This window comes from Corynebacterium sp. HMSC05D08 (assembly GCF_001807215.1).
In the GTDB taxonomy this organism is placed as follows: Bacteria; Actinomycetota; Actinomycetes; order Mycobacteriales; family Mycobacteriaceae; genus Corynebacterium; species Corynebacterium striatum.
The window spans coordinates 1-56,488 of record NZ_KV788330.1; the positions used below are offsets into that span (position 1 = coordinate 1).

50 protein-coding genes and 2 pseudogenes (1 of these 52 cut by a window edge) are annotated in these 56,488 nt (G+C 58.6%); 28 read left to right on the top strand and 24 right to left on the bottom strand.

The window, feature by feature from the left end; translation table 11 throughout:
- Positions 1-118: 118 nt before the first annotated feature.
- Entirely contained in the window at positions 119-1,159 is a 1,041-nt protein-coding gene (locus HMPREF3148_RS06340; RefSeq protein ID WP_172954287.1) for a pseudouridine synthase, read from the bottom strand.
- On the opposite strand from HMPREF3148_RS06340, the gene HMPREF3148_RS13685 reads away from it, so the two are divergent.
- From HMPREF3148_RS13685 to HMPREF3148_RS06355, 4 genes are all read left to right on the top strand, one after another.
- Positions 1,107-1,250 (top strand): hypothetical protein, encoded by a 144-nt coding sequence (locus HMPREF3148_RS13685; RefSeq protein ID WP_005529397.1) that lies wholly within the window; start codon positions 1,107-1,109, stop codon positions 1,248-1,250. The two genes, HMPREF3148_RS06340 and HMPREF3148_RS13685, sit on opposite strands and share 53 nt — an antisense overlap.
- Positions 1,251-1,293: 43 nt before the next feature.
- Positions 1,294-2,190 carry a universal stress protein gene (locus tag HMPREF3148_RS06345; RefSeq protein ID WP_005529399.1) on the top strand — a complete coding sequence of 299 codons (897 nt, stop codon included), beginning with the start codon at positions 1,294-1,296 and terminating at the stop codon, positions 2,188-2,190.
- 161 nt (positions 2,191-2,351) lie between these two features.
- Positions 2,352-2,615 (top strand): GlsB/YeaQ/YmgE family stress response membrane protein, encoded by a 264-nt coding sequence (locus HMPREF3148_RS06350; protein ID WP_005529400.1) that lies wholly within the window; start codon positions 2,352-2,354, stop codon positions 2,613-2,615.
- A 77-nt stretch (positions 2,616-2,692) separates the two neighbouring features.
- The gene (locus HMPREF3148_RS06355; RefSeq protein WP_049064309.1) at positions 2,693-3,301 is read left to right on the top strand and encodes a TetR/AcrR family transcriptional regulator; all 609 of its coding nucleotides are present in this window, start codon (positions 2,693-2,695) and stop codon (positions 3,299-3,301) included.
- Here the strand turns inward: HMPREF3148_RS06355 and yidC are convergent.
- Complete coding sequence (gene yidC / locus HMPREF3148_RS06360; RefSeq protein ID WP_049160086.1) at positions 3,258-4,226, bottom strand: membrane protein insertase YidC; 969 nt, start codon at positions 4,224-4,226, stop codon at positions 3,258-3,260. The two genes, HMPREF3148_RS06355 and yidC, sit on opposite strands and share 44 nt — an antisense overlap.
- Before the next feature lie 60 nt (positions 4,227-4,286).
- Here yidC and HMPREF3148_RS06365 point away from each other — a divergent pair, with 60 nt between their 5' ends.
- Positions 4,287-5,018 carry a class E sortase gene (locus HMPREF3148_RS06365; RefSeq protein ID WP_049160083.1) on the top strand — a complete coding sequence of 244 codons (732 nt, stop codon included), beginning with the start codon at positions 4,287-4,289 and terminating at the stop codon, positions 5,016-5,018.
- Positions 5,019-5,193: 175 nt separating this feature from the next.
- Here the strand turns inward: HMPREF3148_RS06365 and HMPREF3148_RS06370 are convergent, their stop codons facing one another.
- Positions 5,194-5,751: a DUF2020 domain-containing protein gene (locus tag HMPREF3148_RS06370; protein WP_049160080.1), complete on the bottom strand. Its 558-nt coding sequence runs from the start codon at positions 5,749-5,751 to the stop codon at positions 5,194-5,196.
- Here HMPREF3148_RS06370 and HMPREF3148_RS06375 point away from each other — a divergent pair.
- The gene (locus tag HMPREF3148_RS06375; RefSeq protein ID WP_049160077.1) at positions 5,750-6,922 is read left to right on the top strand and encodes a sensor histidine kinase; all 1,173 of its coding nucleotides are present in this window, start codon (positions 5,750-5,752) and stop codon (positions 6,920-6,922) included. The two genes, HMPREF3148_RS06370 and HMPREF3148_RS06375, sit on opposite strands and share 2 nt — an antisense overlap.
- A gap of 42 nt (positions 6,923-6,964) precedes the next feature.
- Positions 6,965-7,603, top strand: a complete 639-nt coding sequence (locus tag HMPREF3148_RS06380; RefSeq protein WP_005529414.1) for a LuxR C-terminal-related transcriptional regulator — start codon at positions 6,965-6,967, stop codon at positions 7,601-7,603.
- 19 nt (positions 7,604-7,622) lie between these two features.
- Here HMPREF3148_RS06380 and HMPREF3148_RS06385 read toward each other — a convergent pair whose 3' ends face one another.
- Complete coding sequence (locus HMPREF3148_RS06385) at positions 7,623-8,255, bottom strand: DUF6474 family protein (protein WP_034657035.1); 633 nt, start codon at positions 8,253-8,255, stop codon at positions 7,623-7,625.
- Positions 8,256-8,318: 63 nt separating this feature from the next.
- Between HMPREF3148_RS06385 and HMPREF3148_RS06390 the strand changes: the two genes are divergently transcribed.
- On the top strand, positions 8,319-9,785 hold the full coding sequence (locus tag HMPREF3148_RS06390) for a TM0106 family RecB-like putative nuclease (RefSeq protein WP_193394759.1): 1,467 nt from the start codon (positions 8,319-8,321) through the stop codon (positions 9,783-9,785).
- A gap of 94 nt (positions 9,786-9,879) precedes the next feature.
- On the opposite strand, the gene HMPREF3148_RS06395 is transcribed toward HMPREF3148_RS06390, so the two are convergent.
- Together HMPREF3148_RS06395 and HMPREF3148_RS06400 are read right to left on the bottom strand one after the other, a co-directional pair.
- Positions 9,880-11,160: a copper oxidase gene (locus HMPREF3148_RS06395; RefSeq protein WP_236081450.1), complete on the bottom strand. Its 1,281-nt coding sequence runs from the start codon at positions 11,158-11,160 to the stop codon at positions 9,880-9,882.
- An 11-nt stretch (positions 11,161-11,171) separates the two neighbouring features.
- Complete coding sequence (locus HMPREF3148_RS06400; protein ID WP_049146766.1) at positions 11,172-12,323, bottom strand: MFS transporter; 1,152 nt, start codon at positions 12,321-12,323, stop codon at positions 11,172-11,174.
- Between the two features lie 156 nt (positions 12,324-12,479).
- Here HMPREF3148_RS06400 and HMPREF3148_RS06405 point away from each other — a divergent pair, with 156 nt between their 5' ends.
- Positions 12,480-13,385, top strand: a complete 906-nt coding sequence (locus HMPREF3148_RS06405; RefSeq protein ID WP_049064294.1) for a LysR family transcriptional regulator — start codon at positions 12,480-12,482, stop codon at positions 13,383-13,385.
- Between the two features lie 98 nt (positions 13,386-13,483).
- On the opposite strand, the gene HMPREF3148_RS06410 is transcribed toward HMPREF3148_RS06405, so the two are convergent.
- On the bottom strand, positions 13,484-14,086 hold the full coding sequence (locus HMPREF3148_RS06410; protein WP_049064292.1) for a superoxide dismutase: 603 nt from the start codon (positions 14,084-14,086) through the stop codon (positions 13,484-13,486).
- A 193-nt stretch (positions 14,087-14,279) separates the two neighbouring features.
- Between HMPREF3148_RS06410 and msrA the strand changes: the two genes are divergently transcribed.
- Entirely contained in the window at positions 14,280-14,930 is a 651-nt protein-coding gene (msrA, locus tag HMPREF3148_RS06415; protein WP_034657037.1) for a peptide-methionine (S)-S-oxide reductase MsrA, read from the top strand.
- Here msrA and HMPREF3148_RS06420 read toward each other — a convergent pair.
- On the bottom strand, positions 14,927-16,774 hold the full coding sequence (locus HMPREF3148_RS06420; RefSeq protein WP_049064291.1) for an alpha/beta-hydrolase family protein: 1,848 nt from the start codon (positions 16,772-16,774) through the stop codon (positions 14,927-14,929). The two genes, msrA and HMPREF3148_RS06420, sit on opposite strands and share 4 nt — an antisense overlap.
- Positions 16,775-16,904: 130 nt before the next feature.
- Between HMPREF3148_RS06420 and HMPREF3148_RS06425 the strand changes: the two genes are divergently transcribed.
- From HMPREF3148_RS06425 to HMPREF3148_RS06435, 3 genes are read left to right on the top strand one after another with little or no spacing between them, the layout of a single operon-like run.
- On the top strand, positions 16,905-17,852 hold the full coding sequence (locus HMPREF3148_RS06425; protein ID WP_049064316.1) for an L-lactate dehydrogenase: 948 nt from the start codon (positions 16,905-16,907) through the stop codon (positions 17,850-17,852).
- Entirely contained in the window at positions 17,852-18,550 is a 699-nt protein-coding gene (locus HMPREF3148_RS06430; protein WP_049064289.1) for a glycerophosphodiester phosphodiesterase family protein, read from the top strand. Before HMPREF3148_RS06425 ends, HMPREF3148_RS06430 begins: the two co-directional genes overlap by 1 nt.
- Positions 18,551-18,571: 21 nt before the next feature.
- Complete coding sequence (locus tag HMPREF3148_RS06435; RefSeq protein WP_049064287.1) at positions 18,572-19,492, top strand: DUF5926 family protein; 921 nt, start codon at positions 18,572-18,574, stop codon at positions 19,490-19,492.
- A 96-nt stretch (positions 19,493-19,588) separates the two neighbouring features.
- Here HMPREF3148_RS06435 and HMPREF3148_RS06440 read toward each other — a convergent pair whose 3' ends face one another.
- From HMPREF3148_RS06440 to HMPREF3148_RS06450, 3 genes are all read right to left on the bottom strand, one after another.
- Complete coding sequence (locus tag HMPREF3148_RS06440) at positions 19,589-20,953, bottom strand: LCP family protein (protein ID WP_080972103.1); 1,365 nt, start codon at positions 20,951-20,953, stop codon at positions 19,589-19,591.
- Positions 20,954-21,076: 123 nt separating this feature from the next.
- The gene (locus HMPREF3148_RS06445) at positions 21,077-21,853 is read right to left on the bottom strand and encodes a CPBP family intramembrane glutamic endopeptidase (protein ID WP_188093125.1); all 777 of its coding nucleotides are present in this window, start codon (positions 21,851-21,853) and stop codon (positions 21,077-21,079) included.
- Positions 21,850-22,986 carry an amidase gene (locus HMPREF3148_RS06450; RefSeq protein ID WP_049160074.1) on the bottom strand — a complete coding sequence of 379 codons (1,137 nt, stop codon included), beginning with the start codon at positions 22,984-22,986 and terminating at the stop codon, positions 21,850-21,852. Before HMPREF3148_RS06450 ends, HMPREF3148_RS06445 begins: the two co-directional genes overlap by 4 nt.
- A gap of 33 nt (positions 22,987-23,019) precedes the next feature.
- Here HMPREF3148_RS06450 and pheA point away from each other — a divergent pair, with 33 nt between their 5' ends.
- Positions 23,020-23,949, top strand: coding sequence for a prephenate dehydratase (gene pheA, locus HMPREF3148_RS06455; protein ID WP_049160071.1), 930 nt, complete (start codon positions 23,020-23,022; stop codon positions 23,947-23,949).
- Between the two features lie 10 nt (positions 23,950-23,959).
- Positions 23,960-24,640: a histidine phosphatase family protein gene (locus HMPREF3148_RS06460; RefSeq protein WP_070508909.1), complete on the top strand. Its 681-nt coding sequence runs from the start codon at positions 23,960-23,962 to the stop codon at positions 24,638-24,640.
- Between the two features lie 23 nt (positions 24,641-24,663).
- On the opposite strand, the gene HMPREF3148_RS06465 is transcribed toward HMPREF3148_RS06460, so the two are convergent.
- The 3 genes from HMPREF3148_RS06465 to HMPREF3148_RS06475 all read right to left on the bottom strand — a co-directional run bounded on the left by HMPREF3148_RS06465 (position 24,664) and on the right by HMPREF3148_RS06475 (position 26,953).
- Positions 24,664-25,011 (bottom strand): metallopeptidase family protein, encoded by a 348-nt coding sequence (locus tag HMPREF3148_RS06465; RefSeq protein WP_049151334.1) that lies wholly within the window; start codon positions 25,009-25,011, stop codon positions 24,664-24,666.
- 40 nt (positions 25,012-25,051) lie between these two features.
- Positions 25,052-26,131: a septum formation family protein gene (locus HMPREF3148_RS06470; RefSeq protein ID WP_049151333.1), complete on the bottom strand. Its 1,080-nt coding sequence runs from the start codon at positions 26,129-26,131 to the stop codon at positions 25,052-25,054.
- 87 nt (positions 26,132-26,218) lie between these two features.
- Positions 26,219-26,953 (bottom strand): GntR family transcriptional regulator, encoded by a 735-nt coding sequence (locus HMPREF3148_RS06475; RefSeq protein ID WP_049151332.1) that lies wholly within the window; start codon positions 26,951-26,953, stop codon positions 26,219-26,221.
- 65 nt (positions 26,954-27,018) lie between these two features.
- Between HMPREF3148_RS06475 and serS the strand changes: the two genes are divergently transcribed.
- From serS to HMPREF3148_RS06505, 6 genes are all read left to right on the top strand, one after another.
- On the top strand, positions 27,019-28,275 hold the full coding sequence (serS, locus tag HMPREF3148_RS06480) for a serine--tRNA ligase (protein WP_049151331.1): 1,257 nt from the start codon (positions 27,019-27,021) through the stop codon (positions 28,273-28,275).
- 129 nt (positions 28,276-28,404) lie between these two features.
- Positions 28,405-30,228 (top strand): lysophospholipid acyltransferase family protein, encoded by a 1,824-nt coding sequence (locus tag HMPREF3148_RS06485; RefSeq protein ID WP_065420374.1) that lies wholly within the window; start codon positions 28,405-28,407, stop codon positions 30,226-30,228.
- A 323-nt stretch (positions 30,229-30,551) separates the two neighbouring features.
- A complete protein-coding gene (locus tag HMPREF3148_RS06490; protein ID WP_049160066.1) occupies positions 30,552-32,264 on the top strand; it encodes a glycerol-3-phosphate dehydrogenase/oxidase in 1,713 nt (570 codons plus the stop codon).
- Positions 32,265-32,291: 27 nt separating this feature from the next.
- Positions 32,292-33,032, top strand: a complete 741-nt coding sequence (locus tag HMPREF3148_RS06495) for an MIP/aquaporin family protein (protein ID WP_005529455.1) — start codon at positions 32,292-32,294, stop codon at positions 33,030-33,032.
- A gap of 45 nt (positions 33,033-33,077) precedes the next feature.
- Positions 33,078-34,625, top strand: coding sequence for a glycerol kinase GlpK (gene glpK / locus HMPREF3148_RS06500; RefSeq protein ID WP_049160063.1), 1,548 nt, complete (start codon positions 33,078-33,080; stop codon positions 34,623-34,625).
- A gap of 114 nt (positions 34,626-34,739) precedes the next feature.
- Entirely contained in the window at positions 34,740-35,576 is an 837-nt protein-coding gene (locus HMPREF3148_RS06505; protein WP_049191706.1) for an HAD family hydrolase, read from the top strand.
- A 79-nt stretch (positions 35,577-35,655) separates the two neighbouring features.
- On the opposite strand, the gene HMPREF3148_RS06510 is transcribed toward HMPREF3148_RS06505, so the two are convergent.
- Positions 35,656-37,725: an N-acetylmuramoyl-L-alanine amidase gene (locus HMPREF3148_RS06510; protein ID WP_049191703.1), complete on the bottom strand. Its 2,070-nt coding sequence runs from the start codon at positions 37,723-37,725 to the stop codon at positions 35,656-35,658.
- Positions 37,726-38,020: 295 nt separating this feature from the next.
- Between HMPREF3148_RS06510 and glf the strand changes: the two genes are divergently transcribed.
- From glf to HMPREF3148_RS13830, 6 genes are all read left to right on the top strand, one after another.
- On the top strand, positions 38,021-39,217 hold the full coding sequence (glf, locus tag HMPREF3148_RS06515) for a UDP-galactopyranose mutase (RefSeq protein WP_049191700.1): 1,197 nt from the start codon (positions 38,021-38,023) through the stop codon (positions 39,215-39,217).
- A gap of 965 nt (positions 39,218-40,182) precedes the next feature.
- Positions 40,183-41,907: a carbon starvation CstA family protein gene (locus HMPREF3148_RS06520; RefSeq protein ID WP_049063255.1), complete on the top strand. Its 1,725-nt coding sequence runs from the start codon at positions 40,183-40,185 to the stop codon at positions 41,905-41,907.
- A gap of 6 nt (positions 41,908-41,913) precedes the next feature.
- Positions 41,914-42,156 (top strand): cory-CC-star protein, encoded by a 243-nt coding sequence (locus tag HMPREF3148_RS06525; RefSeq protein ID WP_005529463.1) that lies wholly within the window; start codon positions 41,914-41,916, stop codon positions 42,154-42,156.
- A complete protein-coding gene (locus HMPREF3148_RS06530) occupies positions 42,150-43,049 on the top strand; it encodes an ArsA family ATPase (RefSeq protein ID WP_005529464.1) in 900 nt (299 codons plus the stop codon). Before HMPREF3148_RS06525 ends, HMPREF3148_RS06530 begins: the two co-directional genes overlap by 7 nt.
- A 147-nt stretch (positions 43,050-43,196) precedes the next feature.
- Complete coding sequence (locus HMPREF3148_RS14035; RefSeq protein WP_049063253.1) at positions 43,197-43,385, top strand: three-helix bundle dimerization domain-containing protein; 189 nt, start codon at positions 43,197-43,199, stop codon at positions 43,383-43,385.
- Positions 43,386-43,391: 6 nt separating this feature from the next.
- Complete coding sequence (locus HMPREF3148_RS13830; RefSeq protein ID WP_239662594.1) at positions 43,392-43,775, top strand: hypothetical protein; 384 nt, start codon at positions 43,392-43,394, stop codon at positions 43,773-43,775.
- 142 nt (positions 43,776-43,917) lie between these two features.
- On the opposite strand, the gene HMPREF3148_RS06545 is transcribed toward HMPREF3148_RS13830, so the two are convergent.
- From HMPREF3148_RS06545 to HMPREF3148_RS06575, 9 genes and pseudogenes are all read right to left on the bottom strand, one after another.
- Positions 43,918-44,514 carry an RloB family protein gene (locus HMPREF3148_RS06545; protein WP_049063251.1) on the bottom strand — a complete coding sequence of 199 codons (597 nt, stop codon included), beginning with the start codon at positions 44,512-44,514 and terminating at the stop codon, positions 43,918-43,920.
- 16 nt (positions 44,515-44,530) lie between these two features.
- Positions 44,531-45,862 (bottom strand): AAA family ATPase, encoded by a 1,332-nt coding sequence (locus tag HMPREF3148_RS06550; RefSeq protein ID WP_049063249.1) that lies wholly within the window; start codon positions 45,860-45,862, stop codon positions 44,531-44,533.
- 414 nt (positions 45,863-46,276) lie between these two features.
- Positions 46,277-46,432 (bottom strand): annotated as a pseudogene (locus HMPREF3148_RS14235) (transposase); the annotation flags it as partial.
- Positions 46,433-46,494: 62 nt separating this feature from the next.
- Positions 46,495-46,716, bottom strand: a pseudogene (locus HMPREF3148_RS13840) (transposase); the annotation flags it as partial.
- A gap of 41 nt (positions 46,717-46,757) precedes the next feature.
- A complete protein-coding gene (locus HMPREF3148_RS13845; RefSeq protein WP_049063248.1) occupies positions 46,758-47,192 on the bottom strand; it encodes an IS5/IS1182 family transposase in 435 nt (144 codons plus the stop codon).
- Positions 47,193-47,468: 276 nt separating this feature from the next.
- Complete coding sequence (locus HMPREF3148_RS06560) at positions 47,469-50,663, bottom strand: type I restriction endonuclease subunit R (RefSeq protein ID WP_049063246.1); 3,195 nt, start codon at positions 50,661-50,663, stop codon at positions 47,469-47,471.
- Between the two features lie 35 nt (positions 50,664-50,698).
- Complete coding sequence (locus HMPREF3148_RS13850; protein ID WP_070508910.1) at positions 50,699-51,883, bottom strand: restriction endonuclease subunit S domain-containing protein; 1,185 nt, start codon at positions 51,881-51,883, stop codon at positions 50,699-50,701.
- 1 nt (position 51,884) lies between these two features.
- The gene (locus HMPREF3148_RS06570) at positions 51,885-53,516 is read right to left on the bottom strand and encodes a class I SAM-dependent DNA methyltransferase (protein WP_049063245.1); all 1,632 of its coding nucleotides are present in this window, start codon (positions 53,514-53,516) and stop codon (positions 51,885-51,887) included.
- 53 nt (positions 53,517-53,569) lie between these two features.
- Positions 53,570-55,564 carry a hypothetical protein gene (locus tag HMPREF3148_RS06575; protein WP_049063243.1) on the bottom strand — a complete coding sequence of 665 codons (1,995 nt, stop codon included), beginning with the start codon at positions 55,562-55,564 and terminating at the stop codon, positions 53,570-53,572.
- A 500-nt stretch (positions 55,565-56,064) separates the two neighbouring features.
- Between HMPREF3148_RS06575 and HMPREF3148_RS06580 the strand changes: the two genes are divergently transcribed.
- A protein-coding gene (locus HMPREF3148_RS06580) for a three-helix bundle dimerization domain-containing protein (RefSeq protein ID WP_049062251.1) crosses the window boundary here: on the top strand, positions 56,065-56,488 show its 5' portion. 119 nt of this gene lie beyond the right edge of the window; 424 of the gene's 543 nt are visible here — the first part of the coding sequence; it begins with the start codon at positions 56,065-56,067; the stop codon falls past the right edge of the window.

The following is a 56,488-nucleotide window of genomic DNA, read 5'->3' on the forward strand; positions in this document are numbered from 1 at the left end:
CGGAACACCGGTACCCAAAACCCGCATCTGACAGTTTGGGCGTATCAATAGCCGTGTTCGGTTTGCATCATTTCCTCTGCTTATTTTGTCGCTGGGATCGACGTACGAATTACAACATTTATGGGTGGAGGAAATGATGGGCTACTAAAGGTAAATTCGAAACGAATTCCCTTGGTTTTCCAGTCAGAGGATCGATGAACTCGATGCGTGTCGCGGTGAGATGCATTGGTACGCGCATGTCTTCGGCGTCGGCGGGGAAGGTAACCGGGTAGACGGGGTCGCCAAGGATCGGCACACCGGCCTCCCACATATGTAGGCGAAGCTGGTGCGTCTTTCCGGTCTTCGGCTTGAGCGTGTACTTAGCCAAAGGCGGCTGCGGACCGTGAATAGCTTCGTAGGGTTCGTTATCCACGGGGTTAACGCCGGCAACCTCAGTGAAAGCATTTGGTTCGCCCGCTACCAGCCTGCCCTGGATCTCACCCGGGGTTTTCTCAATGCGTGACTCCCACATGGCGCCGATGGGGACGTCGGAAAGCGGGGCGATAGCCTCGTAAGTCTTGTGGACTCGTCGTTCCGCAAACAGTGTTTGGTAGGCGCCACGAATTTCTTTGGTCTTTGTAAACACGAGGATTCCTGACGTGAGCCGGTCTAGCCGATGCGCGGGCGACAGGTCATCGATGCCCGTGATGCGCCGCATCTGAACCGTCGCGGACTGCACGATGTGCTTGGCACGCGGCATCGTGGCCATGAAAGGTGGCTTGTCCACCACCAGCAAATGCTTGTCTTCAAACAGGATCGGAATGTCGTAAGGTACCGGCTCCTCCGGTGCAGGGATCCTATAGAAGAAGACGTCCTGGTCCTTGGTGAGCAGGGTCTCTGGTTTCAGCACTGTTTGATCGCGCAAGACCACTTCGCCTGCGTCGAAGCGTGCTTGGAGCGCCGCCGCGTTGTCGTCTGGGTGCCGGTGGCGTTGAGTCTGAATGAGGTGCTCGAGAAAAGCCCAGGCTGAAATAGAGCCTTCCGGTACACGCGCACGGGTGGGGTTCAACCCATCTTTAATCGGCAACGGGCTGAAGCCTTTGCGCATATGTACTAGTCTGTTCTCCATGGATTTTGACTCTCTTCTTGCACCGGTAATTGAATTCTTCTCCACCGGCATTGGCGCTGTAATTGCCAAGGTCGCGGAGTTTATTTACAGCGTACTTTTCCCAGCTAACGCAGGCGCTGCAACAACTGCGGAGATTGGTTAATACGTACTACACTTGATGGTATAACCACCTGAAAGGAAAGAACATGGCCAAGGAAGACATTGTTGTTGTTGCCGTAGATGGTTCGGAAGCCTCCAAGAACGCTGTTCGTTGGGCAGCTAACACTGCCCTCAAGCGTGGTATTCCTCTCCGCATTGCCTCCAGCTACACGATGCCACAGTTCCTCTATGCAGAAGGCATGGTTCCCCCAAAGGAGCTCTTTGAGGATCTGCAGGCTGAAACCCTCGAGAAGATTGAAGAGGGTCGCGCGATTGCGCACGAGGTTGCTCCAGAGCTGAAGATCGGACACACCGTCGCAGAGGGTTCCCCGATTGATATGCTCCTGGAGATGTCCCAGGACGTCACCATGATTGTCATGGGTTCCCGCGGCATGGGTGGCCTCTCCGGCATGGTGATGGGTTCTGTTTCCGCTTCCGTGGTTTCCCACGCTGCCTGCCCGGTTGTTGTTGTCCGTGAGAACAACAACGTCACCGAGCTGAACAAGTACGGTCCGGTTGTTGTCGGTGTCGACGGTTCTGAGGTTTCCCAGAAGGCCACCGCGTACGCTTTCAAGGAAGCTGACGCTCGTGGCGCAGAGCTGATTGCGGTTCACACCTGGATGGACATGCAGGTTCAGGCTTCCCTCGCCGGACTGTCCGCAGCCCAGGCTGAGTGGGCAGAAGTCGAGAAGGAACAGGCGGAGCTGCTGACCGAGCGCATCGCTTCCTTCCAGGAGGAGTACCCGAACGTTCAGGTAAAGAAGCTCATCGCCCGCGACCGTCCGGTGCGTGCGCTTACCGACGCCTCCGATGGCGCCCAGCTGCTCGTCGTTGGTTCCCACGGACGTGGTGGCTTCAAGGGCATGCTGCTCGGATCTACCTCCCGTGCACTGCTGCAGTCGGCGCCTTGCCCAATGATGGTTGTGCGCCCAGACTCTGCTTAATAGCTGGCAACCAGCCGAATTGGCTGGCAATCTACTAACGATTGAGACACGATTTTAGGAGCGACCTGCGGAAAGACAGATCGCTCCTTTCTTTTTCCCAAAAATGCTGGAACCATGGTACTTGTAGCTGAAACAACTAATACTAAAAGGAGAGAATTGCTATGGGTATGGGTCTAGGATTCTTTGGTTCGATTATCGTCGGTATTATCGCTGGCTGGTTGGCTGAGAAGATCATGAAACGCGATCACGGCCTGCTGACTAACCTTATCGTCGGTGTACTTGGCGGCCTCTTGGGCGCAGGCATTATGTCCTTCTTCGGTTCGAGCTCCCCGAATGGCTGGATCATGATGATCGTCGTCGCCACCTTGGGTGCTTGTTTGCTTCTGTGGATTGTTGGTCTCGTTACCAAGAAGTCGGCGAAGTAGATCCGAATCTAATTCGCAAACATACCGGTTTGTCTATATTGTGTAGATGAACCGGTTTCGTCGTTTTAGGAGAGGATATGCCAGAAAAGAAGTCGCGCAGGAATCGTCCGAGCCCGCGCAGCCGACTCCTCGAGTCCGCGACCAATCTCTTTACCACTGAGGGCATTCGTGTCATCGGCATCGACCGCATTCTCCGCGAAGCTGACGTGGCCAAAGCATCCCTTTACTCCCTCTTCGGCTCAAAAGACGCCCTCGTCATTGCGTACGTAGAGTCCCTCGATGAGAAGTACCGAGCTGACTGGGAAGCGCGCACTGAGGGGCTTACGGATCCGCACCAGAAGGTGCTTGCGTTCTTTGATAAGGCAATCGAAGAACAGCCCGATATGGAATTCCGCGGCTCGCACTTCCTCAACGCAGCGGGCGAATACCCGCGCCCCGAAACCGATGCTGAACGGGGAATCGTCGCAGCCTGTATGGAGCACCGCAATTGGATGCACTCCACTATGACGGCACTTCTGACTGCGAAGAATGGCTATCCCTCGGCAACACAGGCTAGCCAGCTGCTTATTTTCCTAGATGGCGGCATGGCGGGTGCTAGGCTTACCCGCGAACTATCGCCTCTTAAGACGGCGCGAGAACTCGCTATTCAGCTTCTTTCTGCGCCGCCTGCTGACTATTCAATCTAATTTGCTTGCGCGCCTCGCCCAGGATCTGGGCGTGGTGCTTGCGCTTTGCACGTAGGTCTTCCTTGCTGAGTCCCTCGGGATTATTATTCTTTTTGGTGTCCTTGTTGCGCCAGGCGCGGAAGCTATCACGCCGCAGCTGTGTCACGGCGTCGGTAAGCGGGTAACGGCGGTACATGATGTATTCGTAGACCAAAGTTTGGACCAGTGTGTAGAGATAGGTCCAAGCCCAATAGAAGATGATGGCGACAGGGATTGGTCCGCTCATTGCTGCGCTCCACAGTATCCATGGCATCAAAATGATCATCGAGAACATGAACCAGAACATGCGTCGTGGCACTTTCTCATCGAACTGCAAGGTGAGGAAGCTGCGGTATTGGGTGATGATCATGTTAAGAATGGTGAAGCCGATGGCCAGTACCAGGATGGGAACTACGAGATCACGGTGGTCACGGGCAAAGTCCGTAATCGGCACGCCGTTGAGTAGCGCAGCGCGAAATGACGTGACATCGCCAGGTGTGAGCAGGCCGACGTGGTCCACTTGCCCGATGCGCGAGGTACGCAGCACAACTTGGTAGAGGCCGAGGAAGAAGGGCACAATGATGAAAACAGGTAGACAGCCCACGAGCGGGTTGTACTTATAGCGCTCGTGTAGTTCTTTTTGATCCTGTAAGGCTGCGACAGCCTCCTCTACCGTGGTTGCGGCGTCAAGCCTAGCTTTAATTGCATTGGCTTCGGGGCGCATCAAAGCACTTATGCGACCTGAGCGAACGGACAGCCAGTTCAGTGGTGCGATGAAGCTGCGAACAGTAAGAACGAGGAATACGATCGCCACGAGCCATGCCATAGATTCATCAAGAAAAGAGGCAAAGAGCAGGTGCCATAGTTTCAAGATGCCGGAAACGGGGTACATGAAAACTTCGAGCATGATTGTCCTTTGCGATCCATGGATAGGGCACTATTACTGTACAGCGGTTAAGGTAATTCCATGACTAAGACCAGAGTGAGCACTGTCATCGGTGAGCTGATGCTGACTGCTGGCTTGATCTTGCTGCTTTTTTCCTTCTATGAGGCCTATTGGACCAATCTAGAGTCCGGGAAGTTGCAGGACAAAGCCAATGAGAAGCTCGATACTCAGTGGCACAACCCTCGCGGTCAACTAAAGCCCGAGCTTGGCGAGGCTTTTGCGCGTATGTATATTCCGACCTTCGGGTCCGATTTCCATTTTGCCATCCTGGAAGGCACGGAAGATGAAGACCTCTTACGCGGACCTGGACATTATGCCGACACCCAGATGCCAGGCGAGTTAGGAAATTTTGGTGTGGCAGGTCACCGCGTGGGTAAAGGCGCGCCTTTCAACGATTTGGGCAATCTTGAGACCTGCGACGCCATTGTGATTGAGACCCAAACAGAATGGATTACCTATCGCGTCATGCCAATCGATGGCGCGCAGGCCGATTGTTTTACCCCGGAACAGCAGGCTAAGCCCGAATACCAGGGCATCAATGGCCGCCACATAACGCTGCCCAATGATGGTGCCGTAATTAACCCCATCCCAGGGATGGATACGCCAGTGGAGCAGGCATCAGAGGCCTTGCTCACCCTAACCACTTGCCACCCGCAGTTTTCGAATGCAGAACGCATGATCGTCCACGCGATGGAAGTCGGGCACGAGCCGAAGGTAAAGGGACAGACCCCGGCCGTTCTGGAGGAGAATTAAATGTATCGCGCACTTTGGAATCTTTTGCCAGGCCCCACAGTGGTCAGGGTAATACTCGCGATTGTGATTGCGGTTGGAGTGTTCTTCCTTCTTATGGAAGTTGTTTTCCCGTGGGTCTCGGTGATGATGCCGTATAACGACGTCGCAGTCTAACGTCGCTTCAACCCCTGAGGGTTTAGAGTGCCAAGTTCTTAATCGTTTCCTTGGTAATAAGCTCCGCCTTCAAGGTCTGCGCCTGGTTGGACCAGACGAGCACGGCCTTGTTGTCCTTTTGTACCGCGAAGACCGAGTAGGAATCCTCGAAGACACCACGTCCGCCGGACCAGCCATCGAATTCTGCAGGCTCTGTGGAGTCAACGGGCGCTGCCCAGTCAACCACCGCACGAGCTTCTTCTACCGAGGGCATTTCGCGGACGATGACTGTGGCCTGTGGTTCCTCTGGGTAGGACCAGAAGATGCAAGCGGGCGTCTTAAAGCGCTGATCGACGGCCACTCGGGTCATTCTCTGGCCGTTGGTATCGGCAACCCACTGGGAGTCCAGGTAAGGGCAATCCTGATCGGCGCTGGCCTCTGCGGTGGCGTCGATGGGCAAACCGTCGTTGGGTAGTGCCGCGGCGGTGGGGGAGGCGTCGTCAGGCGCTGCCGAAAGTTCGGGGGAAGATAAGCCTTGGGAATCGCAGGCAGATAGGGCGAGCGTGACGACCATGAGGGAGGACAGTAGGCTTTTTCGCATGATGTCCACAATAGATCAGCGCTCGCCAGATACGGAGGCCTTGCGCAACGGCATCCATATTCTTACTGCAACGTTGCTTATCGTTGCGATTTTTACCACCGTGCGTTTGCCGCTGTGGCAGGCAGTCATCAACCTGTTGTTGTTGACCGCTTTTGCAGTGGTTTACTTCGCGGGTTCCGTCTACGTGGAGCAGTGGCCGCGTGGGGCGCGGTACCTGTGGCTCGTCATTCTGACGGTGGTGTGGCTGGCGGACATGTTCGTAGCTCCGGCAGCTATCTACTTGGTCTTCGCCCTTTTCTTCCTCTACCTTTACGTGCTCGACTTGTATGCGGGTGTGGTCTGCGTAGTTATCGCGACGATCATTTCCGTTACGGTGCAGATTCCTGGGGGTCTGACCTTCGGTGGCGTTATGGGCCCAGCGGTCTCTGCACTGGTGACCGTGGCGATCTATTATGCGTTTCGTGCCTTGTCCCTGATGAACCGTGAGCTGATTGAGACCCGCTCTCAGCTGGCAGAGTCAGAAAGGGAGAGCGGAATGATTGCTGAACGCCAGCGCATTGCGCACGAAATCCACGATACTCTCGCCCAAGGCCTGTCCTCCATCCAAATGCTGCTGCACGCAGCGGATCGAGATCTCGACACAGAAGACGTGCCGCGCGCCAAAGAGCGTATCGAACTTGCACGCCGCACCGCAGCAGATAACCTGCATGAAGCGCGCGCCATGATTGCAGCACTCCAGCCGCCAGCGCTTGCTGAGGCCTCCCTGGAAGGGGCGCTCACGCGCATGGCGGAGAACTTCGCTGCCACGAGCGGGCTTGACGTTGAAGTCGACTCTGAGGGCGACGTGCTCAAATTGCCGATGAAGGTCGAGGCTGCCCTCTTGCGCATCGCGCAGGGAGCGGTGGGCAACGTGGTCAAACATTCGGAGGCAACACGTGCGCGCATTACCGTAACTTACGCGCCGGGTGAAGTGCGCGTGGACGTAGTCGATAACGGGCACGGTTTTGACGTAACGGCAGTACAGAACAAACCGGCGGGGTTGGGGCACATTGGGCTCTCGGCGATGCGCCGACGCGCGGAGGAGCTCGGCGGCGAAGTGATCATTGAGTCCACCCCGGGGTCAGGTACCGCGGTGTCAGTTAGTATGCCCTTAAATAACCCTGTAAATTAAACTTTTGGATGATTTTCTCAACCACTTTAGGAGGAAGAGCACGTGATTAGGGTCTTGCTGGCAGATGACCACGAGATCGTTCGCCTCGGGCTGCGATCTGTGCTCGAAGGCGCAGAGGACATTGAGGTTGTCGGCGAGGTAGCAACGGCGGAGGCTGCGGTTTCCGCGGCGCAGGCCGGCGGTATCGACGTGATCTTGATGGATCTTCGTTTTGGCGCAGGAATCGAGGGCACGCGCGTGATGGGTGGCGCTGAGGCAACCGCGGCCATTCGCTCCTCGATGAGCACTCCACCAAAGGTCCTGGTGGTAACAAACTATGACACGGATGCAGATATCCTCGGCGCCATCGAAGCAGGCGCTGTGGGATACCTGCTGAAGGATGCGCCGCCGCACGAGCTGCTGGCTGCCGTGCACTCGGCCGCGGATGGTGACTCTGCGCTTTCGCCGATTGTGGCGGACCGTCTCATGACGCGTGTGCGCACCCCTCGTACCTCGTTGACTCCACGCGAGCTAGAGGTACTCAAGCTCGTGGCCGCGGGCGCGTCAAATCGCGAGATTGGACAGGACCTTATGCTTTCGGAAGCCACGGTGAAGTCGCACCTGGTACATATTTACGACAAGCTGGGGGTGCGCTCCCGTACTTCTGCTGTAGCAGCAGCCCGCGAACAAGGCGTTCTTTAGAAGGGGCTTTTGTCGGAACTTAGTCCTGTAAACGCTTCTGGATTTCAGCAGTGATGTTATCGATCTCGCCCTCGATGGTCTTGTGAACACGGCGGCGCTGCTGATCGGTCATGAACTCAGCGTTATCGATGGAGGCTTCCACCTCGGTCAGGCGCTCCTTGATGTCGCGCTTAAAGCCAGCCGGAAGGTTGGATTCCTTAAGGGAGTTACGGATACCTGTGGTGCGTGCCTTCAGGGAAGCTCCATGGCCGGAGAAGGAAGCGAGCTGGTCAGTAGTCAGGCCTGCCTTTTTGGCACGGTTGGCCTCCAGCTGGCCTTGAGCGGCTACGACGCCGCGGTAAATGAGCGGCAGGAGCAGCGGCGCAGCGGTTCGCAATGCGCCTGCGTAGCGCTTGACATTGTTCTTGTTTAGACGGCCATTCTTGAGCTTATCCAGCTCCAGCTGTGCCATCTTCTTTTCATGCTTGCGGCGCTTCTTTAACCCCTTTTCCTCGGACTTGATGAGTGCCTTCTCTTGCTTTGCCAGCAGCTTCTGCTGGCGCTTCTGTGCCTTGGAGGCTTCCTTAACTTCCGCCTTTACGCGGGTTTTAGCTGCTTTGAGCTCCGCGCGTGCTTCGCGGCGGGCCTTCTTAATCTTCTTAATAATGCTCATTTTCATCCTTTGCTTTTTGTCTGGGTTCAACTTTACCTTGCTGTTCTATTAAGCTCACCCGTTGTGAAGGATGTGCTTGGTGCTGCGGACCTCGTGGGGTGTCGTTATAGGCTCGTGCAGCGGCGTGCCCACCCGGAGATTCCGCGCACGCATGCTTCGCTGGCTAGGGCCGAGCGGCATGCTGCGGCTGTCGACGCAGCCTTGGCGAATTTGCCGGTTAAGGCACCCGGGCGTTTCCGACGCATCGATATTGAAGGGGATGAGTGGGAACGCTCCATGGCCACGCTGGAGGCGCTGGCTTATGGCTACACGCACATCACTAATGCCGTCTTTGCCACCGATGAATGGAAGGTGGAGGTAGATCTTCTCCTGCAAGAGGGCGAAAAGTACACACCAGTTATCGTGTCGAATCACCGCGTCGCTCGGCGCAATGAGAGGGCACGCACTCTGGCGGTGCCGACTCATCGCATCGGTTTGAGCGAGCCGCTTGAGATGCCGTATAGGATTCGCCACCATGCCGTGGATGGTTACCGGCTGGCATTTGCGGCGCTGGCGCTGGAGGAGTTGGGCTTGAACTCTGGCCGGGGCGGCGCGATAGGGCAGGATCGCTCCCAAGCCTTTTTTACTGACACGTCCCGTTACAACGTTGAGGGTGCGCTAGCGCAGCCTCTGCCGACGGGGCCGCGTCGGGTAAAAGAATGTGCGACGTGCCGTTTCTGGCAGCTTTGCGAGCCTGAGTTGGTAGAGCGCGATGATATCTCGTTGTTCTTGCCGGGCGATCGTGCGAACCCATACCGGGAGCGCGGCATTGAGACAGTGCAGGCGCTTATCGATGCTCACCTTGGCGAACCCTCTCAGTTGGCCCAGGCCTGGCGGGAAGGGCAGCCGCTGCTGCGGCGCGCGGCGGCGTCGCCAAGCGTGGGCATCGAAGTGCCCCGTGCCGACGTGGAAGTAGACGTGGACATGGAGGCCTATCTCGACCAAGGCGCCTATCTCTGGGGTGCTTGGTACCAGGGCGAGTATCGCGCATTCGTGACGTGGGAGCCGCTCGGTGGCAGAGCTGAGGCGGCAAACTTTGAGGAATTCTGGTCCTGGCTCATGGGCCTGCGCGCGGAAGCACACGCTGCGGGTAAGACCTTTGCTGCGTATTGCTACTCGGCGCACGGGGAGAACCACTGGATGCGGATGTCAGCGAAGCGCTTTGGCAGACCTGCCCTGGCGGAGGTGGAGGAATTCATCTCTTCGGGCGAGTGGGTCGATATGTTTGTGCATGTCAAGCGTAATTTCGCGGGCCCTTATGGCCTGGGGCTGAAGACGGTGGCGCCGCTGGCCGGATTTGAGTGGCCGGAGGACTTCGACGGCGAGGAATCCGTCAACGCAAGGCGCGAAGCTTTGGCCGGTGATCTTAAAGTTCGCCAGCAGATCCTTGACTACAACGCAGGCGATGTACAAGCCACCCGCGCAATCCGCGAGTTCATGAGCGCCGGCGCGCCAGGCGTGCCCAATCTTGGAGCTATTTCCGTCCCCTAGGCCTTAGACCTTTTACCTTGACGGTGAGCCCTGTCTGGCCCACCGACGACAGTGAATACGACTCTGACTACGAGCCCGAGACTGGTACGGGCTTTTAGAGGAGCAGAAGCGGGGCCAAGATGACGAGGCCAAGTGCGACCTGCTCCCAGGGGACAGTGGTCTCTGGGGCTGGACCCTCGGCCTTTTTCTGTAGAACGGCTTTTTGCGCCTTCACGGCCCGGACGATGAAGATGGGGTAGACCGCGAGCGAGCCGAGACACAGCAGCGCTGCCAGAATCATGGCCCACGAGCTGGAGGTACCCATCCAGATGGCCACGCCGCCATTGATGAAAGTCGCGCGCAGCAAGCCCGCGCGGTTAAGCTCACGCAGGCCAGCGCGGGTAGCAGCGGGTCCGCCGCCCATCGTGGTGGGCAGCAGGTAGCTCATCACACCGAACAACAACTGCGCGGCGAAGCCAATCACCAAAGCTAGCGTTGGGATAGCCGGCTCAGAACTAAAGAAGTGCTGCACCGTATAATAGGTCAGCGCGCCCACCAACCAAAAGGCGGCAGCCAGTATGGAGACAGACGGGTAGTTGATGCGCCCGCGCGGATCTTTGGCCACAGTGAGGACATTGCCTACCCAGCCCTCGAGGCTAAGTATCCAGCCCAGGCAATAGACGATGAGTCCGGCTTCAGGGTGGTTCACAATCGTGCCCAACAGGGTGACCACAACGCCCACCGCCAGCAGCGTGAAGCTCGAGCGCATCCGCTTGTTGACGCCCTTGGTGCGCCAGATGGAGGGGAACAAGATGGTCAGCGAACCTGCGGCTGCCAGCCCAACGAAACCGCCAACGTTGGCGGTGACGTGCGCGATGAGTAGGCGTGGATGTGCCGGATAAACCGAAAGTAACGCGCCCAGAGTAGCGCCCACCGCCAAGAAGAATGCCGAGGCTACATAGGCCGCAATCACCGGACGGAAGCGCTTGTCCTTTGCCTCACGCCATTGCCCAAAGAGGGAAACTCCATGCCAGGCCACCATTGCGGCAACAATCGTGGCGCCCACCTGCGTCAGAATCCAGTGCTGCTCCCAAGCCTTGTGGAGGAGCTGGCCGATGAGGACCAAGACAATGCCCGCATTGAGCATATAGATGCGGTAGAGCTGGCGCGGCCGGGCGGAATCAGGAAGGCGTGCTTGGACGAACTTCTCAGTCAGGTGTTGCGACCACACCACGATGGAATTGGTCAGGATGCCCAGCGTAAACAGGTGAATGAGCACCCATCGGGCGTTAGGGGTGAAAGTATGGAGCGCACCCACGATGATGAAGACCATCATCCATATAGTCACGGGACGAGAAGCCCGTCGATGCCACGTGCGTGCTGACCACTTATCCATAAAACACGAGTTTATTCGTTTTTTCTCAAGGTCAAAGTCAGCACAGTAAGTGCCACCGCGAGCCCCGTATAGACTACGACGAAGCCGGCCCAGGGGAGGGCGTCGAAAAGCAGCCCTGCCACCGCGCCCACCACGGAAGAGCCGAAGTAATAACAAAACACGTACATGCTTGAAGCCTCAGCGCGGTCGTGCGTGGCAAGGTGGCCCACCCAACCTGAAGCCGTGGAGTGCGCTGCGAAGAATCCCACCGTCAGTGCCACGATTCCTACCAACACCACCGGCAGCGGGCCAGCGCATAGCGCGATGCCCACCGTGAAAAGTAGCGACGAGGCGAACAACGTCTTGCCATGACCAATCTGCTGCACCAACTTGCCCGCGCGTGCTGAGGACCACGTGCCGGTGAGGTAGAAGAGGAACACCGAACCCGCCAACGCCGGGGCGAGACCGAAATGCTCAATGAGCCTAAATCCCAAGAAGTTATACATGGACACGAAGGTGCCCATCGCCAAAAATGCGACTAGGAACAGGGGCGCGAGCTGGCGATTATGCCAATGGGCGAAGATGGCGCGCAGTTCATTGCCCAAGCGGATGGACTTCGGCGTGAAGTTGCGCTGCGCAGGAAGCAGGATGATGCAGATCGCCGCGAAGAGCAGGGAGACGCAGGCAGAACCGAGTAGCGCCCAGCGCCAAGAACTAAATTCCAAAATTCCCGTGGGGATAAGACGCCCGCTAAGGCCCCCAATGGAGGTGCCGGCAATATAGAGACCCATCGCGCGGGCAAGATCCTTGGCGTCGAGTTCTTCCGAGAGCCAGGCCATTGCCGTGGCAGGTGCGCCAGCCATCACTGCACCTTGGAGGCCGCGCAACGCGATGAGCGTGGCGGCATTCGGGGCTAGTGGCACCACGAGCCCGAGCACCGTCGCTGCGATGGCGGAGATGATAAGCAGACGCCCGCGGCCGAAGCGCTCCGACAGGATCGAGGCGGGGACCACGCATACAGCCAGCGAACCGGTCGCTGCAGAAATCGTCAGCGCGGCTTGCGTGGAGCTTAGACCCATCTGGTCGACCAAGGTCGGCAGCATGGCCTGTGTGGTGTACAAACAGGAGAAGATTGCGAGGCCCACGAAGAGCATCGCGAGTGTGGCGCGCCGGGTTCTGGTCATGCATCTAGGATGCTCGCTTCCAAAGCATGTGTAAAATGTGTGAAACCATATATTTCCATGCATAACATGCATGGTCAGATGCGCATGGCGTGATACGCATGGCATAGCGAGCATGATTTTGCTCGGCAGGAAGAAACTACAGGAAGAATCCAAGCGATGAATCTCGAGGATGTGCGCGGAGTAGTCGCCGTGGCCGAGCAAGGCTTGGTGGGTGCTGCAGCTGATGACCTGGGGATCTCCCAATCGGCGTTGACTCGGCGTGTGCAGCGAATTGAGCAGCAGCTCGGGGCGAGCTTGTTCTCCCGCACAGGGCGGCGGCTGGTCCTCAACTCCCGCGGGGTGGCTTTTGTTCAATATGCGCGGACTATGCTCAGCGCGCAGACCGCCGCGCGCGATGCGGTGGCACGCCTTATGGATCCTGAGCGGGGAACCGTGCGCCTTGACTTCATGCATTCGTTGGGCACTTGGATGGTCCCTGACCTGGTCAAGGCCTATCGCGCCCAGCACCCGCACGTCGATATACGGCTACACCAAGGAGCCGCGCGTGAGCTCGTCGAGCGCGTGCTTGCCGGCGAGTCGGACCTCGCCCTTGTGGGCCCGCGTCCGGCAGGGGTGGCGCAGTCAGGCGAATCGGCACCCTCATCGAGCGTGACGGAAATCGGCTGGCACCAGATTGAGCTGCAGCGTCTCGGTCTCGCCGTGCCTGAGGGGCATTGGGCAGCGGGGCGGCAAAGCGTGGACATCGCTGATTTCCGCGATGAGCCATTCATCGGCATGTTGCCTGGCTATGGCACGCGCATGCTTCTCGATGCCCTCGCTACCAAAGCGGGATTCTCCCCGCGGCTGGTGTTCGAATCGATGGAGCTGACCACTGTGGCCGGGCTTGTCGACGCCGGACTCGGCACCGCACTGCTTCCCCTCGACGACCCTTATCTCCAAGCCCGCAACCTCATCCCGTTGGAGCCACCTGCCTTCCGCGAACTCGGCCTCGTGTGGCGCCCCGGCGATGACGCCCCGCCCGTGGAGCAGTTCCGCGACTTCATCGTGGCGCGCTCAGTCTGACGGCTTAAGGGACATTTGGCCCTTAAGCCGTCTGACTGGGGCAAGAAAAAGACCGCCCGGAGGCGGTCTTAACCAATGCAAGCTAACGCGTATGCGGCTTACTTGGAAGCTGCAGTGAAGCGCTCTGCAACGTCATCCCAGTTGAAGACGTTCCAGACAGCCTTGACGTAGTCAGCCTTAACGTTCTTGTACTGCAGGTAGAAAGCGTGCTCCCACATATCGAGCATGAGCAGCGGGGTGAAGTTGATGGAGGTGTTGCCCTGCTGATCGGTCAGCTGCTCAACGAGGAGGCGGCCAGCGATGTGGTCGTAGCCCAGGACAGCCCAGCCGGAGCCCTGCAGGCCAAGAGCCGCAGCGTTGAAGGCCTTCTGGAAAGCCTCGAAGGAACCGAAGTCACGGTTGATAGCCTCAGCCAGCTCGCCGGTTGGCTCGCCGCCACCGTTAGGGCCAAGGTTCTTCCAGAAGATGGAGTGGTTGGTGTGGCCACCCAGGTTGAAAGCAAGGTTCTTGTACAGAGCGCGGAGGCGGTCTGCATTGCCCTCGCCCTTAATCTCAGCGTCGATAGCCTCGAGAGCTGCGTTTGCGCCAGCAACATAGTTTGCGTGGTGCTTGGTGTGGTGCAGCTCCATGATCTCTGCGGAGATGTGTGGCTCGAGAGCGTCGTATGCGTAGTCGAGTTCTGGGAGTTCGTAGACAGCCATTGTTAATTCCTTTCTTTGGGTACGGTGCCCAATGATAGGAGCGCTGAAAGAATTCCGCCACAATTTATCCGGAACGAATTACGCTCGGGGCGCGTTAAAACCTATATGGGCCGTCATGGGGCGGTGTGCGAACGCCTGCCCCGTGGGCGAAGTTGCCGCCCAAATACCCCAAGACAACGAGCAAGGAGATGTCATGTCGTGGTTGTTTAAGCCGGAACCAAAGATTGTGAACAGGGAAGATGCCCTTCCCGGCCGTGCGGAGCCGATCCTGGATCCACGCCCGCACGCGGTGCTCGGCACTCCGATCACTGGCCCGTGGAAAGAGGGACAGAAGTCCCTCCTGATCGCTATCGGCTGTTTCTGGGGCGCGGAGAAAATGTTCTGGGAAACCCCCGGTGTGGAGTCCACGTCCGTTGGCTATGCCGGTGGCACCACCCCGAACCCTACGTACTACGAGGTCTGCCGCGGCCTGACTAACCACGCTGAGACCGTGCAGATTACCTATGATCCCGCGCAGGTTAGCCTACATGACTTGGTGGTCAAGGCCTTGGAAGCCCACGATCCCACACAAGGTTTTCGGCAGGGCAATGACGTGGGCACGCAGTACCGTTCCGCGTTCTACCCAGAGACTGAGGAAGAGCGTGCGGAGATCCAGGAGATCGTGGATTCCTACGCAGGCAAGCTTGCCGACGCCGGCTTCGGTGACACCACCACTGAGGTCAAGCTCCTCTCAGAGACGGACTCCGGTGCCTACTACCTCGCCGAGGACGAGCACCAGCAATACCTGCACAAGAACCCCAACGGCTACTGCCCGCACCACTCTACTGGCGTCAAGTGCGGCTAGAACCGCTTCCTTACTTGGGTGCGGAAATCTGAGGGCTTGTTGAGCTGATCGCGTTCCACGAACACGCGCATCCTCTCCGCCAGCTCTGGCGTGAGCTGGGTGCGTGCTTGTGAACCGAGGACGGAATCCCAGTACCAGAATGTTTCCTCAAAGTAGTTGTGGCCGTGGCCGCCCGGCACATTGAGGGAGTTGAGCTGATCGAGGGCTACCTGCCAAAAAGTGATGAAAGGTGCCCACGGCAGGCGTTTGAATGTATCGGCATACAGCGTGTTCGGTGCCGGTTCATGAATCCAGTCTGGGCGCATGAAGATAAGGTGGCGATCCCACCACACGATGGCATCGGATGCGTGCTGGCCAAAGACCACGCGGGGACGGTGCCAGCGCTCGTATTCGCTGCCGAAGGCATCGTGTTCCATGTGCGCTGGGGTGGAGGCAAAACGCACGTGCTTGCCGGCGTCGATAAGTGGCAGGCGTTCCAAGGAACCGCGATCACGCCCGCGGGCCAGCCGCCGCGTAAACGTAGTCATGCGAGGAGGGCCGGTGAATACCGCGCCGTCGCAAGACTGCAGAAGATCGTCTAGGTCACGGTAATTTTCCACGATGCCGTAGCAGCCCAGGGATTCGCCGGCGAAATACAGCTTCGGGCGATCGTCTTCGGGCAGCGTCGAAAGCCGTGACTGCACAGCGTTGATGAGCTCCCGCGCGGCGTCGACTGGCGCCTGGCGGTCAACGACGTAACAAAACACCGAAGGTAGATAGGAGTACTGCAGGGTGACCGTGGCGCAGTTGCCATGGGTTAAGAACTCGTATGCTGAAACCGAATAGTTGTTGATCCAGCCGGAGCCAGCGGGCAACTGGATGACGATGGTCTCCCGGCGAAAAGCGCCGGTGCGTTCTAACTCAGCCAATGCCTGCTGAGCGGCGCTGATGGGGCCGCGCCCTTGGACTAAGCCGACGAAGATGCGGATGGGCTCGTGAGCGCGGTTGCAGATCATCACCTCTTTAATGTCGTGCGCACGCGGGCCGCGGTCCAGGAAGGCGCGGCCTTGGGAGCCGACTGCAGTCCACGGCTCAAGGGACCATGGGCTGCCACTTCGCTCCGGCTCCCACGGCATGACCGAGCCGGGATAAACCAGCTTGTTGAGCTGCAGTGCTTTGAGGGAGGCGTCGTGGATGAAGCGGCGCCAGAGCATGCGATTGCTGAGGAAAGCAGCGGCGTAGCTGACCGCGGCACCGGCCAGCGGCCAAGCCACCCACCGGGGGAGCCATCGCTGGACCCCGCGGGAGAGCTGAGTGACAGTGATCTGTGCGGCTTCCCCGACGATGAGCAGCGTGCCGTAACCAACTGTTCCGAGGGCAATGCCGAGAAAGGCGGATTCAGGGCCGCGCTCGTTGTACTTATTGACCAGCTTTGCCTGTGCGCTCTGGTTGCGAAGCGAACGCACGCCTACGGCCAGGGTGATGGCGCCCAGGGCAAGGTGCGTACGGCTGCGCAGGGTAGGGCCAACGCGATCCTGGGGGCGTTTGCCAATGGCGTGTAGTCCACGCTTGGTGATGAACGCGGCCGTGGTCGCGGCCAGGTGGCCTACGCCTTGGCCGATGGCGACGTTGGCGGCCGTGACCCACCACGGGCGCGGAAGGAGCGAGGGCGAGACCGCCGCCCAGGTGGCAATCTCGGCGGCAAAGATGCCGGGCGCCATGTTCTGTGGCAAACGTCTCCTGCCGGTCATGCGTACACCAGGTGTAAGATCGCTGAGCACTTCCAGCCCAAAAACCGCAGATGACAAGGTGCGAATCGCTGCGGCGCGGACGAATTTGCGGGCGAGTTGGCGCATGGGCACCATTCAACCAGCTCGGAAAGCACCCTGCAGAGTATGTCCGATCGGACAATTTGTGTGTGAGATCAGACTGCCGACTATGTGAGATCGGGCGCACAACGGGCACAAATCGGAAATAGAGGGCACAATGGGGGCCATGGGAAATCATGTTGGAAACAAAGTTGTACTCATCGGCGCAGGCGACGTTGGAATTGCCTACGCATTCGCATTGGTAAACCAAGGCACCGTCGATCATCTTGCAATCATCGATATCGACGAGAAGAAGCTCGCCGGTAACGTAATGGACCTCAACCACGGTGTTGTCTGGGCGCCATCCCGCACCCGTGTCACCAAGGGCACCTACGAAGACTGCGCTGACGCCTCCATGGTCGTCATCTGTGCTGGCGCTGCACAGAAGCCGGGCGAGACCCGCTTGCAGCTCGTGGACAAGAACGTCAACATCATGAACTCCATCGTTGGTGACGTCATGAAGAACGGCTTCGACGGCATCTTCCTCGTGGCCTCCAACCCAGTGGACCTGCTCACCTACGCAGTGTGGAAGGCCTCCGGTCTGCCGCACGAGCGCGTCATCGGCTCCGGCACCATCCTGGACTCCGCTCGTTACCGCTACATGCTCTCTGAGATGGATGACATCGCCCCGACTTCCGTACACGCTTACATCATCGGCGAGCACGGCGACTCCGAGCTCCCGGTTGTCTCTTCGGCCAACATCGGCGGTGTGTCCTTGTCCCACCGCTCCGAGAAGGACCCGGGCTACAACGAGCGCATCGAGAAGATCTTCGAAGAGACTCGCGACGCTGCCTACACCATCATCGACGCCAAGGGTTCCACCTCTTATGGCATCGGCATGGGCCTGGCACGCATCACCCGTGCAGTCATCCAGAACCAGGCAGTTGTGCTTCCGGTTTCTGCGTACCTGCAGGGCGAGTATGGCGTTGAGGATGCCTACATCGGCACCCCAGCGGTGATCGACCGCTCCGGTATCAACAAGGTCGTTGAGCTGGCGCTCGATGAACACGAAAAGGAGCGCTTCCGCGCTTCCTATGAAACGCTCAACAAGATCAAGACTGAGATTTTCGGATAGTGAAAATCGTCGCGCACAGGGGATACTCCGGTAAATATCCGGAGCTATCCCCTCTCGCATTTGCTAAGGCGCTCGAGCTGCCGATTCACGGCCTCGAGTGCGATATCCGCCTGTCTCGGGACGGCAAGGTGGTGGTCAACCATGACCCCACCTTGGATCGCACCGCAGGTAGGCCCGGCCGCATCGCACAGATGGACTGGGACGAGCTGCGCCACGTCGACATCGGCGATGGGCAGAACATGCTGCTGCTCGATGAACTGCTAGAGATGCTGGGCGATAATCCGCACCATCTCTACATCGAAACCAAGCATCCTTCCGGCCAGGGCGATGTCCTTGAAGAACAGCTGGTGCTGCGCTTGCGTTACGCCGGGCTTCTCGACGACCCCCGCATCCACATGATTTCCTTCTCCCATAAGGCAATCCGCCGGATGCAGTCCCTTGCCCCTCAGGTGGACCGTTTCTACTTGCGGCGTGACTGGGAACGCCACTTCCCAGATGTCCTTCTGTCTCGTCCGACGGGGCTGGGAATGTCACTGTTGCGTGCAAAAATGCGTCCCGCTGACATTGGGGCGTTCGACCTGCCCACTTATCTGTGGACCGTGGATAGGTCCGACGATATGAAGTGGGCGTGGTCGAACGGCATCGATATCCTCGCCACGAATCAACCAGAAGTAGCCCTACACGCCATAGAACTGTAGGCAGCAGGTAAATTGGTGGGCATGGCCAAGAAGAAAAAGAACAACGAACAGCTGCCTGAGGGCATGTCCCGCCGTCAGGCAAAGCTCGCTGCTCGCGCCGCTGAGCGCGCTGCCCTTGAAAAGGATCCCCGCCCCTTCGGCGGTTTCGCCGCTGAGGCGTCCCTCGTTGCAATGCAGGAATTCGTTCCTTCCGCAACGGCAAAGCTTTCCCTGAAGGGCTTCGACAAGGACGTTTACGTCTCGACCGTGCTCCCAGGTGCATCCGCGGCCCTCATCCGTGATGAGGAGTTTGGTGGCGAGGCATTCGTGGGCCTGCAGGTCCAGTCCCATACCCACAACCCTGGGCGCGACCTCGCTTATGCGCTTAACTGGGTAAAGAACAACAAGCCTGGCTCCACTCTGGAGTCCACCGCTGCGGACGGCACCGAGCCGGCCTTGAGCGAGTTGCTTGAGGAATCCGCTGAGCTGGATATCAACGTCTACCAGGACTTCGCTTGGTGGATGCCTGAGGGCGCGCAGATCACCCCGCAGGTGGCGCAGTCCATGCAGATGGCCAACGATTCCGTCATTGAGTCCCACCAGGTGGGCAATGACATTGAGGGCATCGCATTCTGGGCTAACGCTGGCGGCGGCAAGGCACACATCCGTTGGGTCCGCCCTAACGATGATGAGAACGCTTTCCTCAACGCCCTGGCCCGCGTCGCTGCACGCGGCGAGTTGAACCTGGGCGAGGGTACCAAGTTCGCTGGTGTCTTCCGTACCCACGGCCTCATCGCGCCGGTCTTCGACCTCAAGCCTGAGGTGGCCCACGACTCTTACGAAGTTGAACTTGCCCGCGTGGACAAGGCGCTGGCCGAGGAGCTCAAGAATGACGCTAACCTCACCGCTGACGAGCGCAAGCAGCTGGAGAACATCAAGTCCCGCCAGGTGACCCTGCGCTAGAGGCAGCTCTAGATACTTAGCCTGAGCCTTAGTGCTACACGGCAAAGGGGAGAGAAACCAAGATGGCTTCTCTCCCCTTTTATTTTGTTGCGCAGCTTACTTCATCGAGTCCCACAGCTGCTGCGTTGCCTCGTCATCCCACAACACCACGTTGCCCACGGTGGTGTCTTGGAATCCGCCAATTGGCACGGTCTCAGTTTCCACGCCGCTGGCCATGGCTAGGGCCACGCGAGCGAGGTGCCACACGTGATCCTTTTCACCCACGACGAAGGAGGTTGCGGTGTGGTTGACCAGGGATATTGTGCGGAACGGGTTAATGAGCGTGCCCGGTGAGGTGATCTTGTCGAGCAGCGCCGCGAAGAATTCGCGCTGACGCTGCACGCGGTCAAGGTCGCCCATTGCTGTGGCACGAGTACGCACGTAACCCAGCGCATCACGTCCGCGTAGCTCCTGGCATCCAGCCTGCAGGTTGATGCCCGCTAGTGGGTCGTCGATGGGCTCCTTGACGCAGATGTCCACGCCGCCGACGGAGTCGACCACGTTGGCAAGTCCGCCCATACCGATTTCCGCATAGTGGTTGATGCGCAGGCCAGTGGATTGCTCCACGGTTTCGACGAGTAGCTGCGGTCCGCCGTAGGTAAAGGCGGCATTGATCTTGTCCATGCCAAAGCCAGGGACCTCAACGTAGCTATCGCGCGGGATCGAGATGAGCTTCGCCTTGCCGGAGGAAGGGATGTGCAGCAGCATGATGGTGTCAGTACGGCCCACGCCTACGTCACCACCGGTTCCGAGCTCTGCTTGTTCTTCTTCGGTGAGGCCTTGACGGGAATCGGAGCCCACCAGGAGCCAGTTGGTTCCGGCGGTTTTGGCCACCTGCTCGGCCGGCTTGGCCTCGATGCGGGTCAGGCGCGAGTCCGTCCACAGGGTAAACACGAGGGTGAAAACGAGTAGGATAGCTACGGCCCAGCCAAAGCATCCCAGGGATTGCTTGATGGGGTTGGCCTTTTTACGGCGTCGGTGTGGGCGTTGCTTCGGCGCCGGTTCGGGCGCACGATAGCTGCGCGGCACCTCGGGAGTGGGGCGGCGTGGGGCGGGAGCGGCCGGGGTGCTCCGATATCCGGTGTTCTGAGCAGGGCGCTGGTTGCGCTCCATGTAGGCGCCGACGTCGAAGCGAGTTTCCTCTGCGCGCTGTGCTGGGAGCGAGTTAGCCCGCGGCGTAGCACGCGACGCGGAAGGGGAAGAAGCGACGGCAGAGGCGCTGGAGGAACCTGCACGAGGTGGGCGCTGCTGCGCTCGGCGACGCCGCACCGGGCGGCCGTAGCGGTCCCTGATGGGTTTGCCGTCGGCGCCGAGGACATAGTCGGCGGGCGAGCTGGAATTCGAATCTGCTCCAGGGGCGGGGACAGGACTATCGCCTGCGCGGCGCGCCTCGCGATGCGGGTCTCGTCCAGATTCAGTCATGCGCTCAACCTTACAACGAATTCACATTCGCCCCACAAGGCACACACCGCCCTCCTCCTCATAAACAAGGAGACGGGTGGCGCCGCGGAATGGTTCACAGACCTCGGGGTAGTGATGTGGGTCTTAGAAGAGGAAAGCGTATCCCACGAACGCCACCGCGTCGATGAGGAAATGCGCAATGACAAGCGGCCAAACTTTTCCGGTCTTATGGAAGAAGTAGCCGTAGACCAAGCCCATCACAATGTTGCCGAATCCAGCGGATACGCCCTGGTAGAGGTGATAAGAACCGCGCAGGATCGAGGAAGCTGCGAGAGTTGCTGGCAGGCCCCATCCCGATTGACGCAGGCGCGTCATGAACCAGTAGACCACCACGACCTCTTCCGCAAAGGCATTGGCCGCAGACTTCACAAGCAGCACGGGCATCTCCACCCAGGCATTGTCGAAGGAGGTGGGCACTACCTCCTTGGTCCAGCCAAAATGCAGCGCGGTGTAGTACAACGCCAAACCCGGGAGTCCAATTAGCGCTGCTAGACCAGCGCCTTGCAGCCAATCCCTGCCCCAGGCACGAACCCGAGTGGTCGGCTGAGCACCGCTTCCGCCGAGCATATTGCGCGGCGGCATGTGCACGTGCAACAAGTACAAAGCCAACGCACCCCAGGCAAAGAGCACTGCAGCAGAGCACAACTGGAGCCCGATATCGATGAGCGGCAGAGTGGATTGGCTCGCGTTAATCGTCACCGACTGCTCGTTGAGCGGAGCCGGATTGAGCAGAGCATCGGTCAAGCGTAGTGCAGAACGAACACCGGAAATGCCAAAGGTGATGACGAGGACTATCAGGATTTCGCTCCGGAGCGCTTTTAGCGTCTTAAGCGTCTTTGCTGTGTTCATATCCTTAGTCATCGGTGGAGAGCCTTCGCTAGGCCGAGAAGCTCGGCGTCGTCAAGCGTGATGCTTCCCAACTGGACGCCGACCGGTGGGTGATCGTGTACCGGCCAAGGAATCGATACCGCCGGAAGCTTGGCCACATTAAACAACGAGCCCCACGGTGACCAGCGTGTCTGCTCGTCGAAGTTCTCCTGATGATCCAGCGACAAGAAGGTGCCGCGCCGGGGAGGGTCGTAAGCCAGCATCGGGCTTAAAACCGCGTCTACCTGCCAGTACTGCGCCAGAAGCTCAGGCAGTGCTGTGGCATGTAGGCGCGCGGCCGTGTGCTTTTCCTTGCTGATCAATTTGCCCCGTTGCCTGACCCAATCGGTGTAGCCGGCAGCATCAGGAAGGGTGGCCAAGCGCCACATGAACAGGCGTTGGAAGGTCTCGAAGGTCTCAGCTGCTTGCGGATATGGCGAGATAGCCACCGTCTCAAAGCCTTGCGCTTCAAGCGCGGTCGTTGCCTCTTTAACTGCGTGGAGCATGTGCGGTGCAATTTCCACGTCAGCAAAGAGCGGCTGCGTCAGCACGCCAATGCGGGCCCGCGGCGTGCGGGGAGTGAGGCCGTGGAGAAAAGCGGCGTCGGCAAGCGTGCGCGTGATGAAACCCTGCACCGAGAGATCCTCCCCCGCGGGCTTGAAGCCGACCACACCGCACGCGGCTGCAGGAACGCGGATGGATCCGCCGCCGTCAGAAGCGTGCGCGGCCCGGAGCAGACCGCGCGCTACCTGCACTGCTGCGCCACCAGAAGAACCACCTGGCGTGTGTCCCGGATACAACGGATTGTCTGGATGCGGCAGGCCTACCGGCTCCGTGTCCACGCGCAAACCCAACTCGGGGGCTGCCGACTTGCCGATGAAAAGCGCGCCCTGCGCCTCCAAGTCCGCGATGAACGGGTCCGTGACGTCGGGAAAATACGTGCGCGCCTTATGCCCCAGCGTGGTGGGCATTCCCACGACGTCGTTCAAATCCTTGGCCGAGAGAATCCAACCGCTCAGCCTTCCCTGCGTCTGCGGGCGGCGGTCCAAGTCGAGGTGGGTGAAACCATGCTCTTCTGCGGAAAGAGAAGACACAGACTCGCGCAGCTTTTCCAGGGTGAACTCCATGGCAGCACAGTCTAGTGGGCTAAGGTTTCTCCTATGAGCACCACCACAAAAGCCAGCACGAAGATTGCTTTCTTGGGCCCTGCGGGGACCTTTACCGAAGCCGCTATGCAGCAGTTGAGCGTGCACTTTGAACAGGTGGAACCCTTGCCAGTGAGCTCGCCTTCGGAAGCCCTGGCCGCGGTGCGCGCAGGTGTTGCTGACTTTGCTTGTGTGGCGATTGAGAACTCTGTCGATGGCGCTGTGACTGCGGCTTTCGACGCCCTCGTGGAAGGCGAGCGCGTGCAGGTCTACCGCGAGGTGGACCTCCCAGTGGTGTTTAGCATCATGGTGCGTCCAGGAATGCAGCTTGGCGACGTCGCGACATTCGCCACCCACCCCGTGGCTTATCAGCAGGTGCGTGGTTGGCTGAAGGAGAACCTGCCAGGCGTGAAGTTCGTGCCGGCTAGCTCCAACGGTGCCGCTGCCCAGGCGGTGGCGCAGGGGGAGATTGACGCAGCGGCCGCGCCCGCGCGTGCGGCTGAGCTCTTTGGCTTGGACACGCTTGCCGACGGCGTCGCAGACGTCGCAGACGCTACCACCCGGTTTGTGCTGGTTGGGCCTGCTGGCAAGCCGACTGCGCGCACGGGGCACGACAAGACCTCGGTGATTTTTACGCTGCCTAATGAACCTGGTTCGTTGGTCGGTGCGTTGGAGGAATTTGCTCACCGTGGCGTGGATCTTTCCCGCATCGAGTCGCGCCCCACCCGCAAGACCTTCGGTACCTACCGCTTCCATGTGGACCTCATTGGGCACATTGAGGACCAGCCGGTAGCAGAGGCGCTGCGCGCGGTGTGGCTACGCGCAGAGGAACTCATGTTTGTGGGCTCGTGGCCGTCTGTTGCGGAAATTGGTGAACAGCCGCGTGATCTCGATCGCTTGGTGGCCGCGGATGAATGGGTAGCGCAGGCGCGTCAGGGCAAATAATGTAGGTGCCATGTCCGGAAGAATCTTTCTTGTGCGCCATGGCCAGACGTTCTCCAACGTAGAGCGTCTCATCGATACCCGCCCTCCAGGAGCCGAGCTTACTGAGCGCGGCCGTGACCAAGCCACTGAGGTAGGCCGCGAGCTCGCGGAGCTGACCGCAGGCCGCAACGTGCGCTTCTACTGCTCCGTGGCACTCCGTGCGCAGCAGACTGCGATGCTGGCAGCTGCTTCATTTGCGGAGGCTACCGACCAGTTCCGCGTCCCGGTTGAGGTCAAGGCTGGGCTGCACGAGATCTTCGCAGGCGACTTTGAGATGGACGGCAGCGAAGAAGCGCACCGTTCTTACATGGTGGCGTTGCGCGGCTGGATTGACGGCGACGCCGCCGCCTGTATGGAGGGTGGCGAGACCTATTCCGACGTCCTGGCCCGCTACCAGCCGGTGGTTGAGGAGATCGCGGCGGAACTCGGTGACGATGACGACGCCGTGATTGTCAGCCATGGCGCGGCCATCCGCGTGGTAAGCCGCCATGCCACCGGCATCGACGCCGACTTTGCGTACACCGGATACATGCCCAACGGCAGATTTACCCTCATGGAGCCAGGCGGCAAACCCTTTGGCCAGTGGACGCTTAAGCGCTGGGCCGACACCGATATTGATGAAGCCAGCGGTGTCGCACCGACCATGTACTAAACAGGCGAGGGGGAGGAGGCTGACTAACCCCAGCCCAAGTGGTGGAGCTCGTCCTCTTCAAGGCCGAAGTAATGCCCCAACTCGTGGAAGACGGTTACTTCGACTTCATGCGCGAGCTCTTCTTCGCTGTTGCACCAGTGCTGCAGGGCGCCGCGATAGATAAAGATGGTATCGGGCAGAAAACCCGTGTGGTCGAAAGTGCGTTCAGGGAGTGCGACCCCTACGTATAAGCCCAACAGGTGGGGGTTGTCCTCGTTGTAATCCTCCACGAGGATGGCCAGGTTTCGCATGCGGTGCACGAATTCATCGGGGATCTTGTCCAGGGCATCCGTGACCATCTCTTCGAAGCGTTCTTCACTGACCAGGTACATAAGCTTTCCGATGTAGACCGAGGCAGACCGAGGCGTGAACCTACTGGGCTGGTGCTACCGCAGGGGTTGGTGCTGCCGCGCCAGGGGCCGCAGATGGTGCAGCGGACGGCGCTGCCGAAGCGTTGTTGCGGATCGGGTTGCGCTCAGGCTGCTGTGCAGGTGGGGCACCATCGATGGTCAGCGCAGCGCGGCCACCCGTGGCCGAGCCCGTGATAATGGAGAAGGAACCGTTATTAGGGTGCATCAGCGAGCAGTTCACTGAGCGGGAGCCACCGTTCCAGGAGGCCTCGCTGACAGAGCCCCAGAATGGCTGCAGCGTGGATTGGTAGAGGTTTTCTTCCCCGCCCAAGTACTTCTCAGCGGCAGCGGTGCAGGTCTCGTTGAGGTAGGTGTCGAGCTCCTCGCCGGCTGGGTAACCGTTAGGGAAGCGTTCGCCCAAGTTAACAACGGATACGGTCTCAAGCTGGTGCGGTTGAGTGCAGTCAACGGTGCGCATGATCTGCTTGTCATCGATGCTGCGGCACTCGCCGGCCTTGGCCACGACAGCTTGGTCCACTGCCTCCACGTTGCCGGTGCTCAGCTGCGGTACACCAGTTTCATCAGTGGTTTGTAGGCCGCACAGTAGGGTGCGGTCGCCCTTGTCCCAGGCGTTAGACGGCGGCAAGACTGAGGCGATGTCATACTTTCCTGCCGGATCCCATTTGCCGTTTAAGTAACCCAAAGTGCTGGACGCGCAGAGCTCATCGCGTAGCGCGTTCTGGCGGGTGACGTCGGGGCGTTTGGCGGTAGGGCCAAACTCGCTGGTGGGGTAGGTGCTAAGATCCTCGCGAGCGGCGACCTCAAAGCGGTGCGGTTCAGCGCAGGAGATGGACTGGAAGTTAGAGATCTCGCCCTTGGCGTCGATGTCCCATGTCAGGCAGGTTCCAGACTCGGCAGAGGTAAAGGAGGCAACTTCCATTTCGGAGGTCGGCCCGGTCTCATCCGTTGAGGTTTCGCCCGCGGTGGTGCCGGTGGAGGGGCTCCAAAATCCATATGCGCCCAAGAAAGCGGCCGCGGCGAGGGCGGCCACTAGGAAAAGGCGGACGGCAAAGGATGAGCGCCAAGGGGAAGTTTTACTCATAAGGCCTCCTATAGTACCCGCTAGTGCTGCATAGCTCGGAAATCCTGGGAGGCCGCTTGCCCATGCGGCCTGCGTGGAAGAAGGTCGCTAGTTCTCGAGGGCGCGGCTCACGCGGGTGGTGAGATGGTAGCGGTCGGTGCGATAAACGGAGGAACACCACTCGACGGGACGGTCGCCTGAGCGGGACTTGCGGATGATGTGCAGCAAGGGGGTTCCAGGTTCGACGTCGAGAAGCTCGGCGATCTCCGGGTCAGCCGCAATAGCAGTTACTGTCTGGTCTGCCTCGGTAATCGGCAGATCGAAATTAGAGTCCAAAATGGCGTAGACAGAGTTGTAAATATCATTTTCTAGAAGGTTGGGGACAAAAGAAGAGTTATACCAACCGTCGTCGATGGAATAGGGTTCCCCGTCGCCTAGTCGCAGGCGTCGAAGGTGAGTGTGAGTCAAAGTGGAATCGGTGCCGAAGAACTCGGATACCTCATCTGGGGCTGATGCCCGCCCGCCTAACAAGATTTTGCTCGAAGCCTGGACGTGCTGTGCGCCCATTTCGTCGGAAAAAGAGGCCAAGTGAAGGCGTGAAACGAGGGGATTAGGGGCCACGAAAGTGCCTTTTCCGCGTACTCGCCGTAGGCGACCAGCGGCCACAAGATCACCGATGGCGCGGCGAACCGTGATGCGGGAAACGCCATACGTCTCCTCCAAAATGCGTTCACCAGGGAGAATGTCCCCTGGCTTGAGCGTTGTGTTGCACAGCTCAGTGAGGATGTCACGAAGCTGGGCATGCTTGGGGACTGGTCCGTCGGTGATGATTTGTGCGGTCATATTCACATAATAATTCGCTGGTTATTACCACTGCAAGGCTCATGTAGTGCGGTAAGCTTTTCAACGTGATTGATCTTAAGTTCCTCCGCGAAAACCCAGACGTTGTCCGTGCCTCCCAGGTCACCCGTGGGGAGGACCCAGCTCTTGTCGATCAGCTCCTGGCTGCCGACGAAGCTCGCCGTTCCGCTATCTTGGCGGCAGACGGGCTGCGTTCCGAGCAGAAGGCGTTTGGCAAGAAAATTGGACAAGCTTCCCCAGAAGAGCGTCCTGCTCTTCTGGAGGGCTCCAATGAGCTGAAGGAAAAGGTCAAGAAGGCCGAGGCTGAGCTAGCTGAGGCTGAGACAAAGGTTAACGATCTTCAGTTCCAGATCTCGAACGTGGTCGAGGGAGCACCAGCGGGCGGCGAGGATGACTTCATCGTCCTTGAAGAGGTTGGCGCTATCCCAGAATTCGACTTTGAGCCGAAGGATCACCTCGAGCTCGGCGAGTCCCTTGGACTCATCGACGTCAAGCGTGGTGCCAAGGTTGGTGGCGCTCGCTTCTACTACCTCACCGGTGACGGTGCCTTCCTGCAGCTGGGCATGCTAATGCTGGCCGCGCAGAAGGCGCGTGAAGCAGGTTTCCAGCTGATGATCCCGCCAGTTCTGGTTCGCCCAGACATCATGGCTGGCACCGGATTCTTGGGCCAGCACTCCGATGAGATCTACTACCTGCCTGCCGATGATTTGTACCTGGTTGGTACCTCCGAGGTCGCCCTCGCTGGCTACCACAAGGATGAGATCCTGGACCTCAGCGATGGCCCTCTGAAGTACACCGGTTGGTCCTCCTGCTTCCGCCGTGAGGCTGGTTCCCACGGTAAGGACACCCGCGGCATTCTTCGCGTCCACCAGTTCGACAAGCTGGAGATGTTCGTCTTCTGTAAGCCAGAAGAAGCAGAGCAGATGCACCAGATGCTGCTGAATATGGAAAAGGACATGCTCGCTGCGATGGAGCTGCCATACCGCACCATCGATATCGCTGGTGGTGACCTCGGCTCCTCTGCAGCCCGCAAGTTCGACAACGAGGCATGGGTTCCTACCCAGGGCTGCTACCGCGAGCTCACCTCGACCTCGAACTGCACCACTTTCCAGGCGCGCCGCCTGCAGACTCGCTACCGCGATGAGAATGGCAAGACCCAGTACGCTGCAACACTCAACGGCACCTTGGCCACCACCCGTTGGCTTGTAGCCATCCTTGAGAACCACCAGCAGGCTGATGGCTCCGTTGTTGTTCCTGAGGCACTGCGCCCATTCGTGGGCAAGGATGTTCTGCGTCCGAAATAAGGAACTGTAAAAAGTATTGATTATGTACGCCTCTCCCCCGGGTTCTTGCAGCCCGGGGGTCCGTGTATCCCAGACCCTTTAGCGCTTTGATTTCACTGCTCTATCCAATCCGCCACTCGTCAGGGGACCATGATGAACGCAATTAAAGACTTCTTTTACCAACGAATTGTCACCCTGGCACGGGGCGTTACTATTGCGCAGGGGCTTAAGTTTCGCACCTGGGGCGAGGAGAATATCCCGGACAAAGGCGGCGCAGTGTTGGTGGTCAACCACACCGGCTACATGGACTTCGTATTCGGTGGCTTCATTCCGCATCAAAAGAAGCGTCTGGTACGTTTCCTTGCCAAGGCCGGCGTATTCAAAACCCCAGTTGTGGGCCCATTGCTGAACATGATGGGTCACGTTCCAGTCGATCGCATCGACGGGGGCGAATCCATCCGCCGCGGGATCGAGCTGGCGAAGGCGGGCGAGCTTGTCGGAGTTTTCGCCGAAGGTACGATTTCCCGCAGTTTTGAGATTCGCAGCATGCGCAGCGGCGCGGCCCGCATCGCCTATGAAGCGGGCGTCCCCGTCATTCCCATGGTGGTCTTTGGCTCGCAGCGCATCTGGACAAAAGGGCAGAAGAAGAACCTAGGCCGCAGCAATACCCCGCTATTGATCCGGGCGCTGGAGCCATTTACCCCGACTGGCGACGTCGAGGCAGACACCGCCGAAATCCGTCGCCGCATGCAGGCTGGTGTCGAGGGCCTGTGGGAGGACTACGAGGCCGAGTTTGGCCCCATGCCCAAGGGCGCTTTCTGGGTTCCTGCCCGAATGGGTGGAGGAGCGCCCACCCTGGAGGAGGCCGAGCGCGAGGACAAGGCCGTGGAGTCGGAGCGCTACCGTGTGCGCCGCCTCCGTGACGATCTGATGGGGCTCAAGACCCGCATCACCGAGGCAACCTCCGAGCTGCTCAGGGAACGTCTTGCTATCACCGCCAAGCCTTCGACGGACGAACTCGAAGAGCTTAAGCATACGGCCCCAGAGACACTTGACTGGGTCAAGGAGAACTTAAACTCGGTCCTCGAGGAGGCTACCCGCGGGCTTGAGGAAGGGCGCGACAAAGTCTCGGAGATCATGGCTCAACTCAAGCTCGATGTTGCAGAAGCCCAGGCTAATCTTGCGACAAGCAGCAGGGAAGTCTTCGCCGGTTCTGTCGTGGAGCAGGGCTTGCTCGGCGCCGCAACGCAGTCGCGCCTTATTGTCTCCCGGCTGCCGCATCGCATGAAGGCTAACTTCACGCAGATCCCGCGCATCGTTGTGGCCGATGAGTCTGCGATGAACTATGACGGCGACTCCATCACCACGCGTCTGCACGATGCATTCGCTGGAATCTATCCCGAGTCGGAGATCCTCATCTTGGTGTCGCCGCAGGCGGCGCAGCATCCTGACTCGACCTTTGACCCGATTCAACAAGAACTATGGAGGATTGAGCATCAGGGAGGCGTCGTCAAGCACGGCTCCGAAGTGATCGCCGTGCATGCGCTTGACGACGCCACCGTCACCGCCATCGAATCCATCCCTGAGATGGTCGTCGAGTGGTCGCGTGAGGGCGATGACATTGTCTCTGGCCATATCAAGCGCGAGCTGAAGGAAGTGGCGGAGCAGCTCGGAGAGGTGCCAGGTATCGGCCTCATTGATACTCCTGCTGGTCTCGTCGTGGTAGCAGCTGAGGTTAATCGCTGGAATGCAACGCAACGTATCTTGGACACCGTTGCCGCTGAGCCTAAGGACATTACTGTCTTTGCGGGAGAGGATGGCGACGAGGTCTATCTCGACCATGCGCAGGTAGTGGCCCTGGAGACCGCACCGATTGAGCTGGTGAAGGAGGCGTCCTCGGTGACGTATTCGGCGGATCGTGCCGGCATTCCTGAGGTGCTAGAAGCAATGGCGAAGCTTAATACGCGCCGTTAGTACCACCCGCATCAACCAAGGGGCTCTGGATATGACCAGACGCCCCTTCTTCTATGTCCACTACTCCCCCTTAATTGGGGTGAAAGAGCTTTGTTTCCTTTATAAAAACTCGTGGAAATTGCTGGTTGGCCACGCGAAAGTTACGGGTGAGTAGCTTCACATTCGCGACCACGCCGTGACCTTTAACATGAATCCCAGGAGAAAAGATCTTCAAGGCCCGAGGCGGGGAATGGACCACTTTGGGCGACGATGACGCTCCATTGGCCACCGTAGCGTCCTTACGTAAGGTGGCGCCAGGGGCAAGAGAGGAGATGAGGTCAGTAATGGCCACGCTAAGCAATCAAAGTTTCAATCCGGAGTATTACGAGAAGGCTTGGGAGAACTACTCCACTGAGGAATACGACGTTGTCATCATCGGCGGCGGTTCCGTGGGTGCGGGTGCTGCCGTTGACGCTGCAACCCGTGGCCTGAAGACGGCAGTGGTGGAGACCCGCGACTTCGCAGCAGGTACCTCCTCGCGTTCCTCAAAGATGTTCCACGGCGGCCTGCGCTACCTGGCCATGTTCGACTTCCGCCTCGTAGCCGAGTCGCTCCACGAGCGCGAGCTCAACATGTCGACCCTCGCGCCGCACCTGGTTAAGCCACTGAAATTCATCTTCCCGCTCACCCACCCAGTCTGGGAGCGCGTCATGATGTTCGGTGGCTTTACTTTGTATGACCTCATGGGCGGTGCAAAGAGCGTTCCTATGCAGAAGCACCTGACCCGCAAGGGCGTGCTCAAGGTTGCGCCGGGTCTGAAGGACGACGCTGTCGTGGGCGGAGTGCGCTACTACGACACGCTTGTCGACGACGCCCGCCACACCATGACCGTCCTACGTACCGCCGCCGAGTTCGGCGCCAACGTGCGTACCGGCACCGAGGTCATCGGCTTCGAAAAGGATCGTGGCGGCCGCATTATCGGTGCGCATGTTCGCGACCTCGCAACCGGCCGCGAGGCCACCATCAAGGGCCGCGTCTTCATCAACGCCACTGGCGTCTGGAATGACAAGATTCAGGAGATGGCCGGCGTGGAGGGCAAGTTCACTGTTCACGCCTCCAAGGGCGTGCACATCGTTGTGCCGAAGGATGCCCTCGACGCTGACGCAGCCCTGTGCTTCGTCACCGAGAAGTCCGTCCTCTTCGTCATCCCATGGGGCGAATACTGGATCATCGGTACCACCGACACCGACTGGGAGAAGGGTCTGTCCTTGCCAGATCCAGCACCGACCAAGGCTGACATCGACTACATCCTCGACCAGGTCAACCAGCGCGTTACCCGTACTATCACCCGCTCCGATATCGTCGGCGTCTACTCGGGCCTGCGCCCGCTTTTGACCGGTAAGTCCGACACCACCACCAAGCTGTCCCGCAACCATGCCGTGGCCAAGGTTGCTCCGGGCCTCGTCTCCGTTGCAGGCGGCAAGTACACCACCTACCGCGTCATCGGTAAGGACGCCGTTGACCTGGCCGTCAAGGAGCTGTCCTTCGACGTCCCAGAGTCCGTCACCGAACGCACCCCAATCCTGGGTGCCGAGGGCTACCATGCGCTGGCTAACCAGGTACCGTCCTTGGCTAAGCGCTACGGAGTGCACCAGGACGTCATCGAGCACCTGCTGGGCCGCTACGGTTCCCTGCTGGGCGAGGTCCTGGCTCCTGCAGAGGACGACCCTGAGCTGCTCAAACCGCTGCCGAATGCGGAGCACTACCTGTGGGCCGAGGTGCGCTACGCCGTCACCCATGAGGGCGCACTGCACCTCGAAGACGTTCTCTCCCGCCGACTGCGCATCGCCATTGAGTACGCCGATCGCGGCGTCGATTCCGCCGATGCGGTGGCCGACTTCATCGCGCCTTTGCTGGGCTGGGATGAGGCTACCAAGCAAGCAGAAATCGCTGCATTCAAGGAGCGCACTGAGGCTGAGCTCCAGGCTGAGGCAGCACTTACCGATCAAGAAGCAAACGACATCCTCGTGCGCGCGGCGGGTAAGCCGCAGGTATAAGGACCATTCAAGAGAAAGACCAAAAGCATGACCGCAATGGATGCTTTCCTCTGGGAGTTCATCGGAACTGCCCTGCTCCTCCTGCTGGGTAACGGCGTGTGCGCCTTGGTCAACCTGCGCACCTCCGGTGCTAAAGGATCTGACTGGATTGTCATTGCCCTGGGCTGGGGCATGGCAGTTTTCGTGGGCGCCAGCGTGGCGGACCCATCCGGCGGCCACCTCAATCCGGCCGTGACCTTGATGGTTGCCATCAATGGCGGCCTTGAGTGGAACCTCGTTCCTGCCTACATCGCAGGCCAGCTTTTGGGCGCAATGCTCGGCGCCTTGCTGGCCTGGGCGGCCTTCAAGCAGCTTTTCGACGCCAATAACCTCGACGAAGCTGGCAATGAAACCGGTGCGAACGCCTCCACTGGTGGCATCTTCTTCACTGGCCCTGCTCACCCGAATAATTTCTGGAATGCGGTCACTGAGTTCATCGGTACCTGCGTACTGTTGATGTTCATTGCCTTTGGTCCTTCCGGCGGTGAGATTGGTGCACTGAAGTATTTCGCAGTCGCATTCGTCGTCGTTTCGGTCGGCCTTTCCCTGGGTACCCCAACCGGCTACGCCATCAACCCGGTCCGTGACCTGGGCCCGCGCTTGATGTACGCATTCGTCCTTCCCATCAAGGACAAGGGAAGCGCCAACTGGGGCTATGCCTGGGTACCAATCGTCGCCCCGATGCTCGCTGCAGTAGCCATCGGTTTCCTTTCCATGGCTTTGGCTTAAATACGCATCTCACTGCATCTTTAGAAATACGCAAGGAGTAAACCCATGAGCGAAAACAAGTTCGTAGCAGCAATCGACCAGGGCACTACGTCCACCCGCTGCATCATTTTCAACCACGACGGCGAGCAGGTCGCTGTCGGCCAGTTCGAGCACGAGCAGATCTTCCCGGAAAAGGGCTGGGTTGAACACGACCCGAAGGAAATCTGGGACAACACCCGCCGTGCTGTCGGCGAGGCTTTGGCCAACGGCGACGTCGCCGTCGAGTCAATCGTTGCGCTCGGCATCACCAACCAGCGCGAGACCACCGTTGTGTGGGACAAGAACACTGGGGAACCGGTCTACAACGCAATCGTGTGGCAGGACACCCGCACCACCCAGATCTGCAAGGAGCTGGCGGGGGAAGAGGGCCCGGACAAGTGGCGTCGCCGCACCGGCCTGGTCATCAACTCCTATCCGGCAGGCCCAAAGGTCAAATGGATCCTCGATAACGTCGAGGGTGCTCGCGAGCGCGCCGAGGCTGGTGACTTGCTCTTCGGCACCATCGATACCTGGCTGCTGTGGAACCTCACCGGCGGTGCTGAGGGCGATGGCGATGAGCCAGCTCTGCACGCAACCGACGTCACTAATGCGTCCCGTACCCTCTTGATGGACATCGAGACTCTCGAGTGGGACGAGGAACTGTGCAAGGAGATGGGAATTCCTACCTCCATGCTGCCGGAGATTCGCCCGTCTCTGAGCGACTTCCGCACCGTGCGTTCCCGCGGTTCGCTGGCGGGCGTTCCGATTCACGCCATCCTCGGTGACCAGCAGGCAGCTATGTTCGGCCAGGGCTGCTTCCGCCCAGGTTCTGCAAAGAACACCTACGGCACCGGCCTGTTCCTCCTGCTCAATACCGGTACCACTCCGAAGTTTTCCGAGAATGGCCTGCTGACCACGGTTTGCTTCCAGCGTGAAGGTGAGAGGCCGGTCTACGCACTCGAAGGTTCCGTCTCCATGGGTGGCTCCCTGGTTCAGTGGCTGCGTGACAACCTGCAGATGATTCCTAACGCTGCGTCCATTGAGAACATGGCTCGTTCCGTGAAAGACAACGGCGGCGTCTACTTTGTTCCTGCCTTTTCTGGTCTGTTCGCACCGTACTGGCGTCCGGATGCACGCGGTGTCATCGTTGGCCTGACCCGCTTTGCAAATCGCAACCACATTGCACGTGCGGTCCTGGAGGCGACTGCCTACCAGACCCGTGACGTGGCAGATGCCATGGTCGCTGACTCCGGCGTGGAGATTACCGAGCTGCGCGTGGATGGCGGCATGACCCACAACGAGCTGCTGATGCAGTTCCAGGCCGACATCCTCGGCGTGGAGGTCCACCGTCCGAAGAACGTGGAGACAACTGCAACAGGTGCGGCCTTCGCGGCTGGCCTGCAGGCCGGTTACTTCGAGGACCTGAAGATCCTGGACACCGGCGCCGGCGAGTTCAAGGTCTGGAAGCCGCAGATGGAAGAGGAAGAGCGCGCTGGCCTCTACAGCGAGTGGAAGCGCGCCATCAAGCGCTCCCTCGACTGGGAGGACTCTGACGAGGATGACACGATCCAGTAGTCGCAGCTAAGTACTGAAACTGCTGACTGTAGTTAGAACAAAAACCTTCCGTGGCTCCACATCTTAAGATGTGGAGCCACGTCCTAAGCTGTGGGGCCACGTAGACTATGAGGCATGGTCCATCCCCAGTCGGCACCGCGCCTTATCGCCAGTGACATTGATGGAACTCTGTTGGACAGGAATCACCGTGTCACGCGGCTCAACCGTGAAGCAATCGCCCGCGCAGTTAGTGCGGGTGCCTACTTTGCGCTTTCGACTGGGCGGCCTTTCCGCTGGATTGCGCCCGTTCTTGAACAGCTCACCGTGCGCCCTGTATGCGTGACGTCGAATGGCGCCGTGATTTATGATTCCGCCGCCGATACGATCCTCAGCGCACATGAATTACAGCCCGCCGCCATCAGTGAGGTTATCGCCGTGGCCCAAGAAGCCTTGGCGCCTTATGGGGGAGTGGGGTTTGGTGCCGAGCGCACCGGTTCCTCGTTGGCGGACCCAGTCGAAGAGCTCTTTGTGGTGGAGCCCCACTATTCAGAGAATGCGCTCTTTGACGGATTCGGCCTCGTAAGCATCGACGAGCTTGCCTCCCAGCCCGCGGTAAAACTGTTGGTCCGCAACACTCACTACACCGCCCCTGAGCTGTATTCACTCATCGCACCACGGGTTGACCCGACGGTTGCGCATGTCACCTACTCGATGAACGAAGGCATCCTCGAAGTTGCAGCGCCGAATGTAACCAAGCGCAAAGGGGTGGAGTGGCTCGCCGAGCGTTTTGGTGTGGACCGTGAGGACATCATCGCGTTCGGGGATATGCCCAACGACATTGAGATGCTCTCCTGGGTGGGTCACGGCGTGGCGATGGATAATGCGCATCCCTACGTCAAAGAGGCCGCAGATGCAGTGACCGTGGCCAACCACCAATCCGGCGTCGCCAAAGTCTTGGAGCAGTGGTTCTAGACCGATATCAAAAGGAGCCGTCTCCTCCTCAACTCCGGTGAGGTAGGAGGACGGCTCTTTCTATGCTGTCTGCGGCGCCTTAGTTGGTGAAGACGTTAATCTTCTCAGTCGCAGGGTCGTACTGAATGTAGCCGCCCTGGAAGTTGACGCGGATCTCGCGACCGTTGCCGGTGGAAATCTCATCAGTCGTCGGCAGTCCGAGCTTGGTGGAGTTGTCGTTCTCAGCCCAAGTCTTAGCGACCTTGCCCACCAGCGCGTGGGTGCCGGTTTCCTTGGAGGAGAGCACCACGCCGTTTTCGAAGAGCTGCGAGACAACGCCAGCGTTGACATCTGGGCCGCCTACTGCCAAACCGAGAACCGGTCCGAAGGCATTCAAGATGGCGGTCCAAGACTTCTGGAGACCTGGGTTGCCGGAGAGCTGGACGACCTTGTTGACCACAGTCGGAACCTCAGCGGCGGTGAGACCGCCGACGACTTTCTGACCGCCATCAATGCTTGTGCCTGAACGCCTGAGCAGGACGGCAACCAATGCAGCGGCAATGCCTGCGACGGCCTGGATGACGGCGACCGGAATCTGTGTGCCGCCAAGGGAAGACTGGACGCCGGCTGCCGGCGGCGGGGTGTTGCCGCCAGTATTGCCGCCAGCGTTGCCGGTGCCAGGGGTGACCCAGGAGCCGTTACCGGAAGAGCCGCTCTTTACAGCCTGGTACTTCTTGTAAGTCGCATTACGGATCTCATTCCAGTGCTGAACGGTGTAGTTGCCTGGACAAGTGTGATAGTGCAGGTCGCGGTGTCCGTGGAAGACTGGAACGTGAGCTATCTGTCCCGCGGCAAACTTGGAGCCGCTGAAACCGCCGGAGCGTAGGTCCGCGTAACCGCGAGGGTCGATGTTGGAGATAGCGGCCTTCCAGCCAGCGATCTCAGCCACGGAGTTGAGAATTGCCTGGGTTGGTTCAGCCTGATCGTAGTTACCAATCATGGAGATACCCCAGGTGTTCGAGTTGAAACCACCGACATGTGCGCCCTGGACAGCCTTGTCGAGTCCGCCGTAGCGGCCCTCATAGATGGTGCCGAACTTGTCCACGAGGACGTTGTATCCGATGTCGCACCAGCCGAGGTTCACGGCGTGGTACTGGTAGATGCCGCGCATCTGTGCAGCCGCGTCAGCCTTGGTGTAGTTGTTGTTGCCCGCGGTGTGGTGCAGGGTCATGGCCTTGACGCCGTTGTCGTAGGTCGGGCCCATGCAACGCTTGGACTCGTCAGCACCCCAGCCCGCGCGGGAGACAACCTTCGGCATGCCGTCGGTAACGGCGGTCTGCTCGATAGCCTCGCCAGCTTGTGCGTTGCCGTCGATGAAGACAGCTTCCATGCCCTCGACGCTGGTGTTAGCAGCGTCCGCCGGCTGCCCTGCCGGTTGCTCGGGGCTTTCGGCACCGAGCTCCTCGACGTCAGCTACAGGAGCGATGGCGCCCACGTTGTATGGCAGCGGAGCCGGACGAGGGTTGGCGGCCTGCTCGGCGGCTTGTTCGGCTGCCTGGTCGAGAACGGAAGTCTCGGAAGGTGCGGCCTCAGAAGGTGCAGCAGATTCGGTTGGAAGGGACTCCGCGGCACCCGGCTCCACCTCGGTCTCCTTGAAGCTCTCATCCAGGTTGGAACCAGAGACGAGGTCCACATTGCTGATGGAAACCTGCACGTCGTTGGTGGTTCCGGTGTAGATCAGCTCGGTGCCGTTGACGGCGTTGGGGTCGTCGTTGTTGTAGCTCAACGAATCCATGTCGTACCACTGCGTCCACGAGCCGTCGGCCTGCTTTGCACGCACGAATGCTGCCACGTCGCGGGGGCCCTTCCAGGTCACGGCGAACATAGAGAAAGGCTCGTCGCGGTGGAACTGCTTCACGGCGCGGGGGCCGTCGCCCTCGCCCTGTGCGGAGATGGCGGCGTCTTCGACAATGACGGTCTCGCCATCGCCAAAGCTGGTCGAGGCCGAGGAAACGTCAATTGGGCCGGAGCCGTTTTCCTGCGTGCGCAGGACCTGATTGCTGCCGAAGGCAGCGGCCGCGACCATGGAGATCGAGGTGACTCCGGCGATGAGCGGCGTGGACCACTTCGACTTGGTGGGAACAATGCGGCGTCGTAGTCGTAAGTGCACGTTTTCTCCCTAGGGTTTTGCGTAGCGTGTGTGGACTGCACGTGATGGATGCTCACGCACCGAGAGCGCTTAGCGCACTACGCGGGGAAAGCTGGAAATGGCAGTTAACCAGTGCAGGAGGTTTCGACAGCTAAAACCGCATACAAAAGTTAACAGTTGGGCAAGATGTTACTTCTGTTATTGCTGTGAGTTTTGTTGCGACACGCATCGAGAGTGCATTCTTGGGAAGACTTCTAATGCGTGTTATCTGGGTGTCCTCCGCGGTAGTGAGCGGGATCTGCAATAAGGTGGTGGCATGACTTCTTATGACCTCATCGTTGTTGGATCTGGATTCTTCGGCTTGACCGTGGCCGAGCGTGCTGCCTCGCAGCTGGGCAAGAAGGTGATCATCGTCGAGCGCCGTAACCACCTAGGCGGAAACGCCTACTCCGAGGCCGAGCCAGAGACCGGCATCGAGGTGCACAAGTACGGTGCGCACCTGTTCCACACCTCTAACGAGCGCGTGTGGAACTACGTCAATCAGTTCACTGATTTCACCGACTACCAGCACCGCGTGTTCGCCATGCACGATGGCACCGCTTACCAGTTCCCGATGGGTCTGGGCCTTATCAATCAGTTCTTCGGCAAGTATTACTCGCCGGATGAGGCGCGTCAGCTCATCAAGGATCAGGCAGGCGAGTTCGATGTCGATGAGGCACAGAACCTGGAAGAAAAGGCCATCGCACTGATCGGCCGTCCGCTGTACGAGGCTTTCATCCGCGACTACACCGCCAAGCAGTGGCAGACCGACCCGAAGGAGCTGCCGGCCGGCAACATCACCCGCTTGCCGGTTCGCTACACCTTCAACAACCGCTATTTCAATGACACCTACGAGGGCCTGCCAGTAGACGGTTACGCGGCATGGCTGGAGAACATGGCAGACCACGAGCTTATCGACGTCCAGCTGGACACCGATTGGTTCGAGGTTCGCGAACAAGTTCGCGAAGAGAATCCGGATGCGCCGGTTGTTTACACCGGCCCACTGGATCGCTACTTCGACTTCTCTGAGGGCGAGCTGGGATGGCGCACCCTGGACTTTGATCTTGAGGTCTTGCCGACCGGCGACTTCCAGGGCACCCCGGTGATGAACTACAACGATGCTGACGTTGACTACACCCGCATCCACGAGTTCCGCCACTTCCACCCGGAGCGGCAGGATAAGTACCCGAAGGACAAGACCGTCATCATGAAGGAGTACTCGCGCTTCGCTGAGTCGGGCGACGAGCCTTACTACCCAATCAACACTCCAGAGGATCGCACCAAGCTGGAGGCTTATCGACGCCGCGCTGCGGCCGAGGCGAAGGAGAACCAGGTTCTCTTTGGCGGCCGCCTGGGCACCTACCAGTACCTCGACATGCACATGGCGATCGCCTCTGCGCTGAGCATGTTTGACAACAAGCTGGCTCCGTTCTGGAACGAGGGCAAGGCGCTTGAGCAGGAGCGCGGCCACTAAGTCGAACTCCGTCAGCAGAACACTTAACACTCCACACTGTGGAGTGTTGGGTGGAGTGTTGTATGTGGTGTTGTGTAGTGTTGCGCAGGCCGGGAAAATTATGATTGACCTGCGGAATCATCTCGAACTTTGAGAATTTCGGACGAAGAACACGTGCGAACACTACACAACACACCACAGTGTGTGTAGTGTTTGAGAGTGTTCAGGAGCGTTGAGCCCTGATAGGGGGAGGGCGATTGTGGCCGATTTCCTGTTTGTAAACGTGTTGGCTCGGGCTGTCTGTCTAGGTCGACATGCACATGGCGATCGCCTCTGCGCTGAGCATGTTCGACAACAAGCTGGCCCCGTTCTGGAACGAGGGCAAGGTGCTCGAACAGGAGCGCGGCCACTAAGTCTCCTCTGCTGAGGTCGCGAAGCTTCAACCTTTAACGCTGCTCATAACACTCAACACGTGCACGTGTTGAGTGATGCGCCGTTTTCGAGCGCAGTTAGTCGTTCTGAACTGCGGGGATAAACACACGCACGGCGGGGCACTTCATCGTGGAACCGGCTATATCGAAATCCTCGATCAACTCCAGCGGCATTTACTGCCGCCGCCAGAACCGCGTGACTCTCTGACGGCTTTTGAACTTGTCTTCCCGCGACGCGACGAGGGCGGAGAGGGCTGTTGCGAGCGGGGGAAGTCTCGGGGCGCTGTGATCGACTATGTGCAGGAACATGTGACGGGATCGAGTCGTGAGCTCGCGGCGGCGGGCATGTCGGTGGGCGGTATTCATCGTGTGCTCAACGAGATGATGGAAGCTGGCGAACTTGTATGCACCGAGCCTTTGCGCAGTCCGAAACAACGGTATCGGTTCGCGTGATGGGTAGAAAATACCCCCATCACTCACGCGCGATGGCACCCCATCTCGTGATGTGTCATAATCCTCCCAATTAATGTGAACCGCAGCACACGGAGGATTGGTATGAACTCTCTCATCCTTATGGCCATCGGTCTTTCGATGATGGCCGTTGGCTACTTCTTGTACTCAAAATTTTTAGGTTCAAGAATCTATAGACTCTCCGATAGCTATAAGACGCCTGCCCACACCATGGAGGACGGCGTCGACTACGTGCCGACGAATAAGTACGTGCTTTGGGGCCACCACTTCACTTCGGTCGCGGGTGCGGCGCCCATCATCGGCCCTGCCGTCGCCGTTATTTGGGGCTGGTTACCGGCCTTCCTGTGGGTGACCATCGGCACCGTCTTCATGGCGGGTATGCATGACCTCGGCGCGCTGTGGGCTTCCCAGCGCCACCGCGGCCAGTCCATCGGTACGCTCTCCGGGCGCTACATCGGTGCGCGTGGCCGCAACCTCTTCCTGGTCGTCATCTTCCTCCTCCTGCTCATGGTGAACACCGCCTTCGGCGTGGTCATCTCCAATTTGCTGGTTTCGACGCCGACCTCCGTCATCCCGACGTGGGGCGCCATCATCGTCGCGCTCCTCGTGGGCCAAGCCATCTACCGTCTCAAGTGGTCGCTGCCGCTCGTTTCTGTTGTGGGCGTCGTTGCGCTCTACACGCTCATGATCATCGGTGATCGTTTCCCCATCGTGCTGCCGGAGACCGTTCTCGGCATCCCGGCGAACGGCGTGTGGATCATCGTTCTGTTCGTCTACGCGTTTATCGCCTCGCTGCTGCCGGTGTGGATGCTGCTTCAGCCGCGCGACTACATCAACGGCCTACAGTTGTTCATCGGCCTGGGCATCCTCTACGCTTCCTTCCTCTTCACCGCGCCCGACGTCGTCGCACCGGCGTTGCGCGACAACCTGCCGGCGGAAACGCCCGGTATCTTCCCGCTGCTCTTCGTTACCATCGCCTGCGGCGCAATTTCCGGCTTCCACGGCATGGTTGCCTCCGGCACGTCGTCGAAGCAGCTCGATAAGGAGACCGACGCTCGCTTTGTTGGTTACTTCGGTGCCATCGGCGAGGGCCTTCTTGCACTGGGCACCATTATCGCCACGACCTCCGGTTTCAAGACGCTCGCCGACTGGGAGCAGATCTACTCCGAGTGGAACGCCGGCGGTGTGTCCGCCTTCGTTGAGGGCGGCGGCAACCTCATTAACGAGGGCCTGGGTATTTCCACCTCGTTGTCCGCAACCATTCTTGCGACCATGGCCGTCCTCTTTGCGGCGACGACAATGGACTCCGGCGTGCGCCTCCAGCGCTTCGTCGTCCAGGAGATCGGCGAGATCATGGGCTTCAAGATTGGCGCCCTCGGCGCAACGTCCATCGCGGTGGGCATCGCTTTCGCCCTCACCTTCTCGCAGGGCGCGGACGGTTCCGGCGGCATGACGATCTGGCCGCTTTTCGGTACTACAAACCAGCTTATGGCGGGTCTTTCGCTCGCCGTCATCATGGTCATTCTCACGCACCTGCGCCGCCCCACGTGGCCGGTTGCCATCCCGCTCATCTTCGTTACCGCGATGTCTCTGTGGGCTGCAGTCAAGCAGCTAGGCACGCTGTGGGCTGCCCAGAACTGGCTGCTCTTCGCTATGGACGTCGTCATCGTTGTTGCTGCGGTGTGGGTCATCGTCGAGGTTATCGGCGCCGTCTCTGCGGCACGCAAGGCCCCGCCCGTCGAGTGGGGTGACGAGGATACGGACGCGCCGAACCCGGTGCGTCAGTCTGCCGACGTCCCTGTGGCCTAAGTCTCTATGAGCCTCACCAGTCTGCTCAAAGAGTTCTACGCCGCGCCGTACCGGCGCGAGTTCGCCCGGGCGCGCCGGGACGAGGACGACTTCTTTCGTCTCATCGTCCTCTCCGAGGCGCTGGGCATCCCGAATCCGGCGAGCTTTTACACGATTGAGTTGCTCCCGGTTATCTACGAAGACCTGCATGAATGGCATACACGCATGGGCATCGATCGCTCGCCGATTGAGGGGTTGAGCTGTTGCTAACGTTCTTTGGTGGCAAGGGTGGTGTGGGGAAAACCACGTTGTCGAATGCCTACGCGCTGGGCCGCTCGAAGCAGGAACGCGTCCTCGTTGTCTCCACCGATCCTGCCCATAATCTGGGCCACCTGTGGCATCAGGAGATCGGTCCGCAACCTGTGACGGTGCGCGAGAACCTCGACCTCGTGGAGCTGGACCCGGAGAAGGCGACCCACGCTCACCTCGCGCAGGCGGGGGAGACCATGCGCGCCCACATGCCGGAGCGCCTCCATAAGGAAGTTGATAAGCATCTGGAGCTTGCCGCAGCCTCCCCGGGCACGCATGAAGCTGCGCTCCTCGAGCAGATGGCCGTCCTTATCGAGGGCCACGAGGGTGCCTACGATCACATTATCTTTGATACCGCTCCGTCCGGGCATACCGCGCGTCTCATGGCGTTGCCCGAGCTCATGAGCGCGTGGACGGATGGTCTCCTCAAGCGCCGCGATAAAGCGGATAAGTTCGCGGACGTCGTCGGCTCGCTCGGTGGCGAGACCAAGTCACAGCGCCGTGACGCGGAGTTGCGTTCCATCCTTTATCGCCGCCGCACGCGCTTCGAGCATCTCCGTAACGCGCTGCGGTCCTCGACCTTCAATATCGTGCTCACGGCCGAGCGCCTGCCGGTCATGGAGACCATTGAGCTTTACACGGAGCTCGCCGAGCATCGCATACCGGTGGGAGAGTTGTTCATTAACCGCCGATCTCCGGCGGCGCTGCCTGGCCGGCGCGCGGTGGAGGAAGCAGCGCTTGCGACGCTATGCGCGGCGCTGCCTGGCGTGCCTGTCACTGAGCTTCCGCTGCTTGATTATGAAGTTGGTTCGCCCGAGGCGCTTGAGGAGGTAGCGACCTACCTGCAGCGATAGCTCAAACTTTCATCACACGAATTACTGGGTTGGTTCCCACTATTTGACCGCGCCCACTGCTCTTGCTCTGGTTAACTCTAGGTTAACGAATAGAGAACGCAGAGTTGTGCTCTCGCAATAGACACGAAAGTGAGTGGGTGAATAATCATGCTGAATATCCAGAATGCCCTTGATACCCTGCGCAAGGACCTTCACGAGTCCCACGGCCATAGCTTCTCTGCAGGAGAGATTGACTCGAAGCCGGATGAGGTTATCGTTCACCACCTCAAGGGCGAGACGCTCGACGAGTTCGTCCTGGTCATGGTCGAGCGCGAGCACTCCGAATACTTTGGTTAGCACTGCGTGCACGTCCGCTTCGCGTCTGGCGAGGATCCGTCACTGGCTGCCGCTGCTGTCGCGCTCACCAAGAAGTGCGCGGGCGATGCGCTGTACGTCGATGCTGCTGCCACGCACCCGGAGAACCCTCTCGGATTCCCATATGGCACACGTCCTCGGCGAGCGTGGCTTGGGCGAGGACCCGCCCGCTACCTCGATGAGGTACGCACCGTCGCCATGCCGGATTACATCGTCTACCTTGGCCGCGACCTTGGGTACGACGAGGCTGGCAAGGACATCAAGATCTGGGACATCGAGCCCGCCACCGCCGTCGAGGAAACCCGCGAACTCGCAGACGGCCTAGGCTCCCGCGTGCTCTACATGCTGGGCAAGCTCGGCGCATCGAGCTGACTTCTGAGGATGCGCCTGTCAGTGCCTAATCTGATGGCTTAGAAGTCCCCTTCGCTCCGCTACACCTTGTAAGTTTAGTGGACTCCTCGCGTCTCGAAGCTGATATGTTGAAGTCATACGGGATAGCGATCTGAGCAGTCGTTTAGAGGTCTTTCATTACACCAATGGCTTTTAAGAGGTGGGGAATGGCTGTTGAATTCTTAGAGCCTATCTCATTGGGGCCATGCATCTTCACATTCTTCATTGCCTGATCTAAATTGTGGAATGGGAAACTTTCAGCGAGGTGTTTCTTATTCTCTAGGAGACCCAACGTGTTTGCTTTTGCTGAAAGGGTTGCGCGTGTGTAGACATGAGTCAGTTTTGAGTGGTGCGCAAGCAGCCAAACCTCGAAGCATTCATTTGAGACGATAAATTGGCATGTCCGATTGCGGGTCGATAATTTTCGTGCTTGTGCGAACCCTTGTTCCAGTTGATTCTTGCTGCTCGCATCAACATCGACGACGAAATAGACTTTGTCGAATTCTTCGCGGCTGATCGCATTTTTGCTTTTCTTGACTATGTTTTCTGGCGAGTGGGATTCGTTAATAATTTGGATACCTGGCAAGCGGTAAAGACTTTTGAGCTCGTTGAAATATTCGATCTCAGTAACGCTGCCTTGAGCAATGATGAGGATCCTATCGTTCGCCTTTCTGGATCCTTCCTTTCGCTTTCTTCTTTGTCGATTCGACTTAGCGCTCATCTTTGCGGCATTCTCCCTATGTGGACGGTGCGAGAAGAGATAGGATCTTGGTTACTTGGGCGGAGTTCACGATCGGAATGGCGCCGTAATTACCCTGTAGATAGCGTTTTTCAATATTGTGAGAATCGCGAACTGGGAATTCGTCGAGACTGAAAAGCTCCGAATATGTGGCAGTTTTTTCAACAAACCAGATCTCGCTTCTTGTCAGCACCTCACTGGGGTGCCGACCAACTAGGGTGCTGTCATGTGAGGAAAAAATCAACTGAGCACCGTGCTTGTTTAACTCTGCGTGATTAAAGAAGCTGATCAGCTCTCGGACTAATACCGGATGTAGCGAACTATCGATCTCGTCAATTAAGAGGACACTACCCTGCGTTAGCGCGTAGAAAGCGGGAATAGCTAGGTCAATCCAGGCCCTTGTACCAAGTGATTCTTCAGATTCCTGCAGGTCGAATTGTTTTCCACTGGCATCGGAGTGCTTGAACTCGATGTATTTTAAGTAGTCCTGCACATCCTCCTTTTTCAGTCGAATTTCCGTATAAGCTTCGGGCTCCTCGCCGAAAAGATCGGGCTGGTCTGGGTGGAGCAAGAGGTGAATCTGGCGGATTTTTTCCGGTGCTTTTTCTTCGATGCTGACACCGCTGATGCCGACATCAGCGAATTCGAGTGATGCACGCAGAACTTCCATCCATGCAGTGTTCTGACTAGCCAGTTCGATGAGCCAGGAATGGCGAGCGTATTGCTCGCTTTCGCGACCGGCAATGAAAGGAAGAACGCCGTTGGTCCACCATCGAGATGCCTGAATATGGTTACTAGAGCTTTGAACGCGCAACCACGCTGACAACGTTAGCGTCCAAGGGGCGAGGAAACCTTGTACATTCTCGCGAATAGCGCGAGTGAGCTTGGCCTCTGGCTGAAATTCAACATCATCCCGATTTCGACTGAATATTAGCCGCCAATTCCGCTCAGGGTTTGCCTTCAAGGTCTCGGAAATGACGCCGTCATCATCAAGGTGTAGGGCCCACAAATACCGGACATCATTAGTGACATATTCGACTTCGAAGCTCGTTGGTTCATCGGTATGTAGTTTGTGCGGAACTCGCATACGTTCGACGGAAGAATCGGAGGTGACAGAGCTCAAAACTGCGTCGCGCAATAATCCTAAGGATTTGAGAATTGTTGTTTTGCCAGACGCATTCGCTCCAAAAATTGCGGCACGGGTCTCTATATTTTCGTTCCAGCTCTCTCCAGGGCGCGGACGAAGTGTCTTGAAACTTCTTTTCTGCAGGTCAAGGACTGTCTCTTCGTAGAAGGATTGGAAGTTCTTGACGCTCAGTGTTAACAGCATGCCTATATCCTACGGCGTGCCGCGTTCAAATTAGGCTATTGTCTCAATTTTTGCACAAAAGCTACGAAATTTTCACTTCTAGGTATATTTGCACTGGCGGGATTCGATCCGGATTACTGTGCTTCCAAAACCGTGCTGGTAATCCACCTTGCCGTAATCGTCGCATTCGCTCTGAAGTGCTGCAAGTCGCCCCGTGACCTAATTTCTGGAAGGGTACGCTCGGGGAGAATCTGGCTGCTGCGTTCATGAACCTGCGTCTTCTGGATACTAGCCCGGATTTTTCATCCGCTTCCTGTGGCATGTTGAATTTTTAATGTGTTGTGGAGGGCGGGTTTGGGGCTGGTTAGTACCCGGTTGTCCCTCCGGAGTGGGGCAGGTCCACGGTTCTGCGGTGGTGTGGCTAGGTCGTGTCTCTTAATTGGGTTTAAGCCAGTCAAACACGGCAAATAGGACCATGCAGCCTCGATAGTTGATGGCGTGCTTTTCACATCGGGTAGCAAGGCCCCTCCACTGCTTGGTACGGGAGAAAAATCGCTCGACGACGATGCGAACTTTGTACCGATTCGCATCACGCTTGGGAGGGCACCCGCCTTTGGCACCTTTACTTTGCGGTTATTGACCTGGTCTTTTCTCTAAGGTGAGACAAACTTAATACCCTGTCGGCGGCAATGGTCCCGGTTAGCAGCAGACGAATACGCTCGATCTGCAATCACTACGTTGGGGCGCACACGCGGCCGACCGGCATCTGACAGATTAGGAACACGCAGCTCTTCGAGGACGTCAGGCAAGACCACACCGTCGTGGCATTGCCCACCGGTGACGATGATGACCATCGTGCGGTCTTTGCCATCAACGCCGGCATGTGTTTTCGTCGCAAGCCCTCCGCGTGTCCTGCCTACAGCGTGACCTGCAGGTTCATCGCAAAGCGGCGAGGAATTCTTGTAATTTGTACGAGCCCCCCTGTGTGCTGATCGGGTCGGGGTGTATTCGTGGCGTGCTGGTGTGCACGCGAAAACATGCCATCGACGCTTAGTGCCCAGTCGATGTCGCCTTCAGCGTCTTTCAGCGCCAGGACGTGTTGATGGATGGCGCCATAGATTCCCGTGTTCGAGTAGAGATTGTGGCGTTTCCACACCGTCTGCCAAGGCCCAAAACGTTCTGGAAGAACTTGCCATGGGCATTCGACGTGGAATCTGTAGACAATGACTTCCATGATGGTGCGGTTGTCAGAAAATGGCCTGCCAACTTTTCCGGCGGTAGAGGGAAGGCGTGGCGCGATAATCTCCCATGTAGTCTCGGGAATCTCGCGGAAATACTCAGATCTGCTCATACCGAAAAATCTTCCACTCTCACTCTCCATTCATTAGGAGACACGACCTAGGACGATTGACTATGCCCTCGGCCGACTTCGAGCTTGAGCGATTTGAAGCTCGGGTTGCAGATACCCTTGATGAATTCAAGGATGGCGCCTGCGCCTCTTCGTTGTCTTGGATTGAGCTGGGTTGGTGGGCCGCATCGCTGAATTTCGCTGGCGAATCGATGCGGCTGGTCTCACTTGGGGCGCTGTTCCTGCCGTCGGAGCTTAGAAGAAATCACGAAACCGATTCTATTCTCGCGACATCTCTGAATACCTCGGCGCGAATTTTTCCATCTGTTCAAGCACGAGCTTGATGGCCTCTGGCGCCTTGTCCGGTGGATACTTGTAGTCGCGTAGCAACCTGCGGACCGAGCGTCGTAGTTTCGCACGTACGTCATCGCGTACTGTCCAGTCGGTCTTCGCATCGCGGCGCAGCATGGAAACGAGCTGGCGTGCGATTTCAGCAAGAACTTCGTCGTCCATGAGCTCGGTTGCGGATTCGTTTGTCGACACCGCGTCGAAGAAGGTGAGCTCATCATTGCCTAGTGGCGGGGTGAATTGTTCACCGCGTTTGCTTTCCTTGACAATCTCCTTGGACAGGCGGATGAGTTCGGCGATAATTTCGGCGGCCGTGAGCTGCTGATTGGTGTACCGATTCATCAGCTCGGTGATCCGCTCGGAGAACTGCTTGGAGCGCAGCTCGTTGTTTCCTGTGGCGGTGCGGGCTTCCTGCTGGAGCTGGCGGCGCAACGCATCGATGAGCAACGAGACCTCAGAGGGGGATTGTTTGTCCTTGAACAGGTCGACGGTGAGATCTTGCAAGTTCGGAATCTCAATCCCGGCCTGGCGGTAGATGTCGATGACACCGGTGGCCTCAGCCGAATCAACGACCAACTTGCCTAGGGCGTTGCGGATGGAGTCGCTAATCGGCTCGCCATTGGCCACGCGGTCGCCCGCATCGAGCTTGATGAGCCAGTTCTTGACCTCGGAATAGAACTGCACGCTCGGACGGAATTCATCGGCGGCCGGGCTGTTGGACGCAAGCGCCCATGCACGTGCGAGCCTTCCTGCCTGACGCTTGAACTCGTCCGCGACGGGACGCGCATTTGGCTTCTCGGGGTCGTAGTTGCCTTCGGTTCTTGGATTGCGAAGGAAACCAGTGACATCGAGCAGGGCACGACGAAGGTTGGCGTCATCGATGAAAGCGGTGTTCTTCCATTCGATTCCCACAATGTCGTCGAGACGAGCCAGGAATCCCTTCGCCAGAGTTAGTGCTTCCTCAACGTCCTGGCCTGTGACCTTGGTTCCGTCGTCGGAAGGGTTAAGGGTGAACTCCGCAAGAGCTTTCTCCAGGTTCTCCACCAGCGGAGCATAGGCGACAAGGAGGCCATCCTGCTTGTTTCGGAACGTGCGGTTCACACGGGCGAGGGTCTGCATGAGCAGTGCACTCTTGAGTGAACGGTCAATGTAGAGCGTGTGCAGGGGCGGTGCGTCGAAGCCGGTGAGCATCATTGATTGGACGATGGCGATTTCCAGCTCGTCGTCGACGTCCTTGATGCGGTTCTTCACTGCCTTGAGCGCGCTCGGGCGGCGCATGTGGACCTTGAGCTCATCCGGGTCGGACGGCGCGGCAGAGTAGATCACCTTGATCTTGCCCTTGTCATCGGCATCCGAATGCCACTCAGGGCGCAGCGCCACGATCTTGGAGTAGAGGCGCGCCGCAATGGAACGCGTGGCGGTGACAATCATCGCTTTGCCCGGTGCACCGATGAATTCCCGCATGTTTTCGCGCCGGTCTTCCCAGTGGCGAACAAAGTCCTCAGCGAGCGCATCCAAGCGGTCGTCGGAACCGTAAATGATTTCCAACGCGGCGACGGAGCGCTGAATCCGGTCGCGCTCCACCTCGTCGAGACCCGTGAGCACTTCCTCGGCAGAGTCATCAATATCGTCATCCGTGATTCCAGCAATGCGCTTGAGTGGGATGAGGCGCGGCTCGAAGTAGACGGGCACCACGGCACCATCTTCGACGGCGCGGTTCATGTCGTAGACATCCACGTCGTCACCGAAGACCTTGCGCGTATCGCGGTCCCATTCCTTGAGCGGGGTACCGGTAAACGCCAGCATGGTGGCATTCGGCAACGCATTGCGCAGGTGCTGTGCGTAACCATCAGCGGCGGTATCGCCAAAGCCATAGTGGGAACGGTGTGCCTCGTCGACGATGACCACGATGTTGCTCCGGTCAGAGAGCAACGGGTGCTCGGTCTCACGCAACTCACCCTGGCCGTTCAAGCCAAACTTCTGGAGGGTAGAGAAGTAGATGCCACCGGAGGTTTTCTGCGACAGCAGCTCACGCAACTCAGCACGCGACTCGATATTGCGCGGTGCCTCCGGCAGGATGGTGGACCGGTTGAAGGTCTCGAAGAGCTGCTCATCTAGCTCGGTACGGTCATTGAGCACAATGACGGTCGGGCTGAGCATCTCGGACCGGCGCATAATCTTGGCGGTGTAGAGTTCCATCTCCATGGACTTGCCGGCACCCGTCGTGTGCCAGATGACGCCAGCGCGCTTGTCGCCGCGCGCCGCCGTGATCGTGGAACCCACAGCCTTGGTCACCGCGAAGTACTGGTGCGGCTTCGCGATGCGCATGACTAGCCCCTCGGCCGTGTCATCGAACGCCGTGAAGTCGCTGTAGAGCTGCCCAAAACGCTCCACATTAAACAGACCATCAAGCAACAGGTCCAGTTGCGTGACCGGCTCGCCGGCCACAACCATGTTGTCGGATGGGACAGGACGGCCGTCCTCATTCACGTTCCACGGTGCGAAGTGGTTCCACGGAGTAAACGGCGTGCCGTACTTGGCGCTGAGGTCATCCGAAGGAATCACAATATTGGCAAAGCGGAAGGCCATGCCGAATTCCTTGACGTACGTCTGCAGCTGATTGTGGGCGCCTTCGATTGAGGTATTCGCGCCCGTCTTCTTCAGCTCGATGAATGCCAGCGGCATGCCGTTGACGTAGCAGACCACATCGAAGCGACGTTCCCCATCAAGGTTTGCAACGGTGACCTGGTTGAGCGACAAATAGTCGTTCATGTGCGGCTGTGAGGACAGGAAGACGATGGTCGGGTTCTGGATATTGCCCTCGTGGTCGATGTACTCGATACCGCGATAGCCTTCCACCAGAATCTGGTGAATGCGTCGGTTCTCCGCAATCGCGGACTGCGACTTCGGCGTGATGACCTCACCAATCGCCTGGTCGAGGTACTCCTCCGGTACGCCCGGGTTGAGGTTGCGCACGGCATTGCGCAGACGCCCGCGCAGCACGATGTCATTCCACGTGTCGCGCTCGCCGGAGCCCGGCGCAAAGTCCGGGCCATGCCCAGACACCCACTCCAGTTCCGCCAGGTGGTCCTGAACGATGAGTTCGAGGGATTCTTCGCTCAACATGAGCTTCTCCTTAGGAGTTGTAGGGGTAGGGTTGCTTAGCTTTCCGACGCCGCCGTGTCCGCAACGTCCGCAGCCTCCTCCGCTTCACCGACCGTGATGCGGCCGCTCATGAGGAGGGGAAGGAGTTCGTCGCGGGTTCGGGCGAGGACGTGGTTTTCATGTATAAGGGCATTGCACTTTGGAATGAGTACATCCATTAGTTTGCCAAGCTCAATCGACTTCGGGTCATCGGGATCAGGGATAGCGCAGCTTGCGATATCAGCCCATTTTGCTCGGGGCATTCGAGTACCGTTTGAATTCTGCGTCGCAATAGCGACGGTTTCCTCGGCACTCATTGCTGCCAGTAATAAGCCTCGATAAGAGTCTTCGCGAGGACGGACAACGAGAACGTCGGTGGAACAATAGCCGCCGATTGGAGCAACACCTACCTTATGGAAGTAGGGGCGCAACTTGCCGAAGAGTACATCGCCTACCAGGAATGATGACTTCGCAGAGGTAGCTTCGGGTACCTGCGTATGGCGTGAGATCCAAATTTGTTTTGAGTCGAAGTGCTCGAGATTGATAAGAGCCTTTGATTCATCCATTTCTTCTGGTTTGACATTCTTCTTAACCAGTTCGCCGATGCTCTCAATTGCGTGATTGCTAGATTTCGGAATTGCTGTGTATAGATTTTTGACGAGCTCGTTAGCCGTTGCGAGTACGCGAACATTCGCTGTGATTTTGTCGTCGAGAGCCCGGAGCGGAGCAGATATGGATTGCTGTTGTCGTACTGAAAAATCGGGCAGTTCCAGTTGCTCCAGCATTCCTTTCGTGAGAGCAGCTCGTGAAGCTCCGGATGATGCGAGCGTCAATAGGTGCTGTTTTACCTCGGGGGAATACAACCAGTACATAAGCCAGTAAGGGTCGAGCTGGTCTGGATTTGCTCGGATGATAGCGACGTGTTGATTGACGCGGGCTTGCTGTCGACGGTTCCAGATTGCGACTCTTGCCGTTGAGTCACCGGTGATATTTAAGAGCACATCATTGAGGTGGACACTGACACCTTCCATCGCTTGAGCTTGTTCTTCAGAGATAAAGGCTAGGCCTGATTCGTGGAATGACAGATCTATTATGTTCTGGGAGCGAATAATCGGAATTCCGGAGTCGATGTAGGCGCTCTTGCCGCCACGAGGTGTCGAGCCTGAGCCAATTTTGGTAGTCAGTTCTTTCAGGTTGGGCATGTTACTTCAACCTCCCCAGCTGTTCGCGCACAACCTTGTCTAGGCGGGCGGCGTCGTCAAGCGCGGCGGTGAGCTCGTTGGTGAGTCGGGTGATTTTCTCGTTGATGGGCTCGTCGTCTTCTTCGACCTCGGCGAAGCCGACGTAGCGGCCGGGGGTCATGGCGAAGTCGGCGTTGCGGATGTCGTCGAGGGAGGCGGACTTGCAGAAGCCGGCGATGTCCTCGTAGGCCTCGTCCTTCGGTGCGGAGGTGCGGCCGCGCCACAGGCGGAAGGTGTCGGCGATCTTCTGGATGTCGTCGTCGCTGAAGGTGCGTTCCGTGCGGTCAATCATGTGGCCGAGCTCGCGGGCATCGATGAAAAGCACCTGGTTGGTGCGGTCGATGGTGCCCTTGGAACCGGCCTTCTTGTCTTTGGCGAAGAACCAGACGCAGACCGGAATCTGCGTGCCGCGGAAGAGCTGTGCAGGAAGTGCGATGACGCAAGAGACGATGTCGTCTTCGACCATAGCCTTGCGGATATCGCCTTCACCGGAGGAGTTCGACGTCATCGTGCCGTTGGCCATGACGACGCCGGCCTCACCCTGAGAGGTGAGCTTGGAAATGATGTGCTGCATCCACGCGAAGTTTGCATTGCGCTTGGGCGGGACGCCGTACTTCCAACGGGAGTCCTCCTCGTTTCGCGACCAATCCTTGATGTTGAACGGTGGGTTGGCCATGACGTAGTCCATCTGCTTGTCCGGATGGATGTCACGGGCGAAGGTGTCGGCCCAGCGCTCACCCAAGCCAGCAGAGCTAATGGCGTGGATGGCCAGGTTCATCTTGGCCATGCGCCAGGTGCGCTCATTGAGCTCCTGACCGTAGATGGCCAGAGCAGTGCGGTCTTTCTCCGTGGTTTCGAGGAACTTCTCTGCCTGCACGAACATGCCGCCTGAACCACAGCACGGGTCGTAGACGCGACCCTGGGTCGGCTCCAGGATTTCTACGAGGGTACGTACGACAGGGCGGGGAGTGTAAAACTCGCCGCCACGCTTGCCCTCAGCACGGGCGAACTTCTCCAGGAAGTACTCGTAGACCTCACCCAGCAAATCGCGTGCGCGTTCTGGCCCCTCCGCGGTGAAACGCGTGGTGCTGAACAAGTCGATGAGTTCGCCCAAACGACGCTGGTCAACGCTTTCCGAGGCGAAGTTCGTGGGCAGGGTACCTAACAGTGACTCATTGTCCAGCATGAGCTGTTTCATCGCGTTATCGATGAGCTTGCCGATGGACTGGTACTCCTGGCCGGCGTCGGCCGACTTGCCCTTCGAGTTGTCACGCAGGAAGGTCCAACGAGCGATGGGGTCGACCCAGAAAACGTTCTTCTCACGGTAAGCGTCGATATCCTCCAGGTCTTCCTGGATGTACTCTTCGCTATCGCCGCGCTCCTCGCCTTCGGCACGCAGCTCCGCGCGACGGGCATCGAAAGCATCAGTGACGTATTTGAGGAACACCAGTCCTAGGACGATGTCCTTGTACTGGGAGGCGTCCATGGAGCCGCGCAGCTTGTCTGCTGCCTTCCATAAGGTGTCCTTGAGCTCTTTGAGGGTGGTGGCGGAGGCAGGCTCTACGTTCTGCTCATCCTTGACTGAGTTAGTCATTTTTTCTCCTTACATATAACGGTGTTTGTGTGTTTGAATGTTGAACTCTGTTATTAGCCTGGTGGGGATTGTGCACGAGATTCAGCGATGGTGACAGCACCGGTACCTATCGACATGACGAGGCCGTGCTCAAGTTCATCGAGGCTATGTAACTGTTCTAAGAGCTGCTGGCGTCGTGCGCGGAGCTGGTGCTCGACTGAGCAGAGGTGCTGCGCATTCTTGCGAGGCAATACGGGGAAGTACACCGATCCCAACTCGGAGGAGACAGCTTCGTTGATAGCCTTCTCTACGAGGTAGGGAATGCAGACCTGTTCCAAGGGCGTGTGGCTGCGTCCACGGAAAGTGCGGCATCGTAGTGCTTGAGCCGGTGCAGTGACTAGCTTGCCGCCTTCCTCATCGATGAGCGCGCGTGGTCTGGGGCTCTTGATGAAGACCACGTCCCCTGGTTCTGTGAGGGTGCCGCGCGGTGCAATGTCCTCCAACCGGAGACGATCGATGCAACGTGCGCCCTGTGGAATGCTCCCCAGAATTTCGGGTTCACCGATGAGTTCCAGTTTTGCTACTGCTTCGGGGGCGAGATCACGTTCGGCAATGCGGGAGCCGCTGAGTTTCTGCAGCACCCCAGTGCGAGCGTTGGTCGCGGCCTTCCACGGTAGGTACTCAAGGCGCGTTGCCCCCGATTCAGCGCGCATACCAATCTTTGGCTGCGCGTCCTCCAACCCTGCTGAACTGATGTCTAACCCTGCCTGATGCGCGGTGTGCATGAGATCGGCGGCGGAAGACGTCGACGTAGAAGAAAAGACCGAGTCATCGAGAGAATGAGTACGACTGCGCCAGGCATCAGCGGCGCGAAGAATACGACCGCGGACAAAGGTGTGCTTGCGTGCTTCATCCGGTGTGGTGAGCATGGTTGCCCAGTCAGAGACGAGACCGGGTGTCTTAAGGTCCGGCACGTCAGCGATAACGGCAGCAGCATCGGCAGGGTTGCCTATGGCCTCGCGATTAGGGCGCTTGAGAATCCATAGTGCGCCCTGCTGCTGTCCGCGGTCCGGAAAAATGCCTCGGGGCAGCCGTGCACTGTAACGCAGTGGTGCAATCGCGCCGGTTTCAGTCGGTGCGAGGAAACGCCGTCGGACGACCTCCGCTAAAGAGTCCTCGATAAGCATGTCTGCGGTGGAAATACAGAACATTGCGCCGCGTTCGTCCAAGTTGTCGAGCAAGTCCTGGAGGTGCTCGAAGTATTCGGTCGCATTTTTGAGAGGGGAAGGAGCGCCGAGGACGATGAGAGAATTTGTCGGGATCTCCTCGCTAGCGTCGATGAATTCCACGTTTCGGCACGCTAGTTCGGCCCAATAGAGAGAGTCTGGTGCGCAGTCCTTGCGATATCCGATGTTGAGCGCCAGCGTTTCTTCGAGTTCCCGGGCGAGTCCAGTGACGAAACCTAGGCTGTATTCATCAGTAGGGATGATAGGTGGAGTTGGGTTTTCTAGCGTGAGGGCTTCCGATACTGCTTGCATAGCGCGGGAAGTAAAACGGGAAGAGAGTGTTACCTGGCGCTGAGCACTGAGGTCATCTGCAAGACGGGCGAGCGCGGTCGCGGGCCCGAAAGCTGCCTCGGCTACCTGCTCTGCTGCTTGTGCGATGTCAGCTTCAGAGGCATCAGAAGGAATGTTGTCTGCTGCGCGCTGGTACGCCGCGGTAAGAGAGTCGATTACTGCAGCAGAGGGCGAAAAATCCTGAGGGGAGGAAGCCGTGTTGCAGTTCAAAAGGCCCAACGCCGCGCGTGCCGGATTGCGGAGCAGCATTCGGTAGAGCGAAGAATAAAAGAGGGCATCTTCAACGGCTGTGTCGCGGCGGCCGAGCTTAGTTGCTCGCAGCCAATCTTGAATTTCGGTGATGGCGTAGTAGGGGTGGCCATCATGTTCTCCGCAAGGGGAGGGGAAGGGCGCGATGGATTCTGAGTTAAAGCGCTGAATCCACTCGTTGACCGCGGGGCGCGTAACGCCGGTCAGCCGGGCGACATCGGCGAGTGTCAGTGTTGCGGTCACTTGAGGCCTCCTTTCATAGGGTAGTGATGGGGAACAAGGGCGAGCGGTCATCGCTGATCGCTCTGTCCAATACGTTAAATGAACTCGATTAAAGTACCCAGCTTTTAGTCTGTTAATTATCCTGAAGGGGGCTTAAGGCCGATTAATTAATAATGAAAGAGTGTTGCCCAAGAGTGGTTTGGTTTTCGCGGGGATCGGGCTTCAAAGTCGACATGTGCATGGCTATCGTCTCCGCGCTGAGCATGTTCGACAACAAGCTGGCTCCGTTCTGGAACGAGGGCAAGGCGCTTGAGCAGGAGCGCGGCCACTAAAACAGCTTGCCTGCTTCAATCCCCGCCGACGAGGAGCTTTGAATCTTCTTCGGCGGGCTTTTTGTGTCTGTACGCCGGCGCTTTGCCGGTTTACGCGTGTCGCGAGTCGGTGTTGAAACCGGTGGCAAATCTCCGTAAGGTTAACATTAGGTTAACAAACAGAGAACAGAAAGTAATTGGGTGAGTGCCATGACGCATCTCAATGATCACCGCCTCGCGACCCTGCGCCAGGACCTCCACGACCTGTACGGCAACACTCACGCTGCCGCGGAAATCGACGCCGAGGTAGACGCGGCAATCGCGCGCCATACTGCCGGTGCAACGGTCGAAGAATTCATCCCTGTTCTGGTTGAACGCGAGGTAAAGGAATACTTCGGCGGGCACCGCATCCATGTCCGTTTCTCTGCTGGCACCAACCACGCCCTTGCGGAGAAGGTTGTTGAATTGACCAAGGAACAGGCCGGCGACGCCTTGCTTGCCGACGCCGCTCATTTCCACACCGAGGTTGATCCCAACAACCGCATGGTCAGCATGCCTGACTTCATCGTGTACCTAGGCCGCGAGATCCCACGCGACGAAGCAGGCAAGGACATCAAGATTTGGGATATCGCTG

Coding starts and splice junctions, on each gene's coding strand:
- HMPREF3148_RS13685 (WP_005529397.1), top strand. CDS start 1,107: ATGGATTTTGACTCTCTTCTTGCACCGGTAATTGAATTCTTCTCCACC.
- HMPREF3148_RS06340 (WP_172954287.1), bottom strand. CDS start 1,159: ATGCCGGTGGAGAAGAATTCAATTACCGGTGCAAGAAGAGAGTCAAAA.
- HMPREF3148_RS06345 (WP_005529399.1), top strand. CDS start 1,294: ATGGCCAAGGAAGACATTGTTGTTGTTGCCGTAGATGGTTCGGAAGCC.
- HMPREF3148_RS06350 (WP_005529400.1), top strand. CDS start 2,352: ATGGGTATGGGTCTAGGATTCTTTGGTTCGATTATCGTCGGTATTATC.
- HMPREF3148_RS06355 (WP_049064309.1), top strand. CDS start 2,693: ATGCCAGAAAAGAAGTCGCGCAGGAATCGTCCGAGCCCGCGCAGCCGA.
- yidC (WP_049160086.1), bottom strand. CDS start 4,226: ATGCTCGAAGTTTTCATGTACCCCGTTTCCGGCATCTTGAAACTATGG.
- HMPREF3148_RS06365 (WP_049160083.1), top strand. CDS start 4,287: ATGACTAAGACCAGAGTGAGCACTGTCATCGGTGAGCTGATGCTGACT.
- HMPREF3148_RS06375 (WP_049160077.1), top strand. CDS start 5,750: ATGATGTCCACAATAGATCAGCGCTCGCCAGATACGGAGGCCTTGCGC.
- HMPREF3148_RS06370 (WP_049160080.1), bottom strand. CDS start 5,751: ATGCGAAAAAGCCTACTGTCCTCCCTCATGGTCGTCACGCTCGCCCTA.
- HMPREF3148_RS06385 (WP_034657035.1), bottom strand. CDS start 8,255: ATGAGCATTATTAAGAAGATTAAGAAGGCCCGCCGCGAAGCACGCGCG.
- HMPREF3148_RS06395 (WP_236081450.1), bottom strand. CDS start 11,160: ATGGATAAGTGGTCAGCACGCACGTGGCATCGACGGGCTTCTCGTCCC.
- HMPREF3148_RS06400 (WP_049146766.1), bottom strand. CDS start 12,323: ATGACCAGAACCCGGCGCGCCACACTCGCGATGCTCTTCGTGGGCCTC.
- HMPREF3148_RS06405 (WP_049064294.1), top strand. CDS start 12,480: ATGAATCTCGAGGATGTGCGCGGAGTAGTCGCCGTGGCCGAGCAAGGC.
- HMPREF3148_RS06410 (WP_049064292.1), bottom strand. CDS start 14,086: ATGGCTGTCTACGAACTCCCAGAACTCGACTACGCATACGACGCTCTC.
- msrA (WP_034657037.1), top strand. CDS start 14,280: ATGTCGTGGTTGTTTAAGCCGGAACCAAAGATTGTGAACAGGGAAGAT.
- HMPREF3148_RS06420 (WP_049064291.1), bottom strand. CDS start 16,774: ATGGTGCCCATGCGCCAACTCGCCCGCAAATTCGTCCGCGCCGCAGCG.
- HMPREF3148_RS06425 (WP_049064316.1), top strand. CDS start 16,905: ATGGGAAATCATGTTGGAAACAAAGTTGTACTCATCGGCGCAGGCGAC.
- HMPREF3148_RS06435 (WP_049064287.1), top strand. CDS start 18,572: ATGGCCAAGAAGAAAAAGAACAACGAACAGCTGCCTGAGGGCATGTCC.
- HMPREF3148_RS06440 (WP_080972103.1), bottom strand. CDS start 20,953: ATGACTGAATCTGGACGAGACCCGCATCGCGAGGCGCGCCGCGCAGGC.
- HMPREF3148_RS06445 (WP_188093125.1), bottom strand. CDS start 21,853: ATGACTAAGGATATGAACACAGCAAAGACGCTTAAGACGCTAAAAGCG.
- HMPREF3148_RS06450 (WP_049160074.1), bottom strand. CDS start 22,986: ATGGAGTTCACCCTGGAAAAGCTGCGCGAGTCTGTGTCTTCTCTTTCC.
- pheA (WP_049160071.1), top strand. CDS start 23,020: ATGAGCACCACCACAAAAGCCAGCACGAAGATTGCTTTCTTGGGCCCT.
- HMPREF3148_RS06460 (WP_070508909.1), top strand. CDS start 23,960: ATGTCCGGAAGAATCTTTCTTGTGCGCCATGGCCAGACGTTCTCCAAC.
- HMPREF3148_RS06465 (WP_049151334.1), bottom strand. CDS start 25,011: ATGTACCTGGTCAGTGAAGAACGCTTCGAAGAGATGGTCACGGATGCC.
- HMPREF3148_RS06470 (WP_049151333.1), bottom strand. CDS start 26,131: ATGAGTAAAACTTCCCCTTGGCGCTCATCCTTTGCCGTCCGCCTTTTC.
- HMPREF3148_RS06475 (WP_049151332.1), bottom strand. CDS start 26,953: ATGACCGCACAAATCATCACCGACGGACCAGTCCCCAAGCATGCCCAG.
- HMPREF3148_RS06485 (WP_065420374.1), top strand. CDS start 28,405: ATGATGAACGCAATTAAAGACTTCTTTTACCAACGAATTGTCACCCTG.
- HMPREF3148_RS06490 (WP_049160066.1), top strand. CDS start 30,552: ATGGCCACGCTAAGCAATCAAAGTTTCAATCCGGAGTATTACGAGAAG.
- HMPREF3148_RS06495 (WP_005529455.1), top strand. CDS start 32,292: ATGACCGCAATGGATGCTTTCCTCTGGGAGTTCATCGGAACTGCCCTG.
- glpK (WP_049160063.1), top strand. CDS start 33,078: ATGAGCGAAAACAAGTTCGTAGCAGCAATCGACCAGGGCACTACGTCC.
- HMPREF3148_RS06505 (WP_049191706.1), top strand. CDS start 34,740: ATGGTCCATCCCCAGTCGGCACCGCGCCTTATCGCCAGTGACATTGAT.
- glf (WP_049191700.1), top strand. CDS start 38,021: ATGACTTCTTATGACCTCATCGTTGTTGGATCTGGATTCTTCGGCTTG.
- HMPREF3148_RS06520 (WP_049063255.1), top strand. CDS start 40,183: ATGAACTCTCTCATCCTTATGGCCATCGGTCTTTCGATGATGGCCGTT.
- HMPREF3148_RS06525 (WP_005529463.1), top strand. CDS start 41,914: ATGAGCCTCACCAGTCTGCTCAAAGAGTTCTACGCCGCGCCGTACCGG.
- HMPREF3148_RS14035 (WP_049063253.1), top strand. CDS start 43,197: ATGCTGAATATCCAGAATGCCCTTGATACCCTGCGCAAGGACCTTCAC.
- HMPREF3148_RS06545 (WP_049063251.1), bottom strand. CDS start 44,514: ATGAGCGCTAAGTCGAATCGACAAAGAAGAAAGCGAAAGGAAGGATCC.
- HMPREF3148_RS06550 (WP_049063249.1), bottom strand. CDS start 45,862: ATGCTGTTAACACTGAGCGTCAAGAACTTCCAATCCTTCTACGAAGAG.
- HMPREF3148_RS13845 (WP_049063248.1), bottom strand. CDS start 47,192: ATGAGCAGATCTGAGTATTTCCGCGAGATTCCCGAGACTACATGGGAG.
- HMPREF3148_RS06560 (WP_049063246.1), bottom strand. CDS start 50,663: ATGTTGAGCGAAGAATCCCTCGAACTCATCGTTCAGGACCACCTGGCG.
- HMPREF3148_RS13850 (WP_070508910.1), bottom strand. CDS start 51,883: ATGCCCAACCTGAAAGAACTGACTACCAAAATTGGCTCAGGCTCGACA.
- HMPREF3148_RS06570 (WP_049063245.1), bottom strand. CDS start 53,516: ATGACTAACTCAGTCAAGGATGAGCAGAACGTAGAGCCTGCCTCCGCC.